51 protein-coding genes (1 of these 51 running past the window's edge) are annotated in these 57,671 nt (G+C 59.1%); 34 read left to right on the forward strand and 17 right to left on the reverse strand.

The annotated features are described in order from the left end of the window. Together argS and ACTH3D_RS00010 are read right to left on the reverse strand one after the other, a co-directional pair. The coding region (gene argS / locus ACTH3D_RS00005) for an arginine--tRNA ligase (protein WP_441663943.1) at window positions 1-1,606 on the reverse strand (1,606 nt) is incomplete at its 3' end. 144 nt (window positions 1,607-1,750) lie between these two features. After that, window positions 1,751-3,994, reverse strand: coding sequence for a primosomal protein N' (locus tag ACTH3D_RS00010; RefSeq protein ID WP_441663945.1), 2,244 nt, complete (start codon window positions 3,992-3,994; stop codon window positions 1,751-1,753). Between the two features lie 159 nt (window positions 3,995-4,153). Here ACTH3D_RS00010 and rpmE point away from each other — a divergent pair, with 159 nt between their 5' ends. The 3 genes from rpmE to ACTH3D_RS00025 all read left to right on the forward strand — a co-directional run bounded on the left by rpmE (window position 4,154) and on the right by ACTH3D_RS00025 (window position 6,561). Then, window positions 4,154-4,366: a 50S ribosomal protein L31 gene (gene rpmE, locus ACTH3D_RS00015; RefSeq protein ID WP_441663947.1), complete on the forward strand. Its 213-nt coding sequence runs from the start codon at window positions 4,154-4,156 to the stop codon at window positions 4,364-4,366. Between the two features lie 211 nt (window positions 4,367-4,577). Then, on the forward strand, window positions 4,578-5,849 hold the full coding sequence (locus ACTH3D_RS00020; protein WP_441663949.1) for a malic enzyme-like NAD(P)-binding protein: 1,272 nt from the start codon (window positions 4,578-4,580) through the stop codon (window positions 5,847-5,849). Between the two features lie 283 nt (window positions 5,850-6,132). Next, window positions 6,133-6,561 carry a cold-shock protein gene (locus ACTH3D_RS00025; protein WP_441663951.1) on the forward strand — a complete coding sequence of 143 codons (429 nt, stop codon included), beginning with the start codon at window positions 6,133-6,135 and terminating at the stop codon, window positions 6,559-6,561. Window positions 6,562-6,683: 122 nt separating this feature from the next. On the opposite strand, the gene ACTH3D_RS00030 is transcribed toward ACTH3D_RS00025, so the two are convergent. The 6 genes from ACTH3D_RS00030 to map are packed head-to-tail and all read right to left on the reverse strand — an operon-like array spanning window position 6,684 to window position 13,249. After that, window positions 6,684-7,073, reverse strand: coding sequence for a hypothetical protein (locus tag ACTH3D_RS00030; RefSeq protein WP_441663953.1), 390 nt, complete (start codon window positions 7,071-7,073; stop codon window positions 6,684-6,686). Between the two features lie 7 nt (window positions 7,074-7,080). Continuing rightward, on the reverse strand, window positions 7,081-8,256 hold the full coding sequence (gene dapE / locus ACTH3D_RS00035; protein ID WP_441663955.1) for a succinyl-diaminopimelate desuccinylase: 1,176 nt from the start codon (window positions 8,254-8,256) through the stop codon (window positions 7,081-7,083). A gap of 31 nt (window positions 8,257-8,287) precedes the next feature. Further along, window positions 8,288-9,313, reverse strand: a complete 1,026-nt coding sequence (gene dapD / locus ACTH3D_RS00040; RefSeq protein ID WP_441663957.1) for a 2,3,4,5-tetrahydropyridine-2,6-dicarboxylate N-succinyltransferase — start codon at window positions 9,311-9,313, stop codon at window positions 8,288-8,290. Window positions 9,314-9,367: 54 nt separating this feature from the next. Next, window positions 9,368-9,712 carry a Spx/MgsR family RNA polymerase-binding regulatory protein gene (locus ACTH3D_RS00045; RefSeq protein WP_441663959.1) on the reverse strand — a complete coding sequence of 115 codons (345 nt, stop codon included), beginning with the start codon at window positions 9,710-9,712 and terminating at the stop codon, window positions 9,368-9,370. A gap of 27 nt (window positions 9,713-9,739) precedes the next feature. After that, window positions 9,740-12,445 (reverse strand): [protein-PII] uridylyltransferase, encoded by a 2,706-nt coding sequence (locus tag ACTH3D_RS00050; protein ID WP_441663961.1) that lies wholly within the window; start codon window positions 12,443-12,445, stop codon window positions 9,740-9,742. Window positions 12,446-12,457: 12 nt separating this feature from the next. Beyond that, window positions 12,458-13,249, reverse strand: coding sequence for a type I methionyl aminopeptidase (gene map / locus ACTH3D_RS00055; protein ID WP_441663963.1), 792 nt, complete (start codon window positions 13,247-13,249; stop codon window positions 12,458-12,460). 300 nt (window positions 13,250-13,549) lie between these two features. On the opposite strand from map, the gene rpsB reads away from it, so the two are divergent. The 24 genes from rpsB to ACTH3D_RS00175 all read left to right on the forward strand — a co-directional run bounded on the left by rpsB (window position 13,550) and on the right by ACTH3D_RS00175 (window position 40,569). Continuing rightward, window positions 13,550-14,314: a 30S ribosomal protein S2 gene (gene rpsB / locus ACTH3D_RS00060; protein WP_441663965.1), complete on the forward strand. Its 765-nt coding sequence runs from the start codon at window positions 13,550-13,552 to the stop codon at window positions 14,312-14,314. Between the two features lie 163 nt (window positions 14,315-14,477). Next, a complete protein-coding gene (gene tsf / locus ACTH3D_RS00065) occupies window positions 14,478-15,350 on the forward strand; it encodes a translation elongation factor Ts (protein WP_441663967.1) in 873 nt (290 codons plus the stop codon). A gap of 120 nt (window positions 15,351-15,470) precedes the next feature. After that, complete coding sequence (gene pyrH, locus ACTH3D_RS00070) at window positions 15,471-16,235, forward strand: UMP kinase (protein WP_441663969.1); 765 nt, start codon at window positions 15,471-15,473, stop codon at window positions 16,233-16,235. 4 nt (window positions 16,236-16,239) lie between these two features. Then, window positions 16,240-16,797, forward strand: a complete 558-nt coding sequence (gene frr, locus ACTH3D_RS00075; protein WP_441664105.1) for a ribosome recycling factor — start codon at window positions 16,240-16,242, stop codon at window positions 16,795-16,797. A gap of 79 nt (window positions 16,798-16,876) precedes the next feature. Next, window positions 16,877-17,635 (forward strand): polyprenyl diphosphate synthase, encoded by a 759-nt coding sequence (gene uppS / locus ACTH3D_RS00080; RefSeq protein WP_441663971.1) that lies wholly within the window; start codon window positions 16,877-16,879, stop codon window positions 17,633-17,635. After that, entirely contained in the window at window positions 17,628-18,428 is an 801-nt protein-coding gene (locus ACTH3D_RS00085) for a phosphatidate cytidylyltransferase (RefSeq protein ID WP_441663973.1), read from the forward strand. Before uppS ends, ACTH3D_RS00085 begins: the two co-directional genes overlap by 8 nt. Continuing rightward, window positions 18,425-19,657, forward strand: coding sequence for a 1-deoxy-D-xylulose-5-phosphate reductoisomerase (ispC, locus tag ACTH3D_RS00090; RefSeq protein WP_441663975.1), 1,233 nt, complete (start codon window positions 18,425-18,427; stop codon window positions 19,655-19,657). The genes ACTH3D_RS00085 and ispC overlap by 4 nt, the downstream gene beginning before the upstream one ends. 22 nt (window positions 19,658-19,679) lie before the next feature. Beyond that, on the forward strand, window positions 19,680-21,035 hold the full coding sequence (gene rseP, locus ACTH3D_RS00095) for an RIP metalloprotease RseP (protein ID WP_441663977.1): 1,356 nt from the start codon (window positions 19,680-19,682) through the stop codon (window positions 21,033-21,035). A 91-nt stretch (window positions 21,036-21,126) separates the two neighbouring features. Continuing rightward, window positions 21,127-23,472, forward strand: coding sequence for an outer membrane protein assembly factor BamA (gene bamA / locus ACTH3D_RS00100; protein ID WP_441663979.1), 2,346 nt, complete (start codon window positions 21,127-21,129; stop codon window positions 23,470-23,472). A gap of 22 nt (window positions 23,473-23,494) precedes the next feature. Next, on the forward strand, window positions 23,495-23,983 hold the full coding sequence (locus ACTH3D_RS00105) for an OmpH family outer membrane protein (RefSeq protein ID WP_441663981.1): 489 nt from the start codon (window positions 23,495-23,497) through the stop codon (window positions 23,981-23,983). Window positions 23,984-24,014: 31 nt separating this feature from the next. Beyond that, a complete protein-coding gene (lpxD, locus tag ACTH3D_RS00110) occupies window positions 24,015-25,052 on the forward strand; it encodes a UDP-3-O-(3-hydroxymyristoyl)glucosamine N-acyltransferase (protein WP_441663983.1) in 1,038 nt (345 codons plus the stop codon). Between the two features lie 167 nt (window positions 25,053-25,219). Next, window positions 25,220-25,663, forward strand: a complete 444-nt coding sequence (gene fabZ, locus ACTH3D_RS00115; RefSeq protein WP_441663985.1) for a 3-hydroxyacyl-ACP dehydratase FabZ — start codon at window positions 25,220-25,222, stop codon at window positions 25,661-25,663. Beyond that, window positions 25,660-26,427, forward strand: a complete 768-nt coding sequence (gene lpxA, locus ACTH3D_RS00120; RefSeq protein ID WP_441663987.1) for an acyl-ACP--UDP-N-acetylglucosamine O-acyltransferase — start codon at window positions 25,660-25,662, stop codon at window positions 26,425-26,427. Before fabZ ends, lpxA begins: the two co-directional genes overlap by 4 nt. An 8-nt stretch (window positions 26,428-26,435) precedes the next feature. Continuing rightward, entirely contained in the window at window positions 26,436-27,656 is a 1,221-nt protein-coding gene (gene lpxB, locus ACTH3D_RS00125; RefSeq protein WP_441663989.1) for a lipid-A-disaccharide synthase, read from the forward strand. After that, the gene (gene rnhB / locus ACTH3D_RS00130; RefSeq protein WP_441663991.1) at window positions 27,656-28,261 is read left to right on the forward strand and encodes a ribonuclease HII; all 606 of its coding nucleotides are present in this window, start codon (window positions 27,656-27,658) and stop codon (window positions 28,259-28,261) included. The genes lpxB and rnhB overlap by 1 nt, the downstream gene beginning before the upstream one ends. 122 nt (window positions 28,262-28,383) lie before the next feature. After that, window positions 28,384-31,884, forward strand: coding sequence for a DNA polymerase III subunit alpha (gene dnaE / locus ACTH3D_RS00135; RefSeq protein WP_441663993.1), 3,501 nt, complete (start codon window positions 28,384-28,386; stop codon window positions 31,882-31,884). 110 nt (window positions 31,885-31,994) lie between these two features. Next, window positions 31,995-32,945 (forward strand): acetyl-CoA carboxylase carboxyl transferase subunit alpha, encoded by a 951-nt coding sequence (gene accA / locus ACTH3D_RS00140; protein ID WP_441663995.1) that lies wholly within the window; start codon window positions 31,995-31,997, stop codon window positions 32,943-32,945. After that, on the forward strand, window positions 32,932-34,275 hold the full coding sequence (gene tilS / locus ACTH3D_RS00145) for a tRNA lysidine(34) synthetase TilS (protein WP_441663997.1): 1,344 nt from the start codon (window positions 32,932-32,934) through the stop codon (window positions 34,273-34,275). Before accA ends, tilS begins: the two co-directional genes overlap by 14 nt. 368 nt (window positions 34,276-34,643) lie before the next feature. Next, on the forward strand, window positions 34,644-35,903 hold the full coding sequence (gene rho, locus ACTH3D_RS00150) for a transcription termination factor Rho (RefSeq protein WP_441664107.1): 1,260 nt from the start codon (window positions 34,644-34,646) through the stop codon (window positions 35,901-35,903). A gap of 87 nt (window positions 35,904-35,990) precedes the next feature. Beyond that, entirely contained in the window at window positions 35,991-37,520 is a 1,530-nt protein-coding gene (gene ubiD, locus ACTH3D_RS00155) for a 4-hydroxy-3-polyprenylbenzoate decarboxylase (RefSeq protein WP_441663999.1), read from the forward strand. Beyond that, window positions 37,517-38,287, forward strand: coding sequence for an NAD(P)H-flavin reductase (locus ACTH3D_RS00160; protein WP_441664001.1), 771 nt, complete (start codon window positions 37,517-37,519; stop codon window positions 38,285-38,287). The genes ubiD and ACTH3D_RS00160 overlap by 4 nt, the downstream gene beginning before the upstream one ends. A 114-nt stretch (window positions 38,288-38,401) precedes the next feature. Next, complete coding sequence (locus tag ACTH3D_RS00165) at window positions 38,402-38,527, forward strand: hypothetical protein (protein WP_441664003.1); 126 nt, start codon at window positions 38,402-38,404, stop codon at window positions 38,525-38,527. 515 nt (window positions 38,528-39,042) lie between these two features. Then, a complete protein-coding gene (locus ACTH3D_RS00170; protein WP_441664005.1) occupies window positions 39,043-40,125 on the forward strand; it encodes a 3-deoxy-7-phosphoheptulonate synthase in 1,083 nt (360 codons plus the stop codon). A 21-nt stretch (window positions 40,126-40,146) separates the two neighbouring features. Continuing rightward, window positions 40,147-40,569 carry a DUF3087 family protein gene (locus ACTH3D_RS00175; RefSeq protein ID WP_441664007.1) on the forward strand — a complete coding sequence of 141 codons (423 nt, stop codon included), beginning with the start codon at window positions 40,147-40,149 and terminating at the stop codon, window positions 40,567-40,569. 3 nt (window positions 40,570-40,572) lie between these two features. Here the strand turns inward: ACTH3D_RS00175 and hemB are convergent, their stop codons facing one another. From hemB to ACTH3D_RS00205, 6 genes are all read right to left on the reverse strand, one after another. Continuing rightward, complete coding sequence (hemB, locus tag ACTH3D_RS00180) at window positions 40,573-41,571, reverse strand: porphobilinogen synthase (protein WP_441664109.1); 999 nt, start codon at window positions 41,569-41,571, stop codon at window positions 40,573-40,575. A 297-nt stretch (window positions 41,572-41,868) separates the two neighbouring features. Continuing rightward, complete coding sequence (locus ACTH3D_RS00185) at window positions 41,869-42,735, reverse strand: glycine betaine ABC transporter substrate-binding protein (protein ID WP_441664009.1); 867 nt, start codon at window positions 42,733-42,735, stop codon at window positions 41,869-41,871. A gap of 79 nt (window positions 42,736-42,814) precedes the next feature. Beyond that, window positions 42,815-43,648, reverse strand: a complete 834-nt coding sequence (locus ACTH3D_RS00190) for an ABC transporter permease (RefSeq protein WP_441664111.1) — start codon at window positions 43,646-43,648, stop codon at window positions 42,815-42,817. Between the two features lie 5 nt (window positions 43,649-43,653). Continuing rightward, entirely contained in the window at window positions 43,654-44,868 is a 1,215-nt protein-coding gene (locus ACTH3D_RS00195) for a quaternary amine ABC transporter ATP-binding protein (RefSeq protein WP_441664011.1), read from the reverse strand. Between the two features lie 273 nt (window positions 44,869-45,141). After that, a complete protein-coding gene (locus ACTH3D_RS00200) occupies window positions 45,142-46,017 on the reverse strand; it encodes an AEC family transporter (RefSeq protein ID WP_441664013.1) in 876 nt (291 codons plus the stop codon). 220 nt (window positions 46,018-46,237) lie between these two features. Continuing rightward, the gene (locus tag ACTH3D_RS00205; protein WP_441664015.1) at window positions 46,238-46,807 is read right to left on the reverse strand and encodes a PRC-barrel domain-containing protein; all 570 of its coding nucleotides are present in this window, start codon (window positions 46,805-46,807) and stop codon (window positions 46,238-46,240) included. A gap of 286 nt (window positions 46,808-47,093) precedes the next feature. Between ACTH3D_RS00205 and lhgO the strand changes: the two genes are divergently transcribed. The 4 genes from lhgO (at window position 47,094) to ACTH3D_RS00225 (ending at window position 52,166) form a co-directional block, all read left to right on the forward strand. Then, window positions 47,094-48,293, forward strand: a complete 1,200-nt coding sequence (lhgO, locus tag ACTH3D_RS00210) for an L-2-hydroxyglutarate oxidase (RefSeq protein ID WP_441664017.1) — start codon at window positions 47,094-47,096, stop codon at window positions 48,291-48,293. 197 nt (window positions 48,294-48,490) lie between these two features. After that, window positions 48,491-49,453: a TAXI family TRAP transporter solute-binding subunit gene (locus ACTH3D_RS00215; protein ID WP_441664019.1), complete on the forward strand. Its 963-nt coding sequence runs from the start codon at window positions 48,491-48,493 to the stop codon at window positions 49,451-49,453. A gap of 14 nt (window positions 49,454-49,467) precedes the next feature. Further along, the gene (locus tag ACTH3D_RS00220; RefSeq protein ID WP_441664021.1) at window positions 49,468-50,163 is read left to right on the forward strand and encodes a DUF1850 domain-containing protein; all 696 of its coding nucleotides are present in this window, start codon (window positions 49,468-49,470) and stop codon (window positions 50,161-50,163) included. Next, complete coding sequence (locus ACTH3D_RS00225) at window positions 50,160-52,166, forward strand: TRAP transporter permease (RefSeq protein ID WP_441664023.1); 2,007 nt, start codon at window positions 50,160-50,162, stop codon at window positions 52,164-52,166. Before ACTH3D_RS00220 ends, ACTH3D_RS00225 begins: the two co-directional genes overlap by 4 nt. A 48-nt stretch (window positions 52,167-52,214) precedes the next feature. Here the strand turns inward: ACTH3D_RS00225 and ACTH3D_RS00230 are convergent, their stop codons facing one another. Then, window positions 52,215-52,931, reverse strand: coding sequence for a YbaY family lipoprotein (locus tag ACTH3D_RS00230; protein WP_441664025.1), 717 nt, complete (start codon window positions 52,929-52,931; stop codon window positions 52,215-52,217). A gap of 245 nt (window positions 52,932-53,176) precedes the next feature. Between ACTH3D_RS00230 and purE the strand changes: the two genes are divergently transcribed. Further along, the gene (purE, locus tag ACTH3D_RS00235; protein ID WP_441664027.1) at window positions 53,177-53,686 is read left to right on the forward strand and encodes a 5-(carboxyamino)imidazole ribonucleotide mutase; all 510 of its coding nucleotides are present in this window, start codon (window positions 53,177-53,179) and stop codon (window positions 53,684-53,686) included. A gap of 79 nt (window positions 53,687-53,765) precedes the next feature. After that, a complete protein-coding gene (locus ACTH3D_RS00240) occupies window positions 53,766-54,914 on the forward strand; it encodes a 5-(carboxyamino)imidazole ribonucleotide synthase (RefSeq protein WP_441664029.1) in 1,149 nt (382 codons plus the stop codon). Window positions 54,915-54,943: 29 nt separating this feature from the next. Here ACTH3D_RS00240 and ACTH3D_RS00245 read toward each other — a convergent pair whose 3' ends face one another. Beyond that, on the reverse strand, window positions 54,944-55,942 hold the full coding sequence (locus tag ACTH3D_RS00245; RefSeq protein WP_441664031.1) for a YeiH family protein: 999 nt from the start codon (window positions 55,940-55,942) through the stop codon (window positions 54,944-54,946). Window positions 55,943-56,097: 155 nt separating this feature from the next. Here ACTH3D_RS00245 and ACTH3D_RS00250 point away from each other — a divergent pair, with 155 nt between their 5' ends. Continuing rightward, a complete protein-coding gene (locus ACTH3D_RS00250) occupies window positions 56,098-57,057 on the forward strand; it encodes a LysR substrate-binding domain-containing protein (protein WP_441664033.1) in 960 nt (319 codons plus the stop codon). On the opposite strand, the gene ACTH3D_RS00255 is transcribed toward ACTH3D_RS00250, so the two are convergent. After that, window positions 57,028-57,671 carry the 3' portion of a TraX family protein gene (locus ACTH3D_RS00255; protein ID WP_441664035.1) on the reverse strand. The gene runs 67 nt beyond the window's last position, so the window shows 644 of its 711 coding nt (coding positions 68-711); the start codon falls outside the window, past its right edge — the gene reads right to left on this strand; the stop codon is at window positions 57,028-57,030. The two genes, ACTH3D_RS00250 and ACTH3D_RS00255, sit on opposite strands and share 30 nt — an antisense overlap.

The following is a 57,671-nucleotide window of genomic DNA, read 5'->3' on the forward strand; positions in this document are numbered from 1 at the left end:
GACGGGCATTTCGCTGGGCGTTGTCGTCAACCATCACTTTGACGGCGTTGTAGCAAGTGTGAAACTCGCCTGCCAGATCTTGTAGGTACTGGGCAATCTGCTGGGGCTCGCGTGAACTGGCTGCGTGTTCCACCACTTCGGGGAAGCGGGCCAGGCGGTTGATGACCGCTTTTTCCTGCTCGGCTTCCAGCAGTGCGAGATTGACCATGGCCTGTTCGGGGTCGAAGGGGGTGCCTTCGGCATCGGCCTTGCGCAGCATGCTGCACACCCGGGCATGAGCATACTGCACGTAATAGACCGGGTTGTCGTTGGACTGGGAGCGCGCTAGGTCGATATCAAAGGTTAGTTGTGAATCAGCGCGACGGGCAGCCAGGAAAAAGCGAGTGGCATCGCGACCGACTTCGTCGATCAGGTCGCGTAGGGTCACGTAGCTGCCGGCGCGCTTGGAGAGCTTAACCTCAACGCCGGAGCGGGTCACCAGCACCATCTGGTGCAGCACGTAGTCGGGCCAGCCCTGTGGAATGCCGGCTTCCAGCGCCTGCAAACCGGCACGTACGCGGGTTACCGTGGAGTGGTGGTCGGCACCCTGTTCGTTGATCACGGTGGTGAAGCCGCGCTGCCACTTGTCCTGATGGTAGGCAACGTCGGGCAGGAAATAGGTATAGCTGCCGTCAGTTTTGCGCATGACCCGGTCCTTGTCATCACCAAACTCGGTGGTGCGGAGCCAGGTAGCGCCGTCTTTCTGATAGGTGTGGCCGTTGTCGGTCAGCCGTGCTGCCGTGGCCTCAACCTTGCCATCAGCATATAGCGAGGACTCGAGAAAATAGACGTCGAACTCAACGCCGAAGGCGCGCAGGTCAAGATCCTGTTCGCGGCGCAGGTAGGCCACGGCGAAGTCGCGGATCGCTTCGAGATCATCAGGGTTGCCGTCAGCCGTGACCTGGCGGTCGTCGGCATAGACGGTTTCTCTGGCCAGATAGGACCTAGCGACATCGCTGATATAGCCGCCGCGATAGCCGTCGGCAGGCCAGTCGTTCTGCTCGGGCTCGACGCCTTTGGCGCGGGCCTGTACCGACAGCGCCAGGTTGTTGATCTGGGCGCCGGCATCGTTGTAGTAGAACTCGCGGGTTACGTTATAGCCGGTGGCTTCAAGCAGGCGGCACAAGCAGTCGCCGATGGCGGCGCCGCGCCCGTGACCAACATGCAGCGGGCCGGTGGGGTTGGCTGAGACGAACTCGACCTGCACCTTTTCGCCCTGGCCGATGAGGCTACGCCCGAAGGCGTCGCCGGCCTCCAGAACGTGGCGCACCACCTGGGCGGCTGCATCGGTTGCGGCGAAGAAGTTGATGAATCCCGGCCCGGCTATCTCCACCTGACGTAGCGCCTCGCTGTCTGGTAGACCAGCAATGATGGCTTTAGCCAGCTCGCGAGGGTTCTTGCCGGCTGGCTTGGCCAGCATCAGTGCCAGGTTGGTGGCATAGTCGCCATGGGTCTTGTCCCGGGTGGGTTCAACCTTAATGGTCGGGCTGATAGTGTCGGGCAGCTGGCCCTGGTGTTTGAGTTGGTCCAGCGCGCCTTCAAGCAGCGCAATGATAGTGTCTTTCATGGAATGTCAGAAGTCCTGTGACGCGGGCAAATGTCTCTCGCCCGACGGCGGGCATGGGGCACGGTGACGTATTATCGTCAATCACGGCGCGGCTTTAAAGCCTAGTGCCGGCGAGCCAGGATTGAAGGCGTTGCTGGCAGCGGCTCAACTGAGCGTTTGTGGGTCGATATCCAGCGACCAGCGTACGCGTCTTGCTCGAGACTCGCTTTCGAGCCAAGCGACGAGCCAGGCGCTGGCTTCGTGTAGTTGGCTGCGTTTAGCCGCACTTAACATCAACTGCAGATGATAGCGGCCTTGTCGACGCTCCATGGGGGCCGGCACCGGCCCCAGGCAGTCGACTTTTAGCTGCCGATGTTGCAATTGTTGACGAAGTGCGTCGCCAGCCGCCTCAGCTAGCTCACGAGCTTGCTCCTCGCGCGGGCTTTCTATCCGCAGCAGGGCCAGAAAGCGGAAAGGGGGCAGTGCGGCGATTCGGCGCTCCTCCAGAAGCTGCTCGGCTAGGGCATTGTAGCCTTCATTGGCAAGTAAGCGCAGGTTAGGGTCGTCGGCATGTAGCGTCTGTACCAGTACCCGCCCTGGCAACTCTGCGCGTCCGGCGCGCCCAGCCACCTGTTCGAGCAGCTGGGCGCTGTGCTCAAGCGCCCGGAAGTCGCTGGCATAAAGGCCCGCGTCGGCATTGATGACCACCACGAGGGTGACGTGAGGCAGGTGGTGGCCCTTGGCCAGCATCTGGGTGCCGACCAGCAGGCAAGGCTCGCCGCGGCGCACTTCATTGAGAATTTGTTCCAGCGAGTCGCGACGGCGCGTGCTGTCGCGATCGATTCTGTGAACCGGCGTGTCAGGAAACTGCTCGGCCAGGGTTTCCTCGCTGCGTTCGGTGCCAGTGCCCAGCGGACGCAGATCACCGCTGCCGCAGTCCGGGCAGACCGCTGGTTGGGGGCTGCGGTGCTCGCAATGGTGGCAGACCAGCAGCGGCGGCTGGCGGTGCAGCGTCATCCGGGCGTCGCAGTGCTCGCAGTCGGCCATCCAGCCGCAGGCGTGACAGGACAGCGTCGGGGCAAAGCCGCGGCGGTTGATGAACACCAGCACCTGGTGGCCGTCGGCGATAGTGGCGGCGATCTGTTTTTGCACCGGCGGTGTTAGCCCGCCGTGACGCACTCGGCCGCGTATGTCGACCAGCTCGAGTTTCGCGGGAGCATGGCGCGTGGCGCGCTGAGTCAGCTTGAGATGACGATAGTGTCCGCTCAGGGCGCGCTGCAGGCTTTCCAGCGAGGGTGTGGCGCTGCCCATGACCAGCGGTATGTCAGCGCGCTGGGCGCGCACTACTGCCAGGTCGCGGGCATGGTAGCGCAAGCCGTCTTGCTGCTTGAACGAACTGTCGTGTTCTTCATCGACAATGATTACCCCGGGCTTTTCCAGCGGCGTAAAGATTGCCGAGCGGGTGCCGATGATGATGCGTGCTCGGCCGCTGGCTGCGGATTCCCAGGCATCCAGCCGTTCGCTGTCATTGAGCCCTGAGTGTAGTGCCACAACGGGTAAGCGGAAGCGCCGGCGAAAGCGCGACAGGGTCTGCGGTGTTAGGCTGATTTCAGGAATCAGCACTAGTGCCTGGCGGCCCCGGCTGACTACGGCCTCGATCAGCTGCAGGTAGACCTCGGTCTTACCGCTGCCGGTGACGCCATGCAGCAGGCAGGGGTGAAAGGCATCGAGCTGTTCGTGTACCGCTGCCAGCGCGGCGGACTGCTCGCGGTTCAGCGACAGCGTGGGTTCGGCAAGATAGCCTTTGCTGATGTGCTCCGGCGTGCCGGTCAGCGGTTCTTCGGTGGCCTTGATAAGGCCCTTGCTTGCCAGGGCGTTCAGCTGCGGTCGAGTGAAGGACTGGGCCATGATCGCCTGACTGACCAGCCCCGTTGGGTGCTGGCGCAGCATGTCGAGCAGGGCGGCCTGGCGGGGTGCGCGGGCCGGCTCGCCGGAGGGTGTCTGCTGGCCTTGGGGCGTCAGTCGCCAGTGCTCCCGGATCTGGGTTTCAAGCGCCTGTCCCTGGCGCAGCCTGGCGGGCAGAGCGTGATGTAGGGTGTCGCCCAGTGCGTGCTGGTAGTAGCGGGCGGTGAACTGGCACAGCCATAACCAGTCTGCCGGCAGTGGGCGGCTGTCCAGACATTCATCAATCGCCTTGAGCTTATTCTCGGGCACGTCACTATGATCGCGGCATTCGATGACAATACCGACAACTTGGCGGTTGCCAAAAGAAACGCGTACACGAAGCCCTGGCTGCCAGCCGTGCTCAGGGGCCTCTGTGCTGGGCCGATAGTCGAACAGGCGGCGCAGTGGCGAGGGGATTGCGACCCCTAGAATGCGAGGACGTGACGGAAAAGTGGTATCGGGCAATTGGCCTCCACGATTGACTCTGTTAAGATGCCGGGTCGCTTTTGCCACCATGGGTCGTCATGGCCGGGTGGATGAAGGTGCCGGTTAGCATGTTCCATAACCCGTATGCGGTGCCTGGCAACGGATCAGGTGGCGGCATACCGCTCGATGAGGCTCAAGATGAAACAAGGTATTCACCCCGATTACAAGGCGGTCAGCGCGACTTGCTCCTGCGGCGCAACCTTCGAAGTGGGCTCGACGTCCGATCACGACTTCAACCTGGATGTCTGCTCGCAGTGCCACCCGTTCTACACCGGCAAGCAGAAGCAGGCGTCAAGCGGTGGTCGTGTCGAGCGCTTCAACAAGCGCTTTGGTGCAGCGGTCAAACGCTGAGTTGCCGCGGTATCTTTACGATGCTGGATAAAAAACCCGCCGATTGGCGGGTTTTTTGTTCACGTTTCAGCGGCAGCATTCATACTGCCTGTGACATGGCTGCTTTCTGCGATATTTCTTGTGCCCTGAATAATGACGTAAGTTGAGAAACTGAAGGGCTTTTTATACGCTGAATAGCAATTTCCACTCCATTACTGCGGATACAACAAGCATGATCGACGCGAATAAGCAGGCAGCGCTGGATTATCACTCGTCCCCCATTCCCGGAAAATTGTCGGTGGAGCTGACCAAGCCAACCGCCACAGCCCGGGATCTGTCCCTGGCCTATAGTCCCGGGGTAGCTGAGCCCGTTCGCGAAATTGCTCGTGATCCGGAAAATGTCTATCTGTATACTGGCAAGGGCAATATGGTCGCTGTGATTACTGACGGTACGGCGATTCTCGGCCTGGGCAATCTGGGACCAATGGCCAGCAAGCCGGTGATGGAAGGCAAGGGCGTGTTGTTTAAGCGCTTCGCCGGCATCAACTCCACCGATGTTCAGGTGAATGCTGAGAGCCCTCAGGCGTTTATCGACACCGTGGCCCGTATTGCGGATACCTGGGGTGGCATCAACCTCGAGGATATCAAGGCGCCTGAGTGCTTCGAAATTGAGCGCGCGTTGATTGACCAGTGCAATATTCCGGTGTTCCACGACGACCAACATGGCACGGCCATTGTGACAGCGGCGGGTATGCTCAATGCCTTGGATATTGCCGGGAAGTCGCTAGCGCAGACGCGTATTGTATGTTTGGGTGCCGGTGCGGCGGCTATCGCCTGCATGAAGCTCTTGGTGGCCTGTGGTGCTCGCGCTGAAAACCTGATCATGCTGGACCGTCGGGGCGTGATTCACACTGGCCGACAGGATCTCAACCAGTACAAGGCCATGTTCGCCATTGATACCGACAAGCGCACCCTGGATGACGCTATTGATGGTGCTGATGTGTTCGTCGGGCTGTCGGGCCCTGGCCTGATGAGCGCCGATCACATGCGTAAGATGGCGCCGAATCCGGTGGTGTTCGCCTGCACCAACCCCGACCCGGAAATCGATCCTGACCTGGCCCGCGAGACGCGACCTGATGTGATCATGGCCACGGGGCGTTCCGACTACCCGAACCAGGTCAATAATGTGCTGGGCTTCCCTTTCATCTTCCGTGGAGCGTTGGATGTTCGCGCGACCCGCATTAATGAGGAAATGAAGATTGCGGCTGTCCACTCACTCAAGGACCTGGCCCGTGAGCCGGTACCTCAGGAAGTGCTTGAAGCGTATGGCAGGGAGAACATGAGTTTCGGGCGGGACTACATCATTCCCACGCCGGTAGATGCGCGTCTGCTGGGGCGGGTGTCCTCAGCCGTGGCTCAAGCGGCAGTAGACTCGGGGGTGGCTCGCAAGCCTTATCCATCACACTATCCGCTGAAAGACGTGGCGGATGTTTATGGTGACTGAGGCAGGCGCCTGATGTAGATAGTGAGGTAAGTGACAACGCCGGCCATTGAGCCGGCGTTGTTGTGTTGTAGTTTTGTCGGTGCTGTGTCGCTGCTGTGTCGATATTGTGCCGTTGCTGTATATAGGGCTTGATTTTTTTGATCATGGTAGAATTTTAAGGCTTGATGTCGCTGTTCATCGTGGCATCGGCATGTTATCGGGGCGGAGTGTCGCTTGCATTGCAGCGCTATCCGCCTCACCAGTCTGTCCTTGATTGAATTTTACAAGAGAGTATTTAAGGGTTATGAACTCAAAAGTTGTATTGCGTAGTTGTATTGTCAGTCTGTTACTGGCGTTGCCAGCCCCCTGGCTGATCGTTCTGTTCGCTGGCTGGTTTGGTGATCAGGTGGCGTTACCGGGATATGTTGCCGTGGTGGCTGCGGTTTTTGTACTGATGCTAGTAGCTACCCTTGTGGTGGGTGCGCTTGGTGCACCAACGACCGGGCAGATCGAGGTCGAAGATGATGGCCGCGAGATTGGTGAGGTCAAGTGGTTCAATGTCAATAAAGGCTATGGGTTTATCACTCGTGATACCGGCGAAGATGTGTTTGTGCATTTTCGCGCGATTCGCGGGCATGGCCACCGCACACTGGCAGAAGGTCAGAAGGTGAGGTATCACACCTCTCGCAATGAGCGCGGGCTGCAGGCTGACGATGTCACCGTGATTACCTGACACCGAGTCAGTAAGTGAAAAAAGGTAAGTCGTAACGCGCCCTGTCTTGACGCTGAGTCATGAGCAGGGCGCTTTGCTGTGACTGCTCTGCTAGGTCTGCTCTGTCAGGGGTCGTTGGTGGCTTAATGTCCTGAATCAACCCATGCGATGATGCACTCGCTACCATCGGCGGATATCTGCAAGAAGCGGTCGGGGTCATCGCCAGGGTGCCAGCCGCCCAGCGAACAGCGCACCTCGCAGTTTAGGGCGGCAGCCGCTGCGCGAGCCAGCTCAGCATCCGTGGCCCAGGGGGTGGCCGGGCTGTCCAGCCACAGGCTGGTGAAGCCATCGGCGGCTTTCTCTACCAGCAGTATCGGGATGGCATCTCCCTGATAGCGCCCCCGGCTGCGCCAACGCAGCTTGCCGGCAGGCTCAAGTGCTGTAGCGCCAATGGCTTCACCGAGCCAGGCATCGACCGCCTCGCGCTCCACTTTTTTGGCCAAATAGATCTCGATATCGGGGTAGCATTCCATGGCAGTCTCAGTCGGCGGTGGCGGAAGGGGCAAATAGGTGGGCGAGTATGGCTTCGTAAATGCTTGAAAGTTCGTCAAGGTCAGCAGCGCATACCCGCTCATTGACCTTGTGAATGGTGTTGTTGAGTGGGCCGAGCTCGACAACCTGGGCGCCCAGGGTAGCGATAAAGCGGCCATCCGAGGTGCCGCCGGAGGTCGACAGCGCAGGGCGACGACCGGTGATCTTGCTAACGCCGGCCACCGCGGCATCAATCAGCTCGCCTTCGGCGGTCAAGAAGGGTTCGCCGTTCAGTGTCCAGTCCAGTCGATAGTCGAACTCGTAGGCATCAAGGATAGCTTCGGTGCGCTTGCGCAGTTGATCGTGGGTGAGCTCCGTGGAGTAGCGAAAATTGAACACCACTTCTAGCTCGCCAGGGATCACATTGGTGGCGCCAGTGCCGCTGCGGATATTGGAAATCTGGAAGCTGGTGGCGGGGAAGAAGTCGTTGCCTGAATCCCAGTGCTCCCTGGTCAGTGCATCCAGCGCCGGCAGCACCTGGTGGATGGGATTGCGCGCCAGGTGAGGGTAGGCCACATGCCCCTGGACACCGTGCACCTGAAGCTCGCCGCCTAGCGAGCCACGCCGACCGTTCTTGATTACATCACCGATCTGTTCGCTGGAAGATGGCTCGCCAACGATGCAGTAGTCCAGCCGTTCGTGGCGTTCACGAAAAAGCTCTACCACCGCGCGGGTGCCGTCCACTGCTGGGCCTTCCTCATCAGAAGTAATTAGGAAAGCGATGCGGCCAGGGTGGTCGGGGTGCGCTGAAATGAAACGCTCCACCGCCGTCACCATAGCGGCCAAGCTGCCTTTCATGTCAGCAGCGCCACGACCGCACAGCATGCCATCGTCGTCAATCCGTGGCTCGAAGGGCGGATGCTCCCAGTGCACGTGAGGGCCTGCTGGCACTACGTCTGTGTGTCCGGCAAAGGCCAGTACCGGGCCGTGGTGGCCATGCACTGCCCAGAAATTCTCTACTTCGCCATAGGGTAGCTGTTCGATGCGAAAGCCCAGGCGCTCTAGGTGTTCGATCATCAGCGCCTGGCAGCCCTGGTCGTCGGGAGTCACTGAGGGGCGTCGCATCAGCGCCATGGCTAGTGCCAAGGTGGGGCTCAGGGCAATATCATTGTTAATTGGGAGCATTCGGTCGTCCGCAGCTCAAGGTGTGGGCATATCAGTTATGCGCGTGCAGTGCTTCATTCAGGGCGATAGCGCTCTTGTTGGTTAGACACTCGATGCGACCATTGCGCGAGTTGCGACGCAGCAGCAGGTCGTTTTGACCTGCTAGGTCGCGGGCGGTGACGGTATCGACCTCCTGGCCTTTGTCATCCATCACCACCACCTTGGCGCCGGCGGTGATGTACAGGCCGGCTTCCACGGTGCAGCGATCTCCCAGCGGAATACCGATGCCGGCATTGGCGCCAATTAGGCAGCCTTCGCCAACGCGGATGGTGATGTTGCCGCCGCCTGATAGGGTGCCCATGGTGGAGCAACCGCCGCCAAGATCAGAGCCTTTTCCTACCATGACGCCAGCCGAGATGCGGCCCTCGATCATACCGGGCCCTTCAGTGCCGGCATTGAAGTTGACGAAACCCTCGTGCATCACCGTGGTGCCTTCGCCCAGATAGGCGCCAAGGCGAACACGCGAGGCATCACCGATACGTACGCCAGTAGGCACCACGTAGTCGGTCATCTTGGGGAACTTGTCCACGCAGTCCACTGACAGGCGGCGGCCTTCAAGACGCGCCTTGAGGCGGCGGGTCGGCAACTCATCGACATCAATGGGGCCTTCGCTGGTCCAAGCGATGTTGCGCAACAGGCCGAACATTCCGGTTAGGTCGAGCCCGTGGGGCTTGACCAGCCGGTGCGACAGGAGATGCAGCTTGAGGTAGACCTCCGGTGTGCTGCGTGGCGGTGCATCCACTTCCAGAAACGTGGCCACCAGCGGGCGTTGGCTGGCCGCTAGCGTCTCAGCCAGCTGGGCCTGAGTCTCATGGCCGGCGTCGCGTAGAGCGTCGGCCAGTGGTGCGCAGTGCTCGGGTAGAAAGCTGACCACTGCATTGCCGGCCGGTGCGTCAAGCACCCGGCGGGCGGCCTGCGTTAGACTGACGGCGGGTTCAAACAGCGGCTCAGGGTAGTACACCTCAAGCCATTCGCCGAGGTTGTTCTGGGTGCCTGTTCCAAATGCAAGGCTAAACATACGGTGTCCTCTGTGAGCTGACGCGGTGGCGCTCTGTTGTGTCTTGCTCAGGCATCAGCCCTGGAGATCATTGTAGTCGCCGTCACGATACCCAACGCGGATCTCTTCGCCGGTATCCAGTACCGGTCGCTTGATCAGGGTGGGGTGAGTCAGTAGCAGCTCGCGAATCTCACCATCGCCGCTGCTTACCTTCTCGGCATCGCTCAGGTTGCGCCAGGTCGTACTGCGCTTGTTAAGCAGTGTTAGCAGAGCGACCCGTTCAAGTAGTTCTTCGAGCAGTCCGGCAGACAGGCCGTCTTCACGCAGGTCGTGGACACGGTAGGCGAGGCCCTTGTCGTCGAGTGCCTTGCGCGCCTTGCGGCAGGTATCGCAGGACTTGATTACGTATAGCATCAGCATCTGTTTTGTCCTTCAGGTAGGTGGGCTTCATTCAGCAATGCTCAGCACGTCGATCAGCCGTTTGCGCAGCTGTTGTTGCCGTTCTGGATCAGTGAGCGGAGCACCGTTGCGGTCGGTGATGAAAAACACGTCTTCGACGCGTTCGCCGAAGGTGGCGATCTTGGCTGCCGAGAGTGCGATCTCCTGCTCCATGAAAATACGTCCGACCCGGGCCAGCAGGCCGGGACGGTCGGGTGCCAACAGTTCCAACAGGGTGCGTTCGTTGGTCGGGTCTTGTTCGATGACTACCTCGGTGGGCACCCGGAAATGCCTGAGCTGGCGTGGCGTGTAGCGGGTGACGATTTGCGGGTAGTCGTCGGGATCGTCGAGCTCTTCGACCAGGTGATGATGAATGGCGTCCAGGCGTTGGTGATCACGGATTGGTTGGCAGCGATCGTCCAGCACGATAAAGGTGTTGAGCGTCCAGTTGTTGCTGGAGGTGGCAATGCGCGCGTCCTGAATCGACAACCCCAGCTGGTCCATGGCCGCTGCGGTGGCGGCAAACAGGTTGTCCACCGAGCGAGTATGAATGAACACCTTGGTGCCGCCTTCGTTACTGTCTTCGGGCGGCGCGCTGAGCATCACCAGCGGCAACTGACTATTTTCATGGGTGCTGCCGTGATTGCTGCTGTGATTAAGAATGCCCTGGGTCTGCCAGGCGATCTCGCTGGGGGCGTACTGTAGAAAATAGTCTTCGCCCAGCGAGCGCCATAGCCTATCTACCCTGGCGATATCGGCACCCAGCGCGGCCAGCAGTGAGCGGGCTTCGGCGCGAGTTTCGCGCACGGTGTCATCGCGGTCCAGCGGGTGTTCCAGTCCGCGGCGTAGGGCGCGTCGGGTCTGCATATATAACTGTCGCAGTAGCGAGGCGCGCCAGCCGTTCCACAGCGTCGGGTTTGTGGCGTTGATATCGGCCACGGTCAGCACGTACAGGTAATCCAGGCGGGTCTCGTCGGCGACAATGTGGGCGAACTCGCCGATCACCTCTGGGTCAGTGATGTCGCGTTTCTGGGCGACCATCGACATCAGCAGGTGGTGCCTAACCAGCCAGGTCACCAAGCGGGTATCGCGTGGCGCCAGCTGGTGTTGCTGGGCAAAGGCTTCAGCTTCCTCTGCCCCGATCACTGAGTGGTCGCCACCGCGCCCTTTGCCGATGTCGTGAAACAGGCCGGCGATCCACAGCAGCTCCAACTTGGGCAGCTGGTGTACCAGCGGTGCTGCCACCGAGAAGTTTTCTTTAGCCTCGGGCTTGTGGAAGTCGTGTATGCACTTGAGCAAACGCAGGGTGTGGGCGTCCACGGTGTAGATGTGGAACAGGTCGTGCTGCATCAGGCCCACGGCCTGGCCAAAGGCCGGCAGGTACTTGCCAAGCACGCCGTAGCGGTTCATGCGCCGCAGTTGGCGGGCCACGTTGCCCGGTGCCCGCAGCAGACGCATGAACAGCGCCTGGTGCTGGGGGCTGGCGCGGAAGCGGTCGTCGATCAAATGTCGGTGATCGCGGATCAGGCGGATGGTGTCGGCGCGTACGCCCTCGATGTGCGGGTGCTCGGCCATCAGCGCAAACAGTTCCAGTAGTGCGGCAGGGTCGTCGTTGAATACCCGGCGCTGGCAGGCCTGAATGTAGCCGGCTTTGATCTCGAAACGCGCGTTGAGCGGTTCGATGATCGGGTCTTCACCGGCGTGCAGGATGACCTCGTCGAAATGCTGCAACAGCATATCGTTGAGCCCGGCCAGCGCGGTGACGTGGCGGTAGTAGCGTTTCATGAAACTTTCCACCGCCAGACGCTCGGGGGTGTCACGAAAGCCAAATAGCTCGGCGATGGCCGCCTGATGATCAAACAGCAGGCGGTCTTCGGCGCGACCAGCCAGCATGTGCAGCGCATAGCGTACCTGCCACAGGAAGGCTTGGCCCTGGCTGAGGATGTGCAGCTCGGCATCGTTCATGAAGCCGCCGGCCACCAGCTGTGAATAATGCTCGGTGCCGAAGTGACGCTTGGCCACCCAGCCGATCATCTGGATATCACGCAGCCCGCCGGGAGAGCTCTTGATGTTGGGCTCCAGGTGGTACTCGGAATTGTTGAAGCGGCGGTGGCGGGCGATCTGTTCCTGCCACTTAGCCTCGAAGAAGAGCTCAGAGGGCCATAGCTGCTTGGTGGCAAGTCGCTCCTGCATGGCTTCGCGCAAGCGCTCTGGGCCGGCTAGGGTGCGTGTTTCGATCAGATTGGTGATAATGGTGATATCGGCGCTGGCTTCACGCTCACAGTCGTTCAGTGAGCGTACGCTATGGCCGATCTCAAGGCCGATATCCCACAGGAAGGTGATGAAAGCGCTGAGCGGTTCGCGGTAGGCGCTGTCGTCGTCGTGTTCAAGCAGGATCTGCAGGTCCACATCAGAGTGCGGATGCAGTTCGCCACGGCCATAGCCGCCCACCGCCAGCAGGGCGATGCCGTCATCTTGCCAGTCATGCTGCTGCCAGGCGACTTCTAGCAGGCGGTCGAGACACCACGCGCGGCCACGCACCAGGTCGCGAATGTCGCTGCCGGTGTGGAAGCGTTCGTCGAGCCGCGCCTGGATTTCGCCCAGCGCGGCCTTGAATGGCGCGATGGGCGATCGGCTGCCGGCAAGCTCGCTGCGAAAGCCCTCGATATCGAACAGGCTGGTGTCAGGATGAAACTGATAATGGTGCAGCAGCATAGGGTGGTCAGCTCAGTCAGCGAGGAAGGAGAGGTCTTCGTCGCTGCGGGCGGTGAGCACCTCCACGCCAGTGGCGGTGACCAGCAGGGTGTGCTCCCACTGGGCAGTCAGGCTCTTGTCGCGTGTCACGGCGGTCCAGCCGTCGCGCAACACCTTGGTCTGGTACCCGCCAACGTTGATCATCGGCTCGACGGTGAAGCACATGCCTTCGGCCAGCACCAAGTCGGCCTCGGGAGCATAGCCGTCGTAGTGCAGCACCTGGGGGTCTTCGTGGAAGCCTGCACCAATGCCGTGGCCGCAGAAGTCGCGAACTACCGAGTAGCCGTTGGCTTCAGCGTGTTCCTGGATGGCGCGTGCCAGTTCTGACAGTCGTGCGCCCGGGCGAATCAATGCCATGCTGCGGTACAGGCATTCCTGGGTGATGCGGCACAGACGTTCGCCCTGGATGCTTTCGCCGATGATGTACATCACGCTGGAGTCGCCGTGGTAGCCGTCGGCAGTTTTTACCGTGACGTCCAGGTTCATGATGTCGCCTTTCTTGAGCGACTTCTTGTCATCGGGAATGCCGTGGCATACTACGTGATTGATCGAGGTGCAGACCGATTTGGGGAAACCGTGGTAGTTGAGCGGAGCCGGCGTCGAGCCGAGGGTGTTGACGATATAGTCGTGGCACAGGCGGTCAATTTCGCCGGTGGTGACGCCAGCCTTTATGTAGGGGGCAATCATTTCGAGCACGCTGGCAGCCTGACGGCCGGCTTCGCGCATCTTGGTGATTTCGTCGAGCGTCTTGATGGGTACGTTCATGGGTTCTCGAGGTCAGAGGAGTGTCGCTGCACAGCGCTGATAGCATGGTGTAGCTTCATCTTGCAGTCGATCTATGGTATAAAGCTGCGCGCTTTCCTGCAAATTCACCGACAAGTTCCATCATGCCAGTCGTCTGGATGCTGTGCTGTCATTGGAATGGCAGGGTGAGCGCTATATCAATTGTAATGTAATGCCTTGAAAACACACATGCACCGACACATGGTCCCGGGTGCTTTCGGTTCGCCGATAGTCGGATCCATGGGGTGCGTGGAGGCCTAACCCGATTTTCAGGAGTTATCCATGTCACACGTCAATATGCGCGATCTGCTGAAGGCAGGCGCTCACTTCGGTCACCAGACCCGTTATTGGAATCCGAAGATGAGCAAGTACATCTTCGGTGCGCGCAACAAGATTCACATCATCAACCTCGAGCATACGCTGCCGGCCCTCAATGAGGCTATCGATGTGGTTGAGAAGATGGCGGCGTCGAACAACAAGATCATGTTCGTCGGCACCAAGCGCAGCGCCAGCAAGGTTATCAAAGAAGAGGCTAACCGCGTTGGTCAGCCCTTCGTCAATCATCGCTGGCTCGGTGGTATGCTGACCAACTTCAAGACTATTCGCCAGTCGATCAAGCGTCTGCGTGAACTTGAGGGAATGCGTGAAGACGGCACCTTCGAAAAGCTGACCAAGAAAGAGGTCCTGATGGCGACCCGCGAGCAGGATAAGCTCGAGCGCTCCATCGGTGGTATCAAGGACATGGGCGGTTTGCCTGATGCGCTGTTCGTCATCGATGTCGATCATGAGCGAATTGCTATCAACGAAGCCAACAAACTGGGTATTCCGGTGATCGGTGTGGTTGATACCAACTCCAATCCGGATGGTGTTGACTACATCATTCCGGGTAACGATGACTCGATTCGTGCTATACAGATCTACGTCAAGGCTATTGCAGACGCCTGTGGCCGTGCCAAGGAGGGTCGCCCTGACGAGTTCGTCGAGGTTAACGAGGCCGCCGCCGAGCCAGCTGCTAGCGAAAACGAAAGCAGCGCCGCCGCCGAGTAATCAGCAGCCTGCCCTAGGCGTTGTGCCTCAAAAGATGTGAAGAAAGGGGCTGCGGCCCCTTTTTAAAACATGCCAGGGCGAGGTGGGGCCGCCGACATCTGTGTCGACGGCAGACTTTCAGGTCGGCCTGTTTTTCAGGCCGAACTATTAGAGGAAATTAATCATGGCAGCTATCAGCGCCTCTCAGGTCAAGGAACTGCGTGATCGTACTGGTCTTGGCATGATGGAGTGCAAGAGCGCACTCACAGAAGCCGGTGGCGATATCGACGTCGCGATTGAAAACCTGCGTAAGAATTCCGGCCTCAAAGCCGCCAAAAAGGCTGGCCGTACCGCCGCCGAAGGCGTCGTGGTTACCCGTGTTGCTGAAGACGGCAACTACGGCGTGATGGTTGAGATCAACTCTGAGACGGACTTCGTCGCCCGTGATGACAACTTCAAGGCGTTTGCCGATCGTATCGCCGACGCTTTCTTCGCTGCCAAGAACGAAGACGTGGCAGCAGTGATGGCCGGTGAGCTGGAAGAAGTCCGCGAGCAGTTGGTGCAGAAGATCGGTGAAAACATCGGCGTGCGTCGCTGCGTGGTAGTCGAGGCCGCTCCGCAGGGAACGCTGGTCGGAGAGTATGTCCATGGTGGTCGCATCGGTGTGCTGACTGTGCTGAAAGGCGGCAACGCTGAAGTCGGCAAAGATGTGGCCATGCACGTGGCGGCCATCAATCCGGCTGTGGCGCTGCCTGAGGATATGCCCCAGGAACACCTGGATGCTGAAAAATCCATCATCATGGCTCAGCCCGATATGGCCGGCAAGCCCGAGCAGATCGCTGAGAAAATGGTCCAGGGTCGCCTGAAGAAGTACCTGGCGGAGAACAGCTTGACCGAGCAGCCGTTCGTCAAGGATCCGAACCAAAGCGTCGCCGAGTTCGTAAAAGCGGCGGGTGGTGAAGTCGTTTCTTTCACGCGCTTTGAAGTGGGTGAAGGCATCGAGAAGGAAGAAGTCGATTTCGCTCAGGAAGTCATGGAGCAGGCAGGCCGTAAGTAAGGCTGTCCGTTTCGTTATACGAAAGCGTGCGCGTAAGCGCACGCTTTCGCGTGTTCGGTCGGTGCATCCGGCCGCATCATCCCCCACGCTGTCAACTCTGCTCGACCCGGAGATAACGTTATGAGCCAAGCTGAAACCGCCACGCCCAGGTCTGATAAGTCACGCCCTCAGGTATCCAAGTTCAAGCGTATTTTGCTCAAGCTGTCAGGCGAGGCACTTACTGGAAATGCTGAGTTTGGTATTGACCCGCAGGTGCTGGACCGGATGGCGCTGGAGATTGGTCAGCTTGTCGGTATTGGCGTTCAGGTCGGTATCGTGGTGGGCGGTGGCAACCTGTTTCGCGGCGCGGCACTGCATGAGGCGGGCATGGATCGGGTAACTGGTGACCACATGGGCATGCTGGCAACAGTGATGAATGCACTGGCTATGCGCGATGCGCTGGAGCGCTCCAATATCCGCTCCCGGGCCATGTCAGCCATCCCTATGACAGGTGTGGTGGAGCACTATGACCGTCGGACGGCTATCCGCTACCTGACCTCTGGTGACGTGGTATTGTTCGCTGCGGGAACGGGTAATCCGTTCTTTACCACCGACTCGGCGGCCTGCCTGCGCGGCATCGAGATTGATGCTGATGTGGTGATCAAGGCCACCAAGGTCGATGGAGTGTATGACAAGGACCCGGTGAAATATTCCGATGCGGTCAAGTACGAGCGTCTTTCCTACGACGATGCGCTTGACCAGAAACTGGGTGTCATGGATTTGACCGCCATTTGCCTTGTGCGTGACCATGACATGCCGGTGCGGGTGTTCAACATGAACAGGCCTGGCGCGCTGCTGAATCTGGTAGTGGGCGGCCGGGAAGGAACGCTGATTGATAGAGGGTAACATCGTGATTGACGATATCAGGAAAGATGCGCAAAGCCGCATGAAAAAAAGCGTTGAGGCGCTGCATAACAACTTCAACAAGATCCGCACCGGTCGGGCACACCCGAGTATTCTGGATGCCGTTCAGGTTGATTACTACGGCGGTATGGTACCCATCAGCCAGGTGGCATCGGTGAATGTCGAAGATGCGCGGACCCTCAGCATTGTGCCTTGGGAGCAGGGTATGGTTGCCAAGGTGGAAAAGGCCATCATGACGGCTGAGCTGGGCCTCAACCCGTCGAGCGCGGGCAATGTGATTCGCGTTCCGATGCCTATGTTGACCGAAGAAACGCGCAAGGGATATATCAAGCAAGCGCGCCAGGAAGCAGAAGCGGCGCGGGTTTCGGTACGCAACGTGCGTCGCGACGCCAATAACGATGTCAAGGCGCTGCTTAAGGACAAGGATATTTCCGAGGATGAAGCCCGTCAGGGTGAGGACGCCATTCAGAAGATCACTGATGCCACAGTGGCTGATATTGACAAAGCGCTGGAGTCCAAGGAACAGGATCTGATGCAGGTCTGAAGGCGGTCTTGCCTGGCGGCAGTGAGCGTTGAGCTGCCGCCACCGCTTCCCCTGATGTTGAGCAGCCATAAGAGGCACCATGACGTCATCGACACCGGGCCTTCTGCCTGAGGGTTCAAAGCCACGTCACGTCGCCATCATCATGGATGGCAACAATCGCTGGGCTAAGGCCCGCGGGCAGTCTGGAATCCGCGGGCATCATGCCGGGGTTGAGGCTGTGCGTGCGGTCATTCGCCGGGCGGCTGAGCAAGAAATTGAAACCCTGACATTGTTCGCTTTTTCCAGCGAAAATTGGCGCCGTCCGCGCACTGAGGTCGAGGCCCTGATGCAGCTTTTTCAGCTGGCGCTGCAGCGTGAGGTCAAGAAACTGCATCGCTATGGTATTCGCCTATCGGTCGTTGGCGATCGCGAAGGTCTTCCTGCGGTCGTACGCAAGCATATTGACAAGGCCGAAGCGCTGACCGCTGACAATACCCGCCTGCATCTGGTCATTGCTGCTAACTACGGTGGTCAGTGGGATATCGCCCGGGCCGCCCGTCGTCTGGCCGAGCGTGTCGATCGGGGTGAGATAAGTCCGCTGGATATCGATGAAAACAGTCTGGGGCAGGCGATGTGTCTGGCGACTGATGCGCCGGTCGACCTGTGCATCCGCACCAGCGGAGAGCAGCGTATCTCCAACTTCATGCTTTGGCAGATGGCTTATGCCGAGCTCTATTTCACCTCGGTTCTGTGGCCGGATTTCGGTGCCGATGCCTTTGATGCAGCGTTGCTGGATTTTGCCGGACGTAAACGTCGCTTTGGCAGGACTGATGATCAGGTAGAGGACGCCGGTGCTTAAACAACGCATTATTACCGCCCTGTGGTTGTTCGTGGTAGCCGGAGTCGGCCTATTTGTGCTGTCCGGCAGTGCCTTCACGGTCTTTACTGCTGCTGTTGTGTTGTTGGGAAGCTGGGAGTGGGCCAACCTGGCCGGGTTGTCATCTACCGGCAAGCGCCTGCTGGCGGTGGTCGCCATGGCGGCAGTGTTAGCGCTTATGTATGCCACCGGCAATGTTTTGGCAACCTGGCCGCTGTGGGTCGCAGCGGCAGGCTGGCTGGTCAATCTTTACTGGGTGATCGGCTACCCCGGGCGTGTGGGACAGTGGAGCGGCATGGCCATGCGCCTGCTGATGGGGTTGTGGGTGCTGGTAACGGCCTGGGTCGGACTTAACGTGCTGCGCGACCTGGGGGCCATCTGGCTGCTGTACGTGCTGCTGCTGGTGTGGAGTGCAGATATCGGCGCTTACTTCGTTGGCCGTGCTTTTGGTAAGCGCAAACTGGCGCCAAGCGTCAGCCCCGGCAAGTCCTGGGAGGGTGTGTTTGGTGGAGCGGCACTGACAGCGTTACTGGCCATTGGGTTTGCCTTGGGCATGAAGCTTGGCCTGGGTAGTGGTCTGTTACTGCTGGCGGCTACGGTTGTCGTGTCGTTGGCTTCGGTGCTGGGTGACCTGCTCGAAAGCATGCTCAAACGCTACCGCGGCATCAAGGATTCCAGCAATCTGTTGCCGGGCCACGGTGGCGTACTTGATCGTATCGACAGCCTTACTGCAGCGGCGCCTCTGTTTGCGCTGTTCAAGGTGCTGGGCTCATGAGCCGACGCCTAGCGGTTACGGTACTTGGCGCCACCGGTTCAATAGGTGCCAGCACCCTTGATGTTCTGGCTTGCCACCCTGATCGCTACCGTGTGTATGCGCTTACTGCCCACCGCTCTCGGGAAACCCTGCTGAGCGCCTGTCTGCGCCATTGCCCTGAAGTCGCCGTTATCGACGCGCAAGCGGATGCACGCTGGCTGCGTACTGCGCTACGCAAGGCTGGGCTGGGTACCGAAGTGAGGCATGGTGCCGAGGCGCTGGTTGATGTCAGCCAGGCTGGCGAAGTTGATGTGGTCATGGCAGCGATCGTCGGCGCCGCCGGTCTGCTACCGACCCTGGCGGCAGTGCGCGCGGGTAAGCGGGTGCTGCTGGCCAACAAGGAGGCGCTGGTGATGTCCGGCGCGCTATTCATAGATGAAGTTGCTCGGCATGGTGCAACGCTTCTGCCCATCGATTCTGAACATAATGCTATCTATCAGTGTCTACCTACCGAACTGAGCGGTGGCCAGGCAGGCTCTCATTCTCATGGGCAGGGGAGCCGTCTGGCGCAACATGGCGTGACGCAGCTACTGTTGACGGCGTCGGGCGGCCCTTTCCGCGGCTGGAGTGCTGAAGCACTGGCTAAAGTGACCCCGGATCAGGCGTGTGCCCATCCTAACTGGTCCATGGGGCGCAAGATATCCGTCGATAGCGCCACTTTGATGAACAAGGGGCTGGAGCTGATCGAAGCCTGCTGGCTGTTCGATGCGCGGCCTGATCAGGTGCAGGTGGTTGTTCATCCGCAGAGCGTGGTGCACTCCATGGCAGCTTACAGCGATGGCTCGGTGCTGGCGCAGCTTGGCAATCCGGATATGCGCACGCCTATTGCCTATGGTTTGGCTTGGCCTGAGCGGATTGACGCCGGTGTCAGGCCGCTGGACTTGTTTGAAGTGGCAAGGCTGGATTTCGAGGCACCGGACGAGACGGCGTTTCCGTGCCTGCGCCTGGCCCGCGACGCCATGCAAGCTGGTGGGACCGCGCCAGCCATTCTTAACGCCGCCAATGAAGTCGCCGTGGCGTCTTTTCTTGGGGGCAGGCTCGGATTTGATGGCATACCTGAGCTTGTGGCCCGGGTCCTTGAGGCGTGTCCGGTAACTGATGCCAGTGAGCTTGACGCCGTGCTGGATGCTGATGCCAGGGCTCGGAATGAGGCCAGTGTCCGGCTGACTCAATGTCAGGCTTACCAATAATGACAGCTTCCAGGAGATTGACGTGGGTCTGATCCAGAACGTTCTGGCCGTCATTGTCGTACTCGGCCTGCTGGTGACATTCCATGAGTTCGGGCACTTTTGGGTAGCCCGGCGCTGTGGCGTCAAGGTACTGCGGTTCTCTGTTGGCTTTGGCCGACCGCTGTGGTCACGCTACGACCGGCATGGCACCGAGTTTGCCGTGGCCGCCATTCCGCTGGGTGGCTACGTCAAGATGCTGGATGAGCGTGAGGGCGGAGTCGATCCCGCCGATGCGGATCAGGCATTCAACCGTAAATGTGTGTGGCAGCGCATTGCTATTGTGGCCGCAGGGCCGATTGCCAACTTCTTGCTGGCCATCGTTGCCTATTGGCTGTTGTTTGTTGTGGGAACCACCGCAGTAGTGCCCACCATTGGTCAAGTGGCGCCAGGCTCTCCTGCTCAGCAGGCGGGTCTGCAGGCAGGCCAGGAAATCAGCGCTGTACAGGGCGAGCGGGTGCGTACTTGGGAAGATATCGGTCTCAAACTGATAGCCCATATCGGCGTTACCGGCGTTCTGGATGTTGAGGCGCATGGTGGAAACAGCCAGGTCGCACGCTCTTATGCGGTGCCGGTTAACGACTGGCTGGTGGGCCAGGATCCGCCTCAGCCGCTGCAGAGCCTGGGTGTAGTACCCTGGCGTCCGGCTGTACCGGCAATAATTGGCCAGCTGCTGGAGAATGAGCCGGCGCAGCAGGCCGGGCTCATGGTGGGTGACAAGGTACTCAGTGTTGCTGGCGAACCGATAGCTGACTGGCACGCATTTGTTGAGCGCGTTCAGGCCAGTCCGGGCCGTGAGCTGACGCTTGACGTGGCGCGTGATGGTGAGGTGTTATCTCTGGGCATCATACCAAGCCACAAGGCCAACGCGGGTCAGAGCATTGGCTATATCGGTGCCGGCGCCGAGGCGGTAAACTGGCCAGGCTCGGCTGTGCGAGATATCCGTTACGGGCCGCTCGAAGCGGCAGGGCAGGCTGTGCAGCGTACCGGCGAAATGACGCTGCTGACGCTGGGAGCTATCCGTAAGATGCTCGTCGGGTTGATTTCTCCTAGCAATCTGTCAGGTCCGATCACCATTGCACGTATTGCTGGAGATTCGGCGCGCTCTGGTCTGGAAGGTTTTATCAGCTTTTTGGCTTACCTGTCGATCAGCCTCGGGGTGTTGAACCTGCTGCCGATTCCGATGCTGGATGGGGGGCACCTGATGTTTTACCTGATTGAGGCGGTCCGCGGTAGACCAGTTTCTGAGCGGGTTCAGGATGTGGGCCTGAGAATCGGTATTGCCCTGGTGGGTACGCTGATGCTCATGGCACTGTATTTCGACGTGATGCGACTGTGGTAGGCTGTTGCGACGGCTTGTCAGCAGACCATACAAATGTATAAGGTGCCTGTCAGAAAATGGGTGGGCAGATCAACTTGAGCGAATCGACTGCATGAAGATCAAGAACATCGGACTGGCGGCTGTGCTGCTGGCCAGTGCCAGTGTGGCACAGGCGGATCCCTTTGCGATCAGGGATATTCGTGTGGAAGGCCTGCAGCGGGTGTCTGCTGCCTCAGTGTTCAACGCCTTTCCTGTAAGTGCCAGTCAGACAGTAGACGAGCGACAGCTAGCTGCTGCGGCACGCCAGCTGTTTGCTACGGGGTTATTCGATGATGTGCGTCTGGCCCGTGAGGGCGACATACTGATTATCGAAGTTGAAGAGCGCCCGACCATTTCACGCCTGAACATTCAGGGTAACAAGCAGATCTCCAATAACGATCTGCGCAATGGCTTGCGTGAAGCCGGTCTCGACGAGGGGCAGGTGCTGCAGCTTTCAACACTGGAAGAGCTCGAACGTGAGCTGGCCGGGGTCTATCAGGCCCAGGGCCGTTACAGCGCCAGGATCAAAACCAGTGTTGAGCCTGCGGGTGCTGGCCGGGTTCAGGTCAATATCGACATCGATGAAGGCGCAATAGCGCGTATCCGCCAGCTGAATATCGTCGGCAATAAAGCCTTTGACGATGACACCCTGCGTGATGTCTTCGAGCTGGAAGACACCCCCGGCTGGTTCTTTGGCTGGTTTTCTGACGACAAGTATTCGCGTCAGGCACTATCCGGTGACTTGGAGCGTCTGCGCTCCTACTATCTTGACCGCGGCTATGTGAACTTTAATGTCGACTCCACCCAGGTGTCGATCAGCCCTGATAAGTCGCAGATTTATATTACTGTCAACATCACTGAAGGCAGGCAGTACCGGCTGGGAAATATCAGTTTTGCTGGCGACATGCGTATACCCGAGCGTGAAGCCAGGGAGTTGCTGCAGGTCAACAGTGGAGACATCTTTTCACTCAGCGATGTCACGGCTTCATCCGAAGCGCTGCGCTCGCGGCTGGGAGCCGAAGGCTTTGCCTTTGCCGAGATCAACGGTATTCCCGAAGTCAGTACCAGTGGTGATGCCGTGGATCTGACCTTCGCGGTAAATGCGGGGCGGCGTGCCTATGTGCGGCGTATCGAGTTCGTTGGTAACACCACGACCCAAGACGAAGTGCTGCGTCGTGAAATGATCCAGATGGAAGGCGCTCCGGCCTCAACCGACGCGATTGCCCAGTCCCGCCAACGTCTAGAGCGGTTGGGCTTTTTCAAGCAGGTTGAAGTGCAGACAGAGTCGGTGCCGGGTGCGGGCGATCAGCTGGATGTGACCTATACCGTTGAAGAGCAGCCTTCAGGCTCGATATCTGCGAGTATCGGTTATTCACAGAGCGCGGGTGTGATTTATGGAGCCGCACTGGCCCAGGATAACTTCCTCGGCACAGGAAACCGCGTGAATATCGGTGCCCAGCGCAGTGACTACTACACCAGCGTTAACTTTGGCTTCACCGACCCCTACTGGACGCTGGATGGCATCTCCCGAGGCTACCACCTGTTTTATCGTGAAACCAATTACCGAGACACCGATATATCGACCTACTCGACGGATGCCATCGGTGGCGGGATCAACTTCGGCTATCCGATCAATGAAGTCACACGCCTGAATTTCGGTGCGGATATCGAGAGCCTCAAGATAAAGACCTATCGGGATACACCGTCCGAGATCGAGCGTTATGCGCAGGATCAGGGCGCCAGAGCCGATTCGTTGCGCTTGCTGGCCAGCTGGACGCGTAATGATCTGAACCGCGGCCTTATGCCGACTGCGGGTAACTATCATCGTCTTTCCATGGAAGCCTCGGTGCCCGGCTCTGACGCCCAGTTCTACAAGATGCGGGCCCAAGCGCGCCATTTCTTCCCCTTCAACGAAGAAGAAACTTGGACCCTGAAGTTCAGTGCTGAAGCGGGCTATGGAGACAGCATTGGCAGCGATCCCTACCCGTTCTATGAGAACTTCTTCGCAGGTGGCCTGGGGTCGGTGCGCGGTTACACCTCCAGCACCCTGGGGCCGCTTACTACGCCTCGGGGTAACGGTGGCATAACCACGATGGGTGGTAACGTGCTGATTCAGGGCAGCGCTGAGTTGATTTTTCCGATGCCATTTGTGGATGACCAGCGCTCAGTGCAGCCGTCGCTGTTTGTTGATGGCGGCAACACCTTCCTGACATCCTGCTACAAGGTGATGCCAGAGGATCAGTCGCGCCAGCGCTGCAAGTCCGGTGTTGATCTTGGCGAGCTTCGCTACAGCGCGGGCATAGGGCTTTCTTGGCTGACCCCGGTAGGGCCGCTGACGTTCAGCATAGCCAAGCCGATTAACAAGAAAAGCGATGATGACACCCAGGTGTTCCAGTTCTCACTGGGTCAGACATTCTGACTTTTGCCATGGAGTTTGATGCATGCGTAAGTTGACGGCAGTTATTTGCCTTGCCTTGCTGGGTGCGATTGTCCAGCCAGCAATGGCCGCGGAAGTGGCCACTCTCGACTGGCGTAAGGCGCTGATGGATACCAGCGCCGCCAAGCAGTCGACCAACCAGTTCCGTAATCAGACCAGCGGTAGCCAGCAAGAAGTGGAAAGACTGGGCTCCGAGTTGGAAAGCATGCAACAGCGCTTCCAGAGCACTCAGCCAGGCGAAGCTGACGTCCAGGAATTCCAGCGTAAGGCTCAGCGTTTCGATGAGCTGCGTATTGAGATTCTTGAAGCAAGACAGCAAGCGGAAGAGCGCTTCCTGCAAAGCGCTGAAAGTAAGATGAACCAGGCCGTCCAGCAGGTCATCGACCGTCACGGTATCGATGTGCTGGTTGACACGGAAGGTGTGCTGAGCAGCAACCAGCAGTTGCCTGATATGACAACCGAAGTGACACAGATCATCGAGTCGCTCAACTAAGCGGTAGCTGATGAGAGGACAGCGGCGTCCTATGAAACATGATTCCCTGTGCCTGACGCTGGCAGATATTGCTGAGCATCTGGGGGCCACACTTGAAGGCGACGGTAAGCGTCGTGTGCGCGGGGTGGCAACGCTCAAGGATGCCGGGCCTGATCAGATAGCCTTTATGTCCAACCGCGCCTATCTCAAGGATCTGGCGGGTACGCGGGCTGCGGCAGTGTTACTCCATCCTCAGTACATTGCCGACTGTCCGGTCGACTCACTGGCATTGGATAATCCCTATCTGGGGTATGCTGATCTGTCGCTGTTGCTGGCCCCGCAGCTGGGCATCGATGAACCGGGTATTCATCCCGGCGCGACAGTGGCGAAAGATGCAGTGCTGGGTAAGAGTGTGTGCATTGGTCCCAATGCGGTGATTGAACGCGGCGCTGAGCTGGGTGATGGCGTCGTGGTCGGACCTGGCTGTGTGATTGGTGCCGGATGCAAAATTGGTGCTAGCTCGCGGCTGCATGCCAACGTCACGCTTTACCACGGTGTCATTGTGGGGAAACGGGCCATTTTGCATAGCGGCTGTGTAATTGGTGGTGATGGCTTCGGCTTTGCCCACGACGGGGAAAAGTGGCATAAGATTGCTCAGCTGGGCGGCGTTGTACTGGGTGATGACGTTGAAGTTGGAAGCTGTACTAGCATTGACCGCGGCGCCCTGGACGACACCCTGATCGGCAATGACGTGAAGATTGACAGCCAGGTGCAGATTGCCCACAACGTACGGATCGGTGACCACAGCGCACTGGCCGGCTGTGTCGGCATTGCAGGATCCACCAAGGTGGGCCGGCATTGCATGCTGGGCGGTGGTGTGGGTTTGTCCGGGCACCTGACGATTGCCGATGGTGTCCAGGTAACCGGCATGACCCTGGTAACCAACTCGATTCCCGAGCCCGGCGTTTATTCATCAGGGACCGGCACGATGGCCAATGCTCAGTGGCGGCGCAATGCAGTACGTTTCAAGCAGCTAGATGACATGGCGCGTCGGTTGAAGCGCCTGGAAAAAGAAATTAACAACACCTGATCTCACAGTGATTAGGTGCTCCTGTAGTTACTGTGGCCGTCCACCGCGGTAGTCGGTGTACATGTTCTGACGTCAGCGTATGGGGCGTCAGTTTGGGCTTTTTATAGTCAGTGCCTGGCGTTCAGGTTCAGGCATCGGGCGCTCAGTCATTTTTCGAGGTTGTAACGATGGTAATGGATATCAATGAAATTCGAGAGTACCTGCCGCATCGCTATCCGTTTCTGCTAGTGGATCGGGTAACGGAGCTGGTGCTCGGCGAGTCCATCGTAGCCTACAAGAATGTCAGTATTAACGAGCCTTTTTTCAACGGACATTTTCCGCATCATCCGATCATGCCAGGGGTGCTGTTGGTTGAAGCCATGGCACAGGCGTGTGGCATCCTCGGTTTCAAAACTGTCAACAAGCTACCTGCCGATGGTTATGTCTACTATCTGGTAGGGAGTGACAATGTGCGCTTCAAGCGCCCAGTGATGCCAGGTGACCGGCTTGAGCTGCGTGCTGATGTCATCCGCGAGAAGCGCGGCATCTGGAAGTTTGCCTGCCGCGCCAGCGTAGACGGCGAACTGGCCTGTGAGGCGGAAATCATCTGTGCCGAGAGGAAGGTCGCTTGATCCACCCAACGGCCATTGTAGATCCTGACGCTCGGCTTGCCGATGGCGTCGAGGTTGGCGCCTTCACGGTGATCGGCCCCGGTGTCGAGATAGGCGCCGGGTCGCGTATCAACTCCCACGTGGTGATTAAGGGCACTACTGTGCTGGGTAAGCGCACGCGTATTTTCCAGTTTGCATCGGTCGGGGAGGACTGCCAGGATAAGAAATACGCCGGTGAGCCTACCCGGTTGGTGCTAGGTGATGACAACGTGATCCGCGAAGGCGTCACGCTGCACCGGGGCACTGTCCAGGACCGGGCTGAGACTACGATCGGTTCCCGAAACCTGTTCATGGCCTATGTTCACGTCGGGCACGATTGCGTGATTGGCGACGACTGCATACTGGCCAACCAGGTTACTTTGGCCGGCCACGTCAAACTCGGCAATTTTTCCATTGTTGGCGGCCTGTCGGCGATTCACCAGTTCTGTCACTTCGGTGAGTACGCCATGGCTGGCGGTGGCTCGATCATCACCAAGGACACACCAGCGTTCGTAATGATCAACGGCAACCCGGCTCGCACCCATGGCTTAAACCTGGTCGGCCTGCGCCGCCGGGGCTTTAGCAGTGATTCAATCCGCGCGCTCAGCGACGCTTATCGGCTGGTCTATCGTCAGGGGCTGACCACCGAGCAGGCTATCAGTGAAGTCCGTGCCCGGTATTCGCTGGCTGAAACGGAAACGTTCCTGGCCTCCATTGAGGCCTCGACTCGCGGCATCATTCGCTGAGGCCGACCATGCGTGTGTATTTGGTGGCCGGCGAACTGTCCGGCGACATCCTCGGGGCTGGTCTGATGCGTGCTATCAGCGCGCGCCATCCCGAGGCAGAGTTTCGCGGCATCGGCGGGCCGCGCATGGCAGCTGAAGGCCTACACAGCCTGTATCCGCTGGAGACCCTGTCGGTGATGGGCCTGGTCGAAGTAATCAGACATCTGCCGCGTCTGATTAGTGTGCGTCGCCACCTGCGTCGCGACGCCTTGGCTTGGCAGCCCGATATCATGGTCGGCATCGATGCGCCGGACTTTAATCTAGGTCTAGAGCGGCAGCTGCGCGAGGCCGGGATTACCACCGCCCATTATGTCAGCCCGTCTGTGTGGGCCTGGCGGCAGGGCCGGGTTAAAGGTATTGCCCGCTCGGTGGATGCCATGCTCACCTTTCTGCCGTTCGAAGCGGCTTTCTATGCGCGCCATCAGGTGCCGGTGGCCTTTGTCGGTCACCCGCTGGCTGACGAATTGCCGCTGGTCAACGATCGGGCCGGTGCGAGGGCTGAGTTGGGGCTCGATGCCGATGCTCAGGTGCTGGCCCTGCTGCCGGGGTCCCGGGCCAGCGAGATCCGTTTTCTGGGCGAGACATTTTTTGATGCTGCTGAACGGCTGTGCCGTGAGCGCGAAGAGCTGCAGGTGATTGTGCCAGCGGCCACGCCTGAGCGGCGCACCCAGCTCAATGCCATGCTCGACGAGTACCCTGCGCTGGCTGGGCGGTTGCTGCTGGTGGATGGTCGCTCCTGGCAGGTCATGGAGGCCGCTGATGTAGTGCTGCTGGCCTCGGGCACGGCGGCGCTGGAAGCCATGTTGTGCCATCGTGCCATGCTGGTGGCCTATCGCATGGCGCCAGCGACCTACTGGTTGGCCCGTCGGCTGGTTAAGACCGAATGGATCTCGCTGCCCAACCTGATCGCCCGCGAAACACTGGTGCCCGAACTGATCCAGGAGGCCGCCAGTGCCGAGGCGATTGCCGTCGGTCTTGGCGGCCTCCTGGATGACATCGAGGCCCGTGCCGCATTAGAAGCCCGCTTTGCCGCCATGCACGCTGAGCTGCGCCGGGATGCTAGTCGGCGCGCTTGTGAGGCCATTGAAGCTCTGGTTGCCGGTGAAACGCTGCCGCCAAGTGTCCGTGCTGATAACCCGGTGGGGCATCGTAGGCCAGGTCAGAGCGAGCCTGATCAGGAGCAGCGCTGATGAGTGCGCCAGACTTTCCGCCGCTGGTCATCAACTATCATGGCAATCTGCTTGCAGGCGTCGATGAGGTAGGGCGTGGGCCGCTGGTTGGCTCCGTCGTGGCGGCGGCAGTCATTCTCGACCCGCAGCGGCCCATTGACGGGCTGACCGACTCCAAGAAGCTGTCGCCAAAACGGCGTGCAGCGCTGGCGCTTCAGATTCGCGAGCGGGCCCTGGCGTTTGCAGTTGCCGAGGCTACGGCGCAGGAAATTGATGCCGTGAATATCTTCCAGGCCACGCACCTGGCCATGCGCCGCGCCATTGATGGACTGTCGCCAGCAGCCGAATATCTGTTGGTGGATGGCAATCGTCTGCCCGGGCATGCTGTGCCGGGGCAGGCAGTCGTCAAGGGAGATCTGCGTCACTCAGCCATCAGCGCGGCCTCTATTCTGGCCAAGGTGGCCCGGGACACCGATATGCTGGCGCTGGACGCCAGGCATCCCGATTATGGTTTCGCCCGCCACAAGGGTTATCCGACCCGTGAGCACCTGGCAGCACTGGAAAAGTTTGGCCCGCTGCCGGAGCATCGGCGCAGTTTTGCACCGCTCAAGCGCTGGCTGGTCTAGTCTCAGGCTTGCCGGTCTTATCATCAGGTCGCGCCCAGTAGTGCGGCACCTTGTATGTGGTCGACATATACCCTGGACTGTTTCTTGCCAGGTTATCTTTTTTCTGTCAAAACGAGTTCGCCATGACACCCCCGTTTGTTCATCTGCGCGTACACAGCGAATTTTCATTGGTCGATGGCCTGGTGCGTCTCAAACCGCTGGTCAAGACGGCGTTGGCCCTCGGGGTCCCGGCCCTGACACTGACCGATGAGACGAACCTTTTCGGGCTGGTCAAATTCTATCGTGGCACTCAGTCTGCAGGGCTCAAGCCGATCATCGGCAGCGATCTGTGGCTGGCTAACGTCCATGATGCAGCGCGCCCCTATCGCCTTACCCTGTTGGCGATGAACAACACCGGTTATCGTAATCTCACTGAGCTGATTTCGCGCGGCTGGATGGAAGGGCAGCAGGGTGGGCGCACGCTACTGCAGCGTGACTGGGTGCTGGCCCAGAGTGAAGGCCTGATTGTGTTGTCTGGTGGGCGCGAAGGTGACGTGGGCCGTCATCTGCTCGGCGATCATCCAGTGGAAGCCCGGGAGCTGCTGGATCAGTGGAAAGCGGCCTTTCCCGGACGCTATTACCTGGAGTTGACCCGTACCGGTCGGCCGCTGGAAGAAGACTGTGTGCACCTCTCGGTGGCGTTGGCGGAGCAGACCGGTACGCCAGTGGTGGCAACTAACGATGTGCGCTTTCTTGAGCGCGACGACTACTGGGCGCATGAAACCCGGGTGGCCATCGGTGAAGGTAGGGCGCTGGACGACCCGCGCCGTGAGCGCCGCTATAGCGAGGAGCAGTACTTTAAGTCGCCCCAGGAAATGGCCGAGTTGTTTGCCGATATCCCTGAAGCCCTGGAAAATAGCCTGATGATTGCCTCGCGCTGCAGCGTGGATGTGCGGCTGGGTGAGATCTTCTTGCCTGACTTCGGCATTCCCGAAGGAATGACGCTTGACGAATATTTCCGCCAGGTGTCGTACCAGGGGCTCGACGAGCGCCTCGACGTGCTGTTTCCGGTGTCCGAGTATCCGCGGGACGGTCAACAGTATGCCGAGATCGAAGCGCGCTATCGCGAACGGCTTGATTTTGAACTCAATGTCATCATCCAGATGGGGTTTCCCGGCTACTTCCTGATCGTGATGGACTTCATTCAGTGGGCCAAGGATAACCGTGTACCGGTGGGGCCGGGACGGGGCTCCGGTGCTGGTTCGTTGGTGGCCTACGCCCAGAAGATCACTGATCTGGATCCCATCGGCTACGATCTGCTGTTTGAACGCTTCCTCAACCCCGAGCGGGTCTCAATGCCTGACTTTGACGTCGACTTCTGCATGGAGAAGCGCGACAGCGTGATTGAGTACGTGGCCGAGCGTTACGGGCGCGATGCAGTGTCCCAGATCGTCACCTTCGGCACGATGGCTGCCAAGGCCGTGGTGCGCGATGTGGCGCGCGCCCAGGGTAAGCCGTATTCGCTGGGCGATAAACTGTCCAAACTGATTCCTTTCGAGGTCGGTATGACGTTAGCCAAGGCTATCGAAGCTGAACCTGCACTCAAGGAGTTCATCAACGACGACGAGGAAGCCGAAGAAATCTGGGAGATGGCGCTCAAGCTTGAGGGCACTACCCGGGGCACCGGTAAGCACGCGGGCGGGGTAGTGATTGCACCGACCCGGCTGACCGATTTTGCGCCGTTGCTGTGCGATGAAGACGGCTCAGGGCTAGTGGTGCAATTCGATAAGGATGACATCGAAGAGGCTGGGCTGGTCAAGTTCGACTTTCTCGGCCTGCGCACCCTGACTATCATCGACTGGGCGTTGGAAATGGTCGACAAGGTGCGAGCCACCGAAGGCCTGCCGTCGCTGAATATCGACGCCATCCCGCTGGACGACGCCGCGACCTTCGAGATGCTCAAAAAGGCCGATACCACGGCGGTCTTCCAGCTCGAATCCCGGGGTATGAAGGAGTTGATCAAGCGCCTGCAGCCTGACTCGCTGGATGACATGATCGCGCTGGTGGCATTGTTTCGTCCCGGTCCGCTGCAGTCGGGCATGGTTGACGACTTTATTAATCGCAAGCACGGCCGCGCTGAGGTGGCCTATCCGCACCCGGAATATCAGCACGAGCTGCTTAAGCCGGTACTCGAGCCCACCTATGGCATTATCCTGTATCAGGAACAGGTCATGCAGATTGCCCAGGTGATGGCCGGATATTCGCTGGGCCAGGCAGACATGCTGCGCCGCGCCATGGGTAAGAAGAAACCCGAGGAAATGGCCAAGCAGCGTGCCGGCTTTATGGAAGGCTGCGAGGCCAACGGCATCAGCAGGGAGCTGTCAGGCAACCTGTTCGACTTGGTAGAGAAATTCGCCGGCTACGGCTTCAACAAGTCGCACTCGGCAGCCTACGCACTGGTTTCCTACCAGACCGCCTGGCTCAAGACACATTACCCCGGCCCGTTCATGGCGGCAGTAATGTCTACCGAGATGGACAACCTCGACAAGGTCGTTCCGCTGATCGAGGATTGTCGTCGACTCAACCTGACGGTGACGCCGCCTGATGTGAACGTCGGTGGCTACAAGTTCACGGTCGATGACCAGGCCCGGGTGGTTTACGGTCTGGGGGCCATTCGCGGCGTGGGCGAGGGGCCAATCGGCGCCATCGTCGAGGCCCGTGAGGCGGGCGGACCATTCAGCGACCTGTTTGATTTCTGCCGGCGTTTAGACCCCAGGCGCATGAACAAGCGCACCTTGGAAGCGCTGATCCGCTCCGGTGCACTGGATAATTTGGGGCCGAGCCGGGCGATTCTTGCCGCGGCGACAGCCGATGCGCTCAAGGCGGCCTCTCAGGCGCAGACTAACCAGAACATCGGCATGGTGGACATGTTTGGCGATGCCTTCGTCGAGCAGGAAACGGGCGAACTCTACGCGCCCTATGGCGACGTGCGCGACTGGAGCGACAAGCAGCGGTTGTCCGGCGAGAAAGACACCCTGGGGTTGTATCTGACCGGTCACCCCATCGATGAATACGAGAGTGAACTAGCACGCTTTGTTTCGACGCGCATCAGCGACCTCAAGCCCTCTCGGGAGTCGCAGCGGGTTGCCGGGCTGGTGGTCGGTATGCGCACCATGAAGTCCAAGCGCGGTGACACCATGGCATTTCTCACCTTGGATGACCGCACAGGGCGCATCGAGGCATCGCTGTTTGGCGAAATGTTTGAGGCCATGCGTGGCCGCTTGGAAGGCGACCAGGTGCTAATCGTTGAAGGCGAGGTGTCTAGCGATGACTATTCCGGCGGTTTGCGGTTGCGCGGCAAGGACGTGACCCCCATGGTGGATGCTCGCGCACGGTTCGGCGATGCGGTGGAAGTCTCGCTGGATGGCAGTCAGGTAAATGGCAAGCTGGTGGAGCAGCTGCGCGATAGCCTGACACCGCACTTGAGCGAAGCAGGGCTGCCAGTGCGACTGCGCTACCGCAACGCCCAGGCCGGCGGCTGGATGACGTTAGCCAATGCGTGGAAGGTCATGCCTGCCGATGAGCTGTTGTTGGCCCTGAATGAGGTGCAGGGTCAGGACGGTGTTCGGCTGAAGTACCGGTGATGAGCTAGCGCGGAAGATAGTACCTGCCTTGCGCAGGATTTCAGGGGTGCGATAATGCCCGTATTCTATGCGTAATCGGTCGCTATCGGCCGCTTTGACAAGGTTAGCCCATGAATCCCAATTTTCTAGACTTCGAACAGCCAATTGCCGAGTTGCAGGCCAAGATCGAGGAGCTGCGCCTTGTCGGACATGACAGCCAGGTCAACCTGAGCGACGAGATTGTCCGGCTCGAGGGCAAGAGCCGCAAGCTGACCGAGTCTATTTTCAAGGACCTGACGCCCTGGCAGGTGTCGCAGCTCTCGCGACATCCTCAGCGCCCCTACACTCTGGACTACCTGGAGCACCTGTTCAGCGATTTTGATGAGCTGCACGGTGACCGGCTGTACGCTGACGATGCGGCCATTGTCGGCGGTGTAGCGCGCCTCGATGATCGCCCAGTGATGGTGATCGGCCATCAGAAGGGCCGTGAGGTTAAAGAGAAGGTGCGTCGTAACTTCGGTATGCCCCGCCCGGAAGGCTACCGCAAGGCCTGCCGTCTGATGGAGATGGCTGAGCGCTTTCGCATGCCGATTCTGACCTTCATCGATACCCCCGGTGCTTACCCTGGCATCGGTGCCGAGGAGCGTGGCCAGTCCGAGGCCATTGCCCATAACCTGGCGGTGATGTCGCGTCTCAAGACCCCGATCATCTCCACGGTGATCGGGGAGGGCGGCTCTGGCGGGGCGCTGGCCATTGGTGTGTGTGACGAGCTGGTCATGCTGCAGTACTCGACCTATGCGGTTATTTCGCCCGAAGGTTGCGCGTCAATTCTGTGGAAGAGCGCCGACAAAGCCTCTGAGGCTGCCCAGGCCATGGGGATTACCGCGGAGCGGCTCAAGGAGCTAGGTTTTGTCGATAGCCTGGTGGCTGAGCCGCTGGGCGGCGCGCATCGCGACCCCTTTCAGACTGCGCAGCGTATCAAGCAGGTGCTGCTGACGAGCCTTGAGCGTCTCGATGCGCTGGATGAAGACAGCCTGCTCGAGCAGCGCTATAAGCGCCTGATGAGCTATGGCGCCCCCTAGTAACGCCGGCTCTTCCTTGCAGGCTCTGATCGATGACGCCCTGGCTGATACTGCGCCGGGGCGTTGTGTCTGGGTCGCGCTCTCCGGTGGGCTGGACTCCGCCTTGCTGCTGAGCCTGGCTGCCGATGCCTGTCGCCGTCATCCCCGCTCGTTGTTTGCCCTGCACATCCACCACGGCCTGCAAGCTGCCAATGATGACTTTGAGCGCCACTGCCGCTGGCTGTGTTCTCGTCTCGGGGTGCCGCTTTTTGTTGAGTATGTTGATGTCAATAGCGCGGGCGGTGATGGTATAGAAGCCACTGCCCGCCGTGCCCGCTACGCCGCTTTTGCGCGCCATGTCAGATGTGGCGAGACGCTGTGGTTGGCCCAGCATCAAGATGACCAGGCCGAAACCTTCCTGTTGGCGGCGCTGCGCGGCAGCGGCCCGGCAGGGCTGGCCGCCATGCCACGGCGCAGAAATTTTTCCGGCATCCTCATGGAGCGCCCGCTGCTCAGCGTAGCCTTGCCGCGGCTGGAGGCTGAAGCGCAATGCCGGGGGCTCGCCTGGATCAATGATCCGACCAATGCCGAGCTGCAATTCGATCGCAACTATGTGCGTCATAAGGTGCTGGGCGCGTTGGAAGCACGTTGGCCCCATGCTCGAGCGTCGCTGGCGCGCAGCGCCGAGCTTGCTGGTGAGACAGGCGGGTTGCTGGATGAGCTGGCAGATACTGACCTGGCTCGCCTTGGTGGCGAGCCTCAACAGCTGGCAGTCAAAGAGTTGCTGCAGCTGTCTGAGCCGCGCTGCCGTTTGTTGATTCGCCGTTGCCTGACACATCTCGGGCTGGCACGGCCTCCGGCGCGTCGACTGGCAACGCTGATGGCTCAGTTGTCTAGCCGTGACGGTGCTGAGGTACAGGTAAACTGGCCCGGTGGCGAGGCGCGGTTGTGGCGTGACAGGCTGTTTCTTATGACACCACCGTTGGTGTTGGACGACGGCTGGCAGGCCATGTGGTGCGGCCACAAGGCGTTGCCGACGCCGCTGGGCAGGCTGCAGCGCAGGCTGGCGCCTGACACTGGGCAGGCGGTCAGCTTGCAGGTTTGTGCTCGGCGCGGCGGAGAAGTGTTTCAGCTGGCAGGCCGTGGGCGGCGCGACCTCAAGCGCTTGTTGCAGGAGCACGGGCTGCCCCCTTGGCAGCGCAAGCAGCTGCTGGTGGTTTGGCATGAGGGTGTTGCCGTGGCAGCCGGTCTGCTAGGCGGAGAGTGGCTGGTGCTGGCGCAGGGCTGGCATGAGCCACCGGGGCAGCCTGACGGGCAAGCAGGTAGTGAAGTGGATGGATCTTGTCGCTAAGCTGTCGATCTGGCTTGCGTTTGTCTGCGTCCTTGTCTACTATCGAGTCGTTCGCATGTTCCGAATGCTTTCCGATTGCAGCGTTAATGCTTGCTGCAATCTTTCCAAGTCGTCAGTACGCCCAAACTATCAGCTCTTGACCCCGACCTCAGGCTTCGGCCCCTGGTCAGCGAAAAGCACCTGTCCTCCTCATTGCCTTGCCGGCTGCCTTTGCATGTAGCCCGCCCATCAGGCATATCAGCAAATTGCGTGGAGTGGCAGCCGATTCGGGCACTGAACGCATTTCTCCTCGCGGCGTTACCGCCTCAATATCTGTCTCTCGTGGCGTAGTACTGCCCGGTTTTTATGAGCAACTTCCGAACACACCGATGAATCTTACCGAACTCAAGCAAAATTCCGTACCAGAGCTTCTCGAAATTGCCCGTGAAATGGGCGTCGATAACATGGCGCGGTCCCGTAAGCAGGACATCATCTTCGGCATTCTCAAGAAGCACGCCCGTAGTGGCGAGGCGATCTATGGCGATGGTGTGCTGGAGATACTCCAGGATGGTTTTGGCTTCCTGCGCAGTGCCGACAGTTCCTATCTGGCCGGGCCTGATGACATCTATGTCTCGCCCTCCCAGATCCGGCGCTTCAACCTGCGCAAGGGTGACTCGATTTCCGGAAAGATTCGTCCGCCCAAGGATGGTGAGCGCTATTTTGCGCTGCTCAAGGTCAGCCAGATTAACTTTGAGAAGCCCGAGAATGCCAAGCATAAGATCCTGTTTGAAAACCTGACGCCGCTGTTCCCCCAGGAACGCATGCGCATGCAGCTCGGCAACGGCTCCACCGAGGATCTGACCACCCGTATCATCGATCTTGCTGCGCCGATTGGCAAAGGCCAGCGCGGCCTGATCGTCTCGCCACCCAAGGCGGGTAAAACGCTGATGCTGCAGAGCATTGCTACCTCGATCACCCGAAACAATCCTGAGTGTCATCTGATCGTGCTGCTGATTGACGAGCGGCCCGAGGAGGTGACCGAGATGTCGCGGACCGTGCGCGGTGAGGTCGTCGCCTCGACTTTCGATGAGCCGCCGGCACGTCATGTGCAGGTTGCCGAGATGGTCATCGAGAAAGCCAAGCGGCTGGTCGAACACAAAAAAGACGTGGTGATCCTGCTCGATTCCATCACGCGTCTGGCACGTGCATACAACACAGTGGTGCCGTCTTCCGGCAAAGTGCTGACCGGTGGTGTTGACGCCCATGCTCTCGAGAAGCCAAAGCGCTTCTTTGGTGCGGCGCGTAACATTGAGGAGGGTGGCAGTCTGACGATTATCGCCACCGCCCTGGTCGATACCGGCTCGAAGATGGATGAAGTGATCTACGAAGAGTTCAAGGGCACCGGCAACATGGAAGCCCACTTGGATCGCAAGCTTGCCGAGCGTCGCGTCTATCCGGCAATGAATATCCGTCGTTCCGGCACACGTCGCGAAGACCTGATTGCCTCAGAGGATGAGATGCAGCGCATGTGGATTCTGCGTAAGCTGCTTAACCCCATGGATGACGTTGCTGCCACGGAGTTCCTGATCGACCGCTTGAAAGACACCAAAACAAATTTGGAGTTCTTCGAGGCAATGAAGCGGCGTTGATCGAACCCTGCTGCGCTCACAGCGCAGCAACCACAAGGGGCGGCATGCTATGCTGCCCTTTTTTCTGTTCGGGAAATGGGAAGCCGAGTGAAATACAAGGATCTGCGTGACTTTATCGCGGCGTTGGAGGCGCGGAGAGAGCTCGTGCGCGTCACCGCTGAGGTCGATCCCTACCTTGAGATCACCGAGATCTGCGACCGCACCCTGCGCGCCGGTGGTCCGGCGTTGCTGTTCGAAAACGTCAAAGGCCATGACATGCCGCTGCTGGGCAACCTGTTCGGTACGCCGAAGCGGGTAGCGTTGGGCATGGGACAAGAGTCGGTCGGGGCGCTTCGTGAGGTGGGCGAATTGCTGGCGTTTCTCAAGGAGCCGGAGCCACCTAAGGGCTTTCGCGATGCCATGGACAAGCTGCCGATCTATCGACAGGTAATGAGCATGAGCCCCAAGGTACTGCGCCGCGCGCCAGTACAAGAGGTCGTGCTGGAAGGCGATGACGTCGATCTGGACCGGCTGCCGATTCAGCACTGCTGGCCCGGCGATGCCGCGCCACTGGTGACCTGGCCGCTGGTGATCACTCGTGGTCCTCACAAGAAGCGTCAGAACTTGGGTATCTATCGACAGCAGAAGTTGACGAAGAACCGCCTGATCATGCGCTGGTTGTCCCATCGCGGTGGGGCGCTGGACTATCAGGAGTTCCGCCGTCTACATCCCGAGCAGCCCTATCCGGTAGCTGTAGCTCTGGGCGCTGATCCGGCGACCATTCTCGGTGCCGTCACGCCAGTGCCGGACAGCCTTTCTGAATACGCCTTTGCTGGCTTGCTGCGCGGCTCACGCACTGAACTGGTGCGTTGTGGCCATGTGGATCTGGACGTGCCGGCGTCTGCCGAAATCATCCTCGAGGGCTTTATCTACCCCGACGATACCGCGCCAGAAGGGCCTTATGGTGATCACACCGGCTACTATAACGAGATTGAAGAGTTTCCGGTGTTTACCGTGACCCGCATGACCATGCGCCGCGACGCCATCTATCACTCGACCTATACCGGGCGGCCGCCGGATGAGCCCGCGGTGCTGGGCTTGGCGCTCAATGAAGTCTTCGTGCCCATTCTGCGCCGTCAGTTTCCCGAGATCGTCGACTTCTATCTGCCCCCCGAAGGCTGCTCCTACCGCATGGCGGTGGTGACCATGAAAAAGCAGTATCCCGGCCATGCCAAGCGGGTGATGATGGGCGTGTGGAGTTTCCTGCGTCAGTTCATGTACACCAAGTTCGTGGTGGTATGTGATGACGACATCAATGCGCGTGATTGGAAGGATGTGATTTGGGCGATCACGACGCGCATGGATCCAGCCCGGGACACCCTGTTGGTCGAGCATACGCCCATCGACTACTTGGACTTTGCCTCACCCACGGCGGGGCTTGGTTCCAAGATGGGCATGGACGCCACCAACAAGTGGCCTGGCGAAACCGACCGTGAATGGGGCGAGCCCATCGTGATGGATGAAGCGGTCACAGCCCGGGTAACGCAGCGCTGGGACGAACTGGGTATTGATCTGGGTCCAGCGGAACAAACCGGCACCAGCTCGGCTCTGGTCGAAAACAATAGGAGCGACACATGAGTTCATGCACCCTGACCTGCCGGGTGGCTGAAGTGGAAGATCTGACGTCTGATGTCATGGGCGTGCGCCTGGAAGGGCGTTCTGAGGCCATGGTTCATGAAGCCGGCCAGTATCTTGAGCTTAAGCTCGATGAGGACACCTGGGTGCCGTTCTCGATTGCTAGTGCACCCAGCGGTGATGGTGTACTGGAGCTTCACATCCAGCATTGGCCAGAGCGCCGCAACACCGCACGGTTGCGTGAGATGCTGATTGAGGCGCGCCAGGTGATGGTGCACTTGCCGGGGGGGGACTGTTTACTTGACCCCGACAGCCGTCGGCCGCTGCTGCTGGTGGGTGCCGGTACCGGCTACGCGCAGATGAAAGCGTTGGCCGAAGCGGCGCTGCGTGAAGACCCCCAACGTCGTATCGAACTTTGGTGGGCGGCTCGTGAGCGGCGCGACCTGTATCTGGAATCGCTGCCACGCGAGTGGGCGGCGCAGTATCCTGGCGTACACTTTCACGGTGTCAGCGAACTTGGTATGCACGCCGATTTTGATGATGAGGCGGTAACGGGACATCAGGGGCGGATTGATCAGGCGCTGGCAAGTCAGCTCGATGATGTGTCGGCTTATGATGTCTATCTGTGCGGGTCGCCGGGCATGGTGTATGCCTGTGTCGATGTGCTCGCTTCGTTGGGCCTACGTCCGAACCGGGTATTTTCCGATGTGTTTGCCTATGCCCCGCGTGACCCGCTGGTGCCAGTGGTAGGAAATCTTTCCAGAAAATAGGGTTAAGGTTAAAGCAGAGGATAATGCGGCTGCAGACTTCCATTAACGTCGCTCAGCGGGCATTATATCCGCATAATATTCCGTTTCAGCCTGATGATCATGAGGGAAATAACGATGGCAGAACACAATGTCTCACAAGACAGCACCGGCATCATGATGGTTGTGCTATTTCTGCTGGCGCTGGTTTTCCTGGCATGTGCGCCAGCCGTCGCCAGGTTATACGTGTTACTCGGCGCCTGATCAGCAGTGAACACAGGAGAAGCCTTGTGAGACCAGACCGTTCCATGATCAACATGCTGTCCCATCCGGACGTTCACCGTTCGGGTGAGGGCGTGTGTTCCACATTGTCTGGTTATTGGTATGGCAACGACTTTAGCGCCGGTGTGCCGGCGGCCCTGTCCTGATACATCACCAGGAACACTGAGGTCGAAAGGCACACCCGACAGGGTTGCCTCTCCCAGAACCCCCGGACGGCAACCCCGCCCGGGGGTTTTTGTTTGTTGAGATTTTTATCGGGCGTTGTTTATCGAATACTGTTTAATGAATGACGGTAACATCAATGAATAGCATATCAAGGAGAGCAAACATGGCCGTAGCGTATATTGTGTCTGACATCGAGTATCTGTCGGTGAGCACTTATTATTATTTCGGCTGGCGATTTAGCGACGCGCGGTCGGCTCACGTTGCCACCTCCGACCGTAGCACCTGTGGTGGCAAGACCCCCCACCGATGTAATCGCTCACGGAGATAACCCCATGAATGCTTCTCTTACTGTGGCTTGCCAATCCAGTAAAACAACCCACACAGCACGCCAGAGAACTGCTTCCGGTTTGCCGGTGTCCTTACCTGCTCCCGCTCAACTGCACCAGCGTCTGCCGGTGTCCGGCACACTTGCTGACCAGCTAGTGTCCCAGCGCCAGGCAATCCGCGATATTCTTGCCGGACACGATGACCGGTTGCTGGTCGTCGTGGGCCCTTGCTCGATTCATGATCCTACGTCGGCACTGGAATATGCCCAGCGGCTAGCGGAGCTGAGCGGAAAGATCAGCGATCGTATTCTGCCGGTGATGCGGGTCTATGTGGAAAAGCCACGCACTACGGTAGGTTGGAAAGGTCTTGCTTATGACCCAGCACTTGATGGCAGCGGCGATCTGGCGCGGGGAATCGAGCTCTCGCGGCGGCTAATGCGTGATGTCGCCATGCTTGGCCTGCCAGTGGCCACTGAACTGCTACAGCCGATGTTGGCGCCCTATCTCGATGATTTGTTGTCCTGGGTGGCCATCGGGGCGCGTACCACCGAGTCCCAGCCGCATCGCGAAATGGCCAGCGACTTGGCCGCGGTGGTGGGCTTCAAGAATGCCACCAGTGGAGACCTTCAGGTAGCGGTTGATGCCATGCAGGCGGCCGCCCATCCGCATCAGCACATTGCGCTTGGCTATGAAGGCTTGCCTGAAGTCAGACAGACCCGCGGAAATGCATATACCCACGTGGTGTTGCGTGGAGGACATGACGAGCCTAACTATCAAGCGCACTGGGTTTCCGCCGCCCGTAAGGTGCTGCTGGATGCCGGTCAGAACCCGCGGCTGATGGTCGACTGCAGTCACGCTAACGCCCGCAAGGATCATCGTCGCCAGAGCGAGGTCATGCTCGATGTGCTGGCCCAGCGTGAAGCCGGCAATGCTGATCTGGTCGGGCTGATGCTGGAAAGTCACTTGAATGAAGGCAAGCAGCCACTGGTGCCGGGACAGCTGCGCCATGGTGTATCAGTGACCGATGCCTGCATCGGTTGGGAGACCACGGAGCATCTGCTGCTGAGTGCGGCGGAGCGGCTACGGTAAGATTCAGCATAAGGAACTTTGATGGCCTTTTACTTCGAGGACCATGAGCCCGAGCGTTACCGTCGCCTTACGCGACTGGTGGGCATGGCCATGGCAGCCATGCTGATCGTGTTTAGCCTGATCTTCACCCAGCTGCGTCATAAAGCGTGGATGGAGCCGATCAGCTACAGCTGGCGTCTTAAGCAGCGATTGTCGCGGGTCAGTGGTTATCTACCGGCGCTGCGTCGGGGGCTTGAAGAGCGTGATCCCAGCGCACTTACTGTGCTGAGCTTCTATCATCAGGGCATGGCCCAGCTGACCACTCTTGACGGGCGGGCCATGGACGATGCCACTGAGTTGCTCGCCGAGCGCCAGCAGGTCAGGTTGGCACGGCTTGAGCTGGGGCTCAGCGAGCGTGTTGAGGGCCTGAGTGATGCAGACCTAGCTAGATTTAAGCGCGGCTGAGGCTTATTTCGCCAGTAGCTGGGCTGCGCGCTTGGCGAAGTAGGTCAGCACGCCATCGGCACCGGCGCGCTTGAAGCACATCAGCGATTCAAGCATCACACCATCAGCATCCAGCCAGCCGTTTTCGAAGGCTGCCATGTGCATAGCGTATTCTCCGCTGACCTGATAGGCGTAGGTCGGCACCCTGAACTCATCTTTCACGCGGCGCACCACGTCCAGGTATGGCATGCCGGGCTTGACCATCACCATGTCGGCACCTTCGGCCAGGTCCATGGCTACCTCGTGCAGGGCTTCATCGCCGTTGGCCGGGTCCATCTGGTAGGTGGCCTTGTCAGCCTTGCCAAGGTTGCTGGCAGAGCCCACGGCATCGCGGAAGGGGCCGTAGTAGCGCGAGGCGTACTTGGCGCTGTAAGCCATGATACGGGTATTGTGCAGTCCTTCGCCTTCCAGCACCTCACGTATCGAGCCGATGCGGCCGTCCATCATGTCCGAAGGGGCCACGATGTCGACACCGGCCTCGGCATGCGACAGCGCCTGCTTGATCAGCGTTTCTACAGTGCGGTCGTTCTGGACATAGCCGTCATCGTCGAGAATACCGTCCTGCCCATGGCTGGTGTAGGGATCGAGCGCCACGTCGGTCATGATGCCAAGTTCAGGCACAGCGTCCTTGAGCGCGCGGGCAGCACGCTGGATCAAACCATTGGCGTTGTAGGATTCTTCGGCAAGCTCGCTTTTCAGCGCGGTATCAATCACCGGGAACAACGCTAGCAGTGGGATACCCAGGGCTTGGGCTTCGCGTGCTTCCTCAATCAGTAGGTCTAGCGACAAGCGCTCGACCCCGGGCATGGAAGGCACCGCCTGGCGTGTATTCTCTCCTTCCAGCACAAACACCGGCCAGATCAGGTCGGCGGCCGTCAGGGTGTGCTCGCGCATCATGCGGCGCGAAAAGTCGTCGCGCCGCATACGGCGCATACGCATGGCAGGGAACTGGCGAGATGACATGAAACTCAAGATATTATCTCCAAAAGATATTTCACAAATACTTGCAAAGAGCGCTGCCTGTATCTTTTTGACAGAGGGCTTTCAACATCCTGGCTTTCAAAGGCCTTGGTTGTTGGCGGGGAATAACCACAGCCTCGTGAGCAGGCAGGAAGACCGCGTTCGATCACGTCCGTTATTATATCAGTGTTGTCGACACGCAGGTCTGCACGCTTGTCGCAGGGTGTCAGCAACGCAAACGGGGAAGGCCATTGGCCCTCCCCGTGGGTTGATGCGTTGCGCCAACAGTTCACAAAGTGCTCAGTTCTGCGGCAGCCACTGCTGGACGATATCCTGGTTCTCATCGACCCACTTCCTGGCAGCTTCATCAGGATCGCCGCCTTCTTCCTGCATGAGCATGACTTCGCCCATCAGTTCGGTATCCCATTTGAAGTTGCTGAGGATCTCATAAGCTTCAGGCATGTCTTCCTCAAGCCCCTGGCGGGTGATGGTATGGATCTGTTCAGCACCACCATAGGTTTCTTTGGGGTCATCGAGGAATTTCAGGTCCCAGCGAGCGAACATCCAGTGTGGAGTCCAGCCGGTGACGGCAATGTCTTCCTCGTTATTGATGGCAGACTTGAGCGCTGCAGTCATGGTCGCGCCGCTGCCGCTGACCAGACTGTAGTCTAGATCATAGTCGGTGATAACGTCTTCAGTCAGTCGCATGACGCCAGCACCAGGATCAATGCCGGTAATTTTGCCATCGAAGTCGTCCACGTACTCGTTGAGCTCATCGATGGAACCCGCTTCGGTATAGGCAGGCACGACCATGCCAAGCTTGGCGCCCTCCAGGCTGATGCCGGCATCGACGACGTCATCTTTCAGCTTGGCGTAGTAATCTTCATGCGTGACCGGCAGCCAGCCAGCCAACAGGACATCGGTATCACCTGAAGCGACCGACTGCCACATGGCGGCTGCGGACAGGGAAGAGGTTTCGACGTCAAAGCCAGCTTGTTCAAGCACAGCCTGCATCACTGAAGTGGATGCCACGGTTGACGCCCACTCGACATAAGCGATATGTACGCTGCCTTTGTCCTGGGCTTGAGCGGTTCCGGCAAGAGCCACGCCCGCGGCAAGTGCAACGCCAGCAAGACGGATACGACGGTTCAGAAGATGCTGCTTCATCAGTTTTCCCTTCCCTTTTTTCATGTACACCGATTCACTCTGACGGCATCCCCTTGCAGTTTCAAGGGGCACGGCTGGCTCAGGATGTGCGCTTCTTGCGCAGAGACTGGGTGATACGGTCCAGCAACATGGCCAGAATGACCACGGCAATACCGGCTTCAAAACCGTCGCCCGGGCGCAGACGCTGGATGGCGCGCCATACTTCACTGCCAAGGCCGTCGGCGCCGATCATGGCGGCAATAACCACCATGGAAAGTGCCAACATGATGGTCTGGTTGATGCCGGCCATCACGGTAGGCAGCGACATGGGCAGTTGCACCTTGAAAAGCTTTTGGTTGCGGGTTGCACCATAAGCATCAGATGCTTCGATTAGCTCCACTGGCACCTGGCGAATGCCCAAGGTAGTGAAGCGGATGGCCGGTGGCATGGAAAAGATCACGGTGGCAAAAATCGCTGATGTCGAGCCGATACCAAAGAATGGAATGGCCGGGATCAGGTACACGAACGCCGGCATGGTCTGCATGAAATCCAGCATCGGCATGATGAGCTTGTAAAGCCGTTCCGACAGCGCTGCCGCAATACCTACTGGCAGGGCGATAACCACAGCGACCAAGGTGGCAATGACCACCAGTGTCAGCGTTTCTATCATCGGCAGCCACAGGCCCATGTTCCAGATCAGGGCCAGCCCGGCAATAGCGCCAATGGCCAGGCGAATGCCTGAAACCGACCAACAAATTCCAGCAATGATCGCCAGCAGCGCCCAGGGAGGAAGCCAGATCAGCACGTCGTTAAGGGCATCGATTGCTGTCACGGTAAAACTTGCAAAGCCACGAGTGACGCCTGAAAACTCTGTGGTCAGCCAGTCCAGGCCGGTTTCTATCCAGTCACCCAGCGGGATACGGGGAATGTCGATAGCCATTAGCTGTTGTCTCCTGCCTGTGCCTGTGCCAGCTCGTCGAGTACGGCGCCTTTGACGACCACGCCGATCAGACGCTTTTCGTCATCCACTACCGCAATCGGAAAGCTCTTTTCGGTAAACATGGCGAACAGGTTCTGCATTGGTTCATCACGCCCCACCGAGCGGAAGTCCTGGGTCATGATGTGCTTGATATCGTCTTTACCTTCCTGTGCGGCGCGCTCGAGCGCGTCGATTTCAACCAGGCCCAGCAGGTTGCGGTTGCGCGACGTGACGTAGATGGAGTCAATAGCGTTTTCACTCATCTTACGCAGGGTGGTGCGTGGGCCATCGCTCTCGCGAGCCGTGGCTCGCACTGGGCGCATGGCGTGCTCGGCGGTCAGTATCCGCGACATGTCCACCCCTTCTACAAAGCGGCGCACATAATCGTCTGCCGGTTTGGTCAAGATCTCTTCCGGGGTGCCGATCTGCACCACTTCGCCATCCTTGAGCAGCACGATGCGATCCCCGATGTTGATGGCTTCGTCAAGATCATGGGTAATGAAAACGGTGGTCTTCTGGGTGCGGTGCTGCAGTTCCTGCAGTTCCTGCTGCATGTCGCCACGAATCAGCGGATCCAGTGCCGAGAAGGCTTCGTCCATCAGCAGCACCGATGCATCGTTGGCCAGTGCCCTGGCCAGGCCGACACGCTGTTGCATGCCGCCCGAAAGCTGGTTGGGGTAGGCGTCTTCCCAGCCTTCCAGGCCTACCTGTTTGAGTGTCTTGAATGCCGTGTCGCGGCGCGTCTGTTTGTCAATGCCGCGAATTTCCAGACCGAACTCAGCGTTCTGCTGCACGGTGCGGTGGGGAAACAACGCAAAATTCTGGAATACCATGGAGAAGTGACGGCGACGGGCTTCCAGCAGCTCCTTGTCGCTCAGGCTGGGAATATTTTCGCCATCAATGACAATTTCGCCTTCGGTAGGCTCTATCAGCCGGTTCAAGCAGCGGATCAGTGTGGATTTACCTGAACCGGATAGCCCCATGATGACCAGTAGCTCGCCTTCGTAGACATCGAAGTTGATGTTGGAAAGGCCCAAGGTTTGCCCGGTTTTTTCAAGTATTTCGGGACGCTTCAGCCCTTCATCACGTAGCTTCAGTGCTTTCTTGGGGTCGCTGCCGAAAACCTTACTCAGGTTGCGAACCCGAATTTTCACGTTTCGCTGATTATCTTCCATTGGCGTTGCCTTTGATCGGGCTTCTGGTTCGGTAAGTGACTCACACTGAGCGGAGCGGCTTGACGAGTCGATAGTCGTTTGCAGGTTAGCCATATAAGACCGTGGACAGTGGAAAGGTTTTTACCCTACCTATTATTGAACGATCATTCAAACTCCTTTGTTAAGCAATGTGACAGTACAACGGCATCAAAATAGCGAAAAAGTCGTTGAAAAATGGCGATCGGGATTATCGCTGTGCGCCGCATCGGGCTGATGAAGGAACCACTGGAGCCGCTACATAAGAATAGCCAGAAGAATAGGCAGGTAGACCAGTGCCAGTAGCGTAGAGCAGAACACCAGGCTGGCCACGTACTCAGGCTCACACTGTGAGCGTTGGGCAAACAAGTAATTGAACACTGCCACGGGCATGCTCATCTGCAGAATGAGAATGGCTTGGGCCATGGGTGGCAGGCCGAGCAGGGTACTGATGACCCAGGTCACGCAGGCGGCTATGGGAATGCGTATCAGGCTGAATACCAGTCCTGAGCGTAGACTTTTGACCTGGATGCTGGCCAGTGACACGCCCAGAGTGATAAGCATCAGCGGTACGGTAAAGCCGGAAATCAGGTCCAGCGTGTTGGTCATCCAAAGCGGCAAGGCCGTGTCGGTCAGCATCAACGCCAGTGAGATGACCACGGCGTAGATCGTCGGTGTGGTGGCCAGCGCCTTTAGCGGGTTGCCACGCTCGGTCAGAATCGTTCCCAGGGTGAACTGGAAGAGCGCCACGGTGACCATGACCGTGATGCCAACGGCAAACCCCGTGGTGCCGAAGGCGTAGAGTACTACCGGTAGTCCCATGTTGCCGGTATTGGGATACATCATTGGCGCCAGCAGCACACGCCAGCTGTGGCCCAGTAGGCGGGTGACGATAAAAGTGGCCGCGGCCATGGTGATCAGTACCAGTGCCGTGGCCAGCATGATACGCACGAAGGTGTCTGGCTGTATATCGGCGCTGGCAAGTGACGCCAGCACTAGCGACGGCGTGCCAATGTTGAACACCAGACGAGTCACGAAGGCGACGGGGTAATCATGGCCCATTCGTATCCAGCCAAAGCCCAGTCCGGCGCCGGCCAGCACTGGTGCCATGACGGCGAACAACTCCGCCAGCATGCGTGTCTCCTTGGGGTTATGGCTTGAGGTTATGACGATTATTTCGCGGCGGGTAGAAGACTAACCATCAATAGTGAGGGTTGCCAGTTAATTAGCTGTGGAAGCTTATCAAAACAGCTGCCCCCTGTGGCAGACAAGGTTGGCACAGGGGGCAGTTAAGCGATGGGTAGGGTGGGTAAGCGCTATGGGTGGGGCAGAAAAGCCGTACCGTAGAGAGGCTTTACTTCGTCTCAGCCTTGTCGCCAGAAGGCTTGAGTGCCTCTTCGGCACGTTCAAGCACATCAGCAGTGGCTTCACGGGTATTATCCCAGGCGCTGGACGCACCTTCTTTGGTCTTTTCCCAGGCGTTCTGCGCACGTTTTCTGGCGTCGTTCCACCAAGTGTCGGTATAGGCTGGCTGCTCGGTGATGTCCTGCTCGTTAAGGTTGACCACAATCCGGTATTCAAGATCGTCGAGATTATTGCTGTTCATGGTTTCGACGCTGAAGTTGCCGGTCTCGATGACGTACTGCTTTTCACCCAGATCAAGCAGGTTGCCGGTTTCAATGACCACGGCGTGAACCTGCATGTTGTCATCAAGCAGGATATCTTCTACTTCTCCAATCGACTTGGAACCATCGGCGCTGGTATAGACATCGGCATCAAGCAGTTCGTCAGCGGAATACAGGCCCTGAAGGTCTGCCTGGGCTGTTGCGGCGAGACTCATGCCTGCTGCTAGCAGGGCGGCGGCCAGTGTAGAAAGCCGTGCCTTACTTGGTGCTTTGTTTCCGGAATTCTTGTTCAGTAACATTGCAGTTCTCCGATTGCAGTCATTACTCCTGGAGTGTGTTCACAGCACCGTCATTGGTGTGTGACTACCGGATGGCCCGGGTTACCAGGTGTCCTTTTTTCTGAGTGCTCTGATGGTTAAGGGTTCCATGGACAACGCAAAAAAAACTGCTGACCGGCGTTGAGCCTGTTCACCTCCCTGACCCGCTCAATGACAAGACGTCAGTGAAAAACACCCTCTGCGATCATGCCTCGACGGAGTGTTTGGCAGTACACTTGAGGCATCTTCCAGCATCTGAAGGCAGCCGATGTACGATTTCATCATTATTGGCGGTGGCATCCTCGGGATGTCGACTGCTATGCAACTTAAGCAGGCCTACCCTGAACGCCGCATGCTGCTGGTCGAGAAGGAAGACGGCGCAGCGCGCCATCAGTCGGGGCATAACAGCGGGGTGATTCACGCCGGCGTTTACTACACGCCCGGTAGCCTGAAGGCCAAGTTCTGCTTGGCGGGCAATCGCGCCACCCGGGAGTTCTGCGATGCCCACGGGATTGCCTATGACATCTGCGGGAAGCTGCTCGTGGCCACTAGCGAGCTTGAAAGGCAGCGTATGCAGGCGCTGTGGGAACGTACTGAGGCCAACGGGCTGGAGCGGGAATGGCTGAGTGCTGACGCATTACGTGAGCGAGAGCCGAACATTACCGGTCTCGGCGGCATCCTGGTGCCCTCCAGCGGGATTGTCGACTACGCCGCTGTGACTCGGGCCATGGCCGCCGAGTTCGAGCGCATGGGCGGTGAGATCCGCTACTCTACGGAAGTTACTGCCATTGAAGAGCGCCGACAGGAGGTAATCGTGACCTCGCAGAGTGGCGATTTCAACAGTCGCTATCTGGTGACCTGCTCAGGACTGATGGCCGACCGGGTGGTGCGCATGCTTGGCAAGAAGCCGGGCTTTACCATCTGTCCATTCCGTGGCGAGTATTATCAGCTGTCCGAACAGCATAACCGGATAGTCAATCACTTGATCTACCCGATTCCCGACCCGTCGATGCCGTTTCTTGGCGTGCACCTGACGCGGATGATTGACGGTACCGTAACCGTCGGCCCCAATGCGGTGTTAGCACTCAAGCGCGAAGGCTATCGCCGTCGCGATATCTCACCGCGTGACCTGGTCGATATGTTGATCAACCCAGGTATTCTTAAAGTGTTGCAGACGAACCTGAAGCCCGGTCTGGCAGAGATGAAAAACTCGCTTTACAAGAAAGGTTATCTAGAGTTGGTCCGCAAATACTGTCCGAGCCTGACATTGGAAGACCTGAAGTCCTATCCGGCGGGTGTGCGTGCCCAGGCAGTGACACGTGACGGCAAGCTGGCGGACGACTTTTTGTTCGTCAACACACCACGTACCGTCAATGTGGGCAATGCACCTTCGCCGGCGGCGACTTCGGCACTGCCAATTGGTTCGCACATTGTTGCCAAGGTTAAGGAGCAGGTCGAAGCCGCGTAATGCTTTGTGAATGTCGATACTTTTGTATAATTAACTAAATATAAGGAAGCATCGATACTGGCCATGAAAAGAGCAAGGTTGGTTGCTCAACGATGGATCGTGGTAGCGTTAGCCTGAGCTGTGTTCTGATCCGCAGGTATTGACGGGTCTTCACAGCGACAAGTACAGCAATGTTTCACACGAAACGGAGAAGCCTCATGCAAGTGATCCGATATGCTTTGGCGGCAACAGCCATTGCCGTAGCCCCGCTGGCTGCGGCTGAACAGCAGCTTTCCATTGCCACTGGCGGTACTGGCGGTACCTACTATCCCTATGGCGGCGGCCTTGCCGAGCTGATCAACAAACACCTGGACGGCTATGATGCGGTGGCCGAGGTGACTGGCGCCTCCGTCGAGAACATGGGGTTGGTGTGGCGCGGCGATTCTGACGCTGCTCTGGCACTGGCTGATACGGTCTATCAGGCCTACCACGGCACCGATGATTTCGAAGGGCGCCAGCTAGATAATATTCGTGCCCTGGCGTCGATCTACCCCAACGCCCTGCAGTTGGTTACCCTTGAGGGTGCCGATATTGAATCGTTGCGTGACCTGGAGGGTATGAGAGTGTCCGTGGGCGCGCCGGGCAGCGGAACCGAACTTAACGTTCGTGCTCTGTTTGAATCCAACGGCATGACCTTTGAAGATATTGACGCTCAGCGGCTGAACTTCAATGAAACCGCTGATGCGCTGCGTGACGGCGACATTCTGGCTGGCTTCTGGAGTGTCGGCCCGCCCACCAGCTCGATCCTCAACCTTGCCACGACCCGCAACGTTACCCTGGTCAACCTCAACGAAGAGGAAATCAATAACGTCCTGGAAGAGGAGCCAGTGTTTGCTGCCTATGAGCTGCGCGCTGGCTTGTATGAGGGTATGGATGAGGCAGTGCAGACCATCGGTATTCCCAACGTACTGGTAGCCAGCAGCGAGATGGATGACGAGGTGGCCTACCAGATCACCAAGCTGCTGTTTGAGCGCACCAGTGAGCTGATTGACATTCACCCGGCGGCCAACGATACGACTGTCGAGTTTAGCGTCAACTCCACGCCGATTCCCTTCCACGCTGGCGCGCTGCGCTACTACGAAGAAGTCGGCGCAGAGGTGTCGGATAAGCAACGGGAGTGAGGCGGCTCGTCAACATGACGGCACTGGTGAAGGTCGTTGATCGAGGGCGAGCCGAAAGGCTCGCCCTCTTGTTGCTGGTTGCCGCGCTTTGCCAATGGCTGGCCATGCCGTTGCAGGCGCAGGGCAAACCGCCCGAACCGGAAAAAAGCAGCGGCGGTTGGTGGTTGCAGGTGATCGGGCCTGACAATACGCTGTTGGTAAGTCTTCCAGTGACTGACGGCGCAGGCTGGTGCCTGGCCTGGAACCATTCAGTCGAGGGCTTCACGGTGCACGATTGCTATCGCAACCTGGCCGGCCAGATGCTGCTTGAGCGCAGCCACTTGCCGGATTTTGCCGCCGGGCTGGATCATATTCCTGGCCGTGGTCGCCAGCTCTCTGACGGCCAAGGCGGTTACTGGATTGAGGATATCAACGAGCCGGTGCTGGGAAGCCGCTACCGGCTGCGGGTAGGCAGTGACAAGGTGAACCACCGACTGGTCAGCCACGGCCAGCCAACACTGAGTGAGCTGATTGAGCTGCAGGAAAAGGTTGAAGCCATAAGCTGTCCACTGCTGGTGCCGGACGTAAATCGCAACACACCCGTAGTGATTTCGCTGAGCGAGCTGGCCGCCGGGCGCGGCGTTGTCGTTCAGTTAACAGACAGTACCTCCTGTGACATCTACAAGAGCAGCGCTTCCGAAAGCGCCGCAACAACGAGAACATCACCATGACTGATACGGCAGTTTCCCCGGTTATTCCAGGTAGCCAGGCCAATCACTCGCGGGCCATGCTGTGGCTGATCAGCTTGGTTGCGATAACGCTGTCGCTGTTTCAGCTCTACTCGGCGGGTATTCAGCCACTGGGCCTGTTCTATCAGCGCAGTATTCACCTGGCGCTGATCATGATGCTGGCTTTTCTGATGTTTCCGGTATTCGGGCCCGCACATAAGCGCGGCTTGCTTGGTGGTGGCATTGATCTGATGTTCTTTGCCGGTGCCGTACTTACAGGCGGCTATCTGGTCCTGAACCTTGATGCCATCTTCCAGCGTGCCGGCTTCTGGAGTCAGACCGATATTGTGGTCGGCTGTATCGCCACGCTCACCGTGCTTGAAGCCAGTCGCCGTGCGGTAGGGCTGGGCATGACGATAATCGGCATCATTGCCATCCTCTATGCCTTTGCTGGACCACGCGGGGAGCTGCCGTGGCTTGGCGAATTTTTGCCGGGGATTCTCGAGCATCGCGGCTACAACATCGATCGGGTGGTAGGGCAGCTGTATCTGGGGCAGGAAGGCATCTTTGGCCTGCCCATGGGTGTGGCGGCGACCTATATCTTCATCTTCGTGCTGTTCGGTGCCTTTCTTGAGATCACCGGGGCGGGCAAGTTCTTCATCGATCTGGCCTATGCCGCTACCGGGCGGCAGCGCGGCGGTCCGGCCAAGGCGGCGGTTATTGCCTCGGCCGGTATGGGCTCGATTTCCGGCAGCGCCATCGCTAACGTAGTGACCACTGGGGCTTTTACCATCCCGCTGATGAAGCGTCTGGGCTACAAGCCAGAGCAGGCCGGCGGTATCGAAGCAGCAGCATCCACTGGTGGGCAGATCATGCCGCCGCTGATGGGCGCGGGGGCGTTCCTGATCGCCGAGTACACCCGGATACCGTATCTCGACGTGGTCAAGGTCAGCATCTTTCCGGCCATCATGTACTTCGGTACCGTCTATCTGTTCGTGCACATCATTGCTTTGAAGCAGGGCATGCAGGGCATGAGCAAAGATGAGCTGCCAAAGGTGGGTGACGTAATGGCCTCCGGCTGGCATTTCCTGCTGCCATTGGCAGTGCTGGTGTGGCTGCTGGTCATGAGTATGTCGCCGATGCGGGTGGGCTATTATGCGATCATCACCATGCTGGCGGTGGCGGTGCTGCGCTTTGCGGTGTGGTTCTTCTTTGTTGGGCCCAAGCGCGGTGAACCGGTGACGGCGCCACGGCTATGGCAAGCGGTCAGGACCGGCTTCATCAAGCTGCTGCAGGGGCTGGAGCTCGGGGCGCGTAATGCGGTGTCGGTCTCAATGGCCTGTGCGGTGGCGGGTATTATTGTCGGGGTGGTAGGGCTGACCGGTCTAGGGCTGAAGTTCTCGGCCATGATGCTGGCGTTCTCTGGTGGCAACCTGCTGCTGGCGCTGGTGATGATACTGCTGGCGAGCCTGGTGCTGGGCATGGGTTTGCCGGTAACTGCCAGCTACATCGTGCTGATCGTACTGGTGGGTCCCGCGCTGGCTAACGAGTTTGGCGTGCCGCTGCTGATCGCTCATTTGGTGGTGTTCTGGTACTCCCAGGATTCCAATGTCACCCCGCCAATTGCCTTGGCTGGTTTTGCCGGGGCAGCGATTGCCGGGGCCAAGCCGATGCCGACCAGCTTCCAAGCCTGGAAGTTTGCCAAGGGACTGTATCTGATACCGTTGTTCATGGTCTACAACCCAGAAATCATCGTCGGTGGCCCGGTGCTGTTGGTGATCTGGAGTGGCCTGAGTGCGCTGCTGGCGTTGGGTGCCTTCGCTGCGGCATTGGAAGGGTATCTGTTCACGCGCTTGTCGTGGGGATCACGGGTCGTGCTGTTGCCCGCCATCGTTGGCGTATTCTACCCGAGCCTGGTGGCCGAGATGGCGGGCGTGGGAGTCATGGTGGTGATCCTTGCTGGCAACTGGTTGGTCAGCCGCCGGGAGCAGCCCGCTGCTGCCTGATTGATCGCCGCTGGCAGTGGGGATTCAGCAGTCAAATCAGCTGCTGAATCATTCTTCAACCTTGTCAGCGGTGTCGGCATCCCCGGCGCTTTCATCAGCAGACTCTTTTTGTGCTGAAGCGCTGGGTTCCTGAATGTTTTCTACTTGGCTGTCCAGTGCTTCCAGGCTGCCATCGTCCTGGGGGCGTTTTCCATTGGGCGGTTGCAGCATGGTTTTCTGTGTGTCTTGCATGCTGCCGATGGCATCAGCGGCGCGGACTGGCTCAAGGGTCAGCGTAACGGGGTTGTGATCGGCGCCATTGCCAACATCGATGCTATGACGGCTAGCGCTGACCCATAGCAGTTCACCAGCGGCGTTGCGCAGCTCACCGTGCAGGGCATGGGAATGTTCGGGGTCGATGTCGCTGGTGTCGTAGTCGAGCTGAAAGCGCACCGGGCCCTGATTGCCGGGCTTCAGTGTTGTCCTGGTAATAAGTACCGAGGGTGCATCAGCCTGCGCAATGTCTCTCAGGCTGATGGTCAGCTCGGCATCATCGGGCACTGAAATATCGGTAGCCGAGAAGACAACGTCACCTTCCAGGCGGAGGGTCTGCGAGGGCGCTGAAGGCTGCTCAGCTTTGTCGGTATCCTGAGCGCTGGCATCGCTTTGCATCTGCTGGGCAGACGGCTTGCTTTCGTCCTCGTTGGCATCCTGGCTGCTGTCACAGGCGGTCAGCGCGAGTGACGCGCTCAGTGTGGCAATTAGCAGGACGTATCCTTTCTTCATGGTCGGGTTCCTGGTTCAGGTGACTGGGTTGCGCCCCCTTAGTGACGGATACTCAGAGGTTTGGTTCCCTGATACTTAGCAATTGGGTGACATTTAAGCATGCGCTGCCTAGCCAATAAAGAACGCAGACAGCATACGCAACACCTGCGGTCGCTCTGGTAGAATGTGGAACTTTCCCTTTATCGTCTGCCCTGTGCGCCGTCATTGCGTCAGCCAGACGTCATTTCATTTCCAAGGAGCCTCGGATGCCCGAGAAGACTCAAGCGCCGCAGGTTGGCGTGATCATGGGATCAAAATCTGACTGGCCGGTCATGGAACATGCGGTGGCCATGCTCGAGCGGCTAGGTGTGGCCTATGAAGCCCGGGTGGTATCGGCCCATCGTACGCCAGACTTGCTGTTTGATTACGCCAAGGGCGCCAGCGCCCGGGGTATTCAGGTGATTATTGCCGGTGCCGGCGGCGCGGCCCATCTGCCGGGCATGGTGGCCTCCCAGACGGCGTTACCGGTGCTTGGCGTGCCGGTAGAATCCAAAGCGCTGAAAGGGCTCGATTCGCTGCTGTCTATCGCCCAGATGCCGGGCGGCGTTGCGGTGGGCACCCTGGCGATCGGTAAAGCCGGTGCTACCAATGCAGGGTTGCTGGCAGGCCAGATCATAGGCTTGCAGGATAGTTCAGTCGGTGTCGCAGTTGAGGCATTCCGTGCCGAGCAGACCCAAAGCGTGCTAGACCATCCTGATCCGCGCCCAGAGCCCTGATAAACGTCCTAAGAAAGGTCTGACGAAAGGCCCTCCACGAGCGGTCTTCATCAAAAGAGTAACCCGTGAGGAAAATACCATGAACATCGGCGTACTGGGTGCCGGTCAGCTGGGCCGTATGCTGGCGCTAGCAGGCTATCCGCTGGCCAACCGCTTCACCTTCCTTGATACCACTGGCAACCCCAGCGCCGGTATCGGCGAAGTGATGATCGATACCGACCAGAGTCATCTAGAGGCGTTTCTCGGCAAGGTGGATCTGGTCACCTACGAGTTCGAGCATTTACCAGTGGCGCTGGTTCAGGCCATCGAGGAGCGCAAGCCGGTGTATCCCTCCAGCGAGGCGATCCGTATCTGCCAGAACCGCGCCGAAGAGAAGGCGTTATTCGATCGGTTAGGCATTCCGACACCGGCCTATCGTCTGGTGGACAGCGCTGAATCTCTGGAAGCAGCAGTGCGTGAGCTGGGTGCGCCGGTAGTGGCCAAGTCGGTGACCGAAGGCTATGACGGCAAGGGGCAGGCGGTGATCCGCGATCCGGCTCAGGCGGGTGACGCCTGGCGCAGCATCAACCATCCGCAGCTGATCGTTGAAGCCTTCGTGGACTTCGTGCGCGAAGTGTCGATCATTGCAGTGCGTGGTCGCGATGGCGAGGTGGTGTTCTATCCTATGGCAGAAAACCAGCATGTGAATGGTATCCTGCGTTACTCGCTGGCACCGGTTCCTGATCTGGAGGATGACGTGCAGCGCACTGCCGACGGTTATATCCGCTCGCTGCTTGACGCGCTGGACTATGTCGGTGTGCTGACCCTGGAGCTGTTCCAGTGCGCTGATGGTAGCCTGCTGGCCAACGAGATGGCACCGCGGGTGCATAACTCCGGCCACTGGACCCAAGACGGGGCGGTGACCAGCCAGTTTGAAAACCATCTGCGTGCCATCCAGGGCCTGCCGCTGGGGGATACCCGTGCCCGCCAGCCTACCGCCATGGTCAATGTGATCGGGCAGGAAGCGGATAACAGCGCGGTATTGGCCATGGCCGATGCGCACCTGCATCGCTACGGCAAAAGCGAGCGCCCCGGTCGTAAGCTGGCGCATATCAACTTGGTGGCCAGGACCTACGATGAGCTGCTGAAAAAGGTGCGCGTCTGCGCTGCGCTAGTACCGGACGCGCCAGAGTCACATTTCAGTTTCGAGCCCCATACCGGCAGCAGTTTTGAAACAACCACCGACTAGCTGTGCAGGAAAAACAGGGTCAGCCCGGCTCACCCCACCAGCAGGGTACTGGCCAGCCAGCCGCCGCTGACCAGCAGCACAAATAGGGTCAGTGCCAGGATAAAAGGGCGCAGGCCCAGATCGCGCAGCGTCGAGAGTCGGGTATTGAAGCCCAGCGCCGCCATGGCCATGGTCAGCGCCAGCTGGCCTGCCAGAACCAGGCTGTGATGCAGCGAGGCGGGCAGCTCGATGAAGCTGTTGAACACCACCATGGCCATGAAGCCAAAGGCAAACCACGGGACTGCCAGGCTGGCGCCGACATTGGCGCCGTCCGTGCTGGCCGCCTGACTGCGCAGCCACAGCCGGCCTACGATCAGCAGGAAGGGCACCAGCATCATCACCCGCACCAGCTTGACGATGACTGCATTGGTCAGCGCTTCGGGACCGACTGCCTCGCCGGCAGCGATCACCTGAGCCACTTCGTGGATGGTAGCGCCGATATATATGCCGAACAGACTTTCTTGCATGCCTATCAGCGGATACAGCAGTGGATAGACCAGCATGGCCAGAGTACCGAACAATACCACCGTGGCGACTGCCATGGAGGCAGCAGCAGGGCGTGAGCGGATGAGGGATTCGGTAGCCAATACCGCGGCAGCACCGCAGATGGCGCTGCCGGCACTGGTCAGCAGGGTGGTTTCACGGTCCATACCCAGCACTCGGGTGCCGATAAAGTAGCCGGTGATTAGCACCGTAGTAATCACCAGCACATCGAGGACCAGTACCATCGGTCCCAAAGCCGTGATCTGCTGCATGGTCAGCGACAGGCCAAACAACACAATACCGCCACGTAGCAAGCGGCTGGTGGAAAACTTCAGGCCGGGGCCGGCGTCGCGCAGCTTGTCTGCCAGCGGCGTGTTACCAGCGACGATGCCCAGCAGCAAAGCGATAACCAGCGGGCTGATACCGTTATTAGCCAGCGCTGGCAGCTGGGCAAGGCTGAATCCTGCCGCGGTTAGTAGTGCGCATAAGACTAGCCCTTGGACCATGAAGCGCCCCCCTTGTGATGCATTGGTATGAAATGAGATAGCCCGGGCCGTGATAGCTCGGAATGATATGGTCATATGTCGATGAAGCGAGTCTAGGGCTTGCTAGCTGATATAGTTATCAACCAATAACGAAGTGGCTTTTCGGAAAAACCGATATGGGACCCGCCGTCACCTTTCGCCAGCTCCAGGTATTCGTCGCCGTTGCGCGGTTTGGCACCGTCAGCGCCGCCGCGCTGGAGCTGTGTCTGTCGCAGTCGGCTACCAGCCAGGCGCTGTCTGACCTGGAGCGCCAGCTGGGCATCACGCTGTTTGAGCGCCCCGGGCGCCGCTTGAGGCTTAACGCTCTGGGCGATGAGCTGCTGCCTCGTGCCGAAGCCTTGCTGGAAGGCATGGCAGACTTTGTTGCCGCGGCCAGCGATCCGTCAGGCACCCTGCGCGGCAGCCTGAACATTTCGGCCAGTGCCACGGTCGGTACCTATCTGCTACCCGCCCTCGCAGGACGTTTTACCGAACTTTACCCCGCGGCTGAGCTGCGCCTGCGCCTGCGTAATAGCCACGAAGTGGCCAATGATGTGCTGGGGATGGACGCCGATATTGGGCTGATTGAAGGCGAGTGCCGCGACAATGTGTTGGTCAGTGAACCCTGGTGCCAGGACAGTCTGGTGGTGGTGGCTGCGCCGGGCCAGGTGCTTGCTGATAACAGCACGGCGGGAGAGCCACTGTGCGGCGACGAGCTTGAAAGCATGGCGTGGATACTGCGTGAACCGGGTTCGGGTACGCGCAGCGTTTTTGAGCAGGCCATGCGTGGGCGTGGGCTGACGCCGCGTGTGCGCATGGCGCTGGATCAGACCGAGGCGGTCAAGCAGGCGGTTGTGGCTGGGCTGGGTGCAAGCTGCCTGTCACGGCTTAGCGTAGCCGGAGAGCTGGCGCGCGGTGAGTTGGTTGCGCTGGAAACGCCGCTGTCCCTGCGCCGCCGCTTTTCACTGGTGTGGCATCCCGAGCGCTATCGCAGTCCACTGTGGCAAGCGTTCAAGGTATTCCTGACCGATGCTGAGCGCAGCGGTGTGCTGCACGACTTGAGCCGCTTAAATGTTGCCGCTGAGGAAAAGCCATAGGGCAATGACGGCGAAGTGGCCGGGGTACCAGCTGAGCCATAGACGGCGTGGCATCTGCCATATCATTTCGGGGATATGGCGATGGGTGCCTGCCGCCAGTAGCAGCACCAGCACACAGGTGCCCAGAGTGAACGACTTGGCCATCAGTGAGCTGTTCATAAACCCGCCGATGATCAGCACCGGTAAACAGCTGAGGGCGGCGACAGGCACGCCATCGCGCGTCACATCAGTGCGGTGAAGGCGCTGCATGGCTAGCATGTAGGCGGGAATTAGCAGCAGCCCCGGATGACCATACTCCGTCAGAGTGCCGGCCAGCCACCAGACCATCACCGCGGTGGCGATTTCTGCGCCGAGCCGCCATACAGCAGTGCTTTCTTGCCTAAGCCGCTGCCCCAGCCCCGACAGCCAGACACCGCCCACCAAGCCCAGCGACAGCGTGAAACAGATGTTGATGATCAGTGCATCACTTGAGCGCGGCATCAGCATGTAGGGCAGCTGCGCTACCAGGCCGATGACCAGAATACGTCGCGCATAGCGCAGCGGGTTACGGGTGTTGAAACAGGCATGCCAGGCCACCATGCCCGCAAACAACGGAAAGGCAATGCGCCCCACCG

The organism is Halomonas sp. (genome assembly GCF_052095765.1).
GTDB lineage: Bacteria > Pseudomonadota > Gammaproteobacteria > Pseudomonadales > Halomonadaceae > Halomonas.

Bases quoted from the DNA above. Each gene is read 5' to 3' on its own strand.
- rpmE (WP_441663947.1), top strand. From the start codon at position 4,154: ATGAAACAAGGTATTCACCCCGATTACAAGGCGGTCAGCGCGACTTGC.
- ACTH3D_RS00020 (WP_441663949.1), top strand. From the start codon at position 4,578: ATGATCGACGCGAATAAGCAGGCAGCGCTGGATTATCACTCGTCCCCC.
- ACTH3D_RS00025 (WP_441663951.1), top strand. From the start codon at position 6,133: ATGAACTCAAAAGTTGTATTGCGTAGTTGTATTGTCAGTCTGTTACTG.
- ACTH3D_RS00030 (WP_441663953.1), bottom strand. From the start codon at position 7,073: ATGGAATGCTACCCCGATATCGAGATCTATTTGGCCAAAAAAGTGGAG.
- dapE (WP_441663955.1), bottom strand. From the start codon at position 8,256: ATGCTCCCAATTAACAATGATATTGCCCTGAGCCCCACCTTGGCACTA.
- dapD (WP_441663957.1), bottom strand. From the start codon at position 9,313: ATGTTTAGCCTTGCATTTGGAACAGGCACCCAGAACAACCTCGGCGAA.
- ACTH3D_RS00045 (WP_441663959.1), bottom strand. From the start codon at position 9,712: ATGCTGATGCTATACGTAATCAAGTCCTGCGATACCTGCCGCAAGGCG.
- ACTH3D_RS00050 (WP_441663961.1), bottom strand. From the start codon at position 12,445: ATGCTGCTGCACCATTATCAGTTTCATCCTGACACCAGCCTGTTCGAT.
- map (WP_441663963.1), bottom strand. From the start codon at position 13,249: ATGAACGTACCCATCAAGACGCTCGACGAAATCACCAAGATGCGCGAA.
- rpsB (WP_441663965.1), top strand. From the start codon at position 13,550: ATGTCACACGTCAATATGCGCGATCTGCTGAAGGCAGGCGCTCACTTC.
- tsf (WP_441663967.1), top strand. From the start codon at position 14,478: ATGGCAGCTATCAGCGCCTCTCAGGTCAAGGAACTGCGTGATCGTACT.
- pyrH (WP_441663969.1), top strand. From the start codon at position 15,471: ATGAGCCAAGCTGAAACCGCCACGCCCAGGTCTGATAAGTCACGCCCT.
- uppS (WP_441663971.1), top strand. From the start codon at position 16,877: ATGACGTCATCGACACCGGGCCTTCTGCCTGAGGGTTCAAAGCCACGT.
- ispC (WP_441663975.1), top strand. From the start codon at position 18,425: ATGAGCCGACGCCTAGCGGTTACGGTACTTGGCGCCACCGGTTCAATA.
- bamA (WP_441663979.1), top strand. From the start codon at position 21,127: ATGAAGATCAAGAACATCGGACTGGCGGCTGTGCTGCTGGCCAGTGCC.
- ACTH3D_RS00105 (WP_441663981.1), top strand. From the start codon at position 23,495: ATGCGTAAGTTGACGGCAGTTATTTGCCTTGCCTTGCTGGGTGCGATT.
- lpxD (WP_441663983.1), top strand. From the start codon at position 24,015: ATGAAACATGATTCCCTGTGCCTGACGCTGGCAGATATTGCTGAGCAT.
- fabZ (WP_441663985.1), top strand. From the start codon at position 25,220: ATGGTAATGGATATCAATGAAATTCGAGAGTACCTGCCGCATCGCTAT.
- lpxB (WP_441663989.1), top strand. From the start codon at position 26,436: ATGCGTGTGTATTTGGTGGCCGGCGAACTGTCCGGCGACATCCTCGGG.
- rnhB (WP_441663991.1), top strand. From the start codon at position 27,656: ATGAGTGCGCCAGACTTTCCGCCGCTGGTCATCAACTATCATGGCAAT.
- dnaE (WP_441663993.1), top strand. From the start codon at position 28,384: ATGACACCCCCGTTTGTTCATCTGCGCGTACACAGCGAATTTTCATTG.
- accA (WP_441663995.1), top strand. From the start codon at position 31,995: ATGAATCCCAATTTTCTAGACTTCGAACAGCCAATTGCCGAGTTGCAG.
- tilS (WP_441663997.1), top strand. From the start codon at position 32,932: ATGGCGCCCCCTAGTAACGCCGGCTCTTCCTTGCAGGCTCTGATCGAT.
- rho (WP_441664107.1), top strand. From the start codon at position 34,644: ATGAATCTTACCGAACTCAAGCAAAATTCCGTACCAGAGCTTCTCGAA.
- ACTH3D_RS00160 (WP_441664001.1), top strand. From the start codon at position 37,517: ATGAGTTCATGCACCCTGACCTGCCGGGTGGCTGAAGTGGAAGATCTG.
- ACTH3D_RS00165 (WP_441664003.1), top strand. From the start codon at position 38,402: ATGGCAGAACACAATGTCTCACAAGACAGCACCGGCATCATGATGGTT.
- ACTH3D_RS00170 (WP_441664005.1), top strand. From the start codon at position 39,043: ATGAATGCTTCTCTTACTGTGGCTTGCCAATCCAGTAAAACAACCCAC.
- ACTH3D_RS00175 (WP_441664007.1), top strand. From the start codon at position 40,147: ATGGCCTTTTACTTCGAGGACCATGAGCCCGAGCGTTACCGTCGCCTT.
- hemB (WP_441664109.1), bottom strand. From the start codon at position 41,571: ATGTCATCTCGCCAGTTCCCTGCCATGCGTATGCGCCGTATGCGGCGC.
- ACTH3D_RS00185 (WP_441664009.1), bottom strand. From the start codon at position 42,735: ATGAAGCAGCATCTTCTGAACCGTCGTATCCGTCTTGCTGGCGTTGCA.
- ACTH3D_RS00195 (WP_441664011.1), bottom strand. From the start codon at position 44,868: ATGGAAGATAATCAGCGAAACGTGAAAATTCGGGTTCGCAACCTGAGT.
- ACTH3D_RS00200 (WP_441664013.1), bottom strand. From the start codon at position 46,017: ATGCTGGCGGAGTTGTTCGCCGTCATGGCACCAGTGCTGGCCGGCGCC.
- ACTH3D_RS00205 (WP_441664015.1), bottom strand. From the start codon at position 46,807: ATGTTACTGAACAAGAATTCCGGAAACAAAGCACCAAGTAAGGCACGG.
- lhgO (WP_441664017.1), top strand. From the start codon at position 47,094: ATGTACGATTTCATCATTATTGGCGGTGGCATCCTCGGGATGTCGACT.
- ACTH3D_RS00215 (WP_441664019.1), top strand. From the start codon at position 48,491: ATGCAAGTGATCCGATATGCTTTGGCGGCAACAGCCATTGCCGTAGCC.
- ACTH3D_RS00220 (WP_441664021.1), top strand. From the start codon at position 49,468: ATGACGGCACTGGTGAAGGTCGTTGATCGAGGGCGAGCCGAAAGGCTC.
- ACTH3D_RS00225 (WP_441664023.1), top strand. From the start codon at position 50,160: ATGACTGATACGGCAGTTTCCCCGGTTATTCCAGGTAGCCAGGCCAAT.
- ACTH3D_RS00230 (WP_441664025.1), bottom strand. From the start codon at position 52,931: ATGAAGAAAGGATACGTCCTGCTAATTGCCACACTGAGCGCGTCACTC.
- purE (WP_441664027.1), top strand. From the start codon at position 53,177: ATGCCCGAGAAGACTCAAGCGCCGCAGGTTGGCGTGATCATGGGATCA.
- ACTH3D_RS00240 (WP_441664029.1), top strand. From the start codon at position 53,766: ATGAACATCGGCGTACTGGGTGCCGGTCAGCTGGGCCGTATGCTGGCG.
- ACTH3D_RS00245 (WP_441664031.1), bottom strand. From the start codon at position 55,942: ATGGTCCAAGGGCTAGTCTTATGCGCACTACTAACCGCGGCAGGATTC.
- ACTH3D_RS00250 (WP_441664033.1), top strand. From the start codon at position 56,098: ATGGGACCCGCCGTCACCTTTCGCCAGCTCCAGGTATTCGTCGCCGTT.